The organism is Microbacterium deferens (assembly GCF_045517775.1).
In the GTDB taxonomy this organism is placed as follows: domain Bacteria; phylum Actinomycetota; class Actinomycetes; order Actinomycetales; family Microbacteriaceae; genus Microbacterium.
Map to the genome: position 1 here is coordinate 283,183 of NZ_JBEUWT010000002.1, position 56,749 is coordinate 339,931.

Annotated in this window: 53 protein-coding genes and 3 tRNA genes (2 of these 56 running past the window's edge); 34 read left to right on the plus strand and 22 right to left on the minus strand. The window is 68.5% G+C overall.

Translation table 11 applies throughout. The features are described from left to right. Together ABTU82_RS11560 and ABTU82_RS11565 are read left to right on the plus strand one after the other, a co-directional pair. Nucleotides 1–928: the 3' portion of a sortase gene (locus ABTU82_RS11560; protein ID WP_407173572.1), read on the plus strand. Its footprint begins 83 nt before the window's first position; the window shows 928 of its 1,011 coding nt (coding positions 84–1,011); the start codon falls outside the window, past its left edge; its stop codon occupies nt 926–928. 23 nt (nt 929–951) lie between these two features. Further along, nucleotides 952–1,893, plus strand: coding sequence for a phosphate ABC transporter ATP-binding protein (locus tag ABTU82_RS11565; RefSeq protein ID WP_116647887.1), 942 nt, complete (start codon nt 952–954; stop codon nt 1,891–1,893). 6 nt (nt 1,894–1,899) lie between these two features. Here the strand turns inward: ABTU82_RS11565 and ABTU82_RS11570 are convergent, their stop codons facing one another. Together ABTU82_RS11570 and ABTU82_RS11575 are read right to left on the minus strand one after the other, a co-directional pair. Continuing rightward, entirely contained in the window at nt 1,900–2,478 is a 579-nt protein-coding gene (locus ABTU82_RS11570; RefSeq protein WP_407173573.1) for a DM13 domain-containing protein, read from the minus strand. 85 nt (nt 2,479–2,563) lie between these two features. Continuing rightward, the gene (locus ABTU82_RS11575) at nt 2,564–3,961 is read right to left on the minus strand and encodes a threonine/serine exporter family protein (protein WP_407173574.1); all 1,398 of its coding nucleotides are present in this window, start codon (nt 3,959–3,961) and stop codon (nt 2,564–2,566) included. Between the two features lie 189 nt (nt 3,962–4,150). On the opposite strand from ABTU82_RS11575, the gene ABTU82_RS11580 reads away from it, so the two are divergent. Beyond that, nucleotides 4,151–5,437 (plus strand): aspartate kinase, encoded by a 1,287-nt coding sequence (locus ABTU82_RS11580; protein ID WP_116647889.1) that lies wholly within the window; start codon nt 4,151–4,153, stop codon nt 5,435–5,437. Nucleotides 5,438–5,539: 102 nt separating this feature from the next. On the opposite strand, the gene ABTU82_RS11585 is transcribed toward ABTU82_RS11580, so the two are convergent. The 5 genes from ABTU82_RS11585 to ABTU82_RS11605 are packed head-to-tail and all read right to left on the minus strand — an operon-like array spanning nt 5,540 to nt 11,825. Continuing rightward, a complete protein-coding gene (locus tag ABTU82_RS11585) occupies nt 5,540–7,150 on the minus strand; it encodes a dipeptide ABC transporter ATP-binding protein (RefSeq protein ID WP_407173575.1) in 1,611 nt (536 codons plus the stop codon). Next, nucleotides 7,147–7,944, minus strand: a complete 798-nt coding sequence (locus tag ABTU82_RS11590; RefSeq protein ID WP_116647891.1) for an ABC transporter permease — start codon at nt 7,942–7,944, stop codon at nt 7,147–7,149. The genes ABTU82_RS11585 and ABTU82_RS11590 overlap by 4 nt, the downstream gene beginning before the upstream one ends. Continuing rightward, nucleotides 7,941–8,963, minus strand: coding sequence for an ABC transporter permease (locus ABTU82_RS11595; RefSeq protein WP_116647892.1), 1,023 nt, complete (start codon nt 8,961–8,963; stop codon nt 7,941–7,943). The genes ABTU82_RS11590 and ABTU82_RS11595 overlap by 4 nt, the downstream gene beginning before the upstream one ends. After that, nucleotides 8,963–10,573, minus strand: a complete 1,611-nt coding sequence (locus ABTU82_RS11600) for an ABC transporter substrate-binding protein (RefSeq protein WP_407173576.1) — start codon at nt 10,571–10,573, stop codon at nt 8,963–8,965. The genes ABTU82_RS11595 and ABTU82_RS11600 overlap by 1 nt, the downstream gene beginning before the upstream one ends. 49 nt (nt 10,574–10,622) lie before the next feature. After that, the gene (locus ABTU82_RS11605; RefSeq protein ID WP_407173577.1) at nt 10,623–11,825 is read right to left on the minus strand and encodes a metal-dependent hydrolase family protein; all 1,203 of its coding nucleotides are present in this window, start codon (nt 11,823–11,825) and stop codon (nt 10,623–10,625) included. A 401-nt stretch (nt 11,826–12,226) separates the two neighbouring features. On the opposite strand from ABTU82_RS11605, the gene ABTU82_RS11610 reads away from it, so the two are divergent. From ABTU82_RS11610 to ABTU82_RS11630, 5 genes are all read left to right on the plus strand, one after another. Next, on the plus strand, nt 12,227–13,297 hold the full coding sequence (locus ABTU82_RS11610) for an aspartate-semialdehyde dehydrogenase (protein ID WP_407173578.1): 1,071 nt from the start codon (nt 12,227–12,229) through the stop codon (nt 13,295–13,297). Between the two features lie 101 nt (nt 13,298–13,398). Then, on the plus strand, nt 13,399–14,832 hold the full coding sequence (gene mqo / locus ABTU82_RS11615) for a malate dehydrogenase (quinone) (protein ID WP_240606911.1): 1,434 nt from the start codon (nt 13,399–13,401) through the stop codon (nt 14,830–14,832). A gap of 8 nt (nt 14,833–14,840) precedes the next feature. Beyond that, on the plus strand, nt 14,841–15,446 hold the full coding sequence (locus tag ABTU82_RS11620) for a thymidine kinase (protein ID WP_116647897.1): 606 nt from the start codon (nt 14,841–14,843) through the stop codon (nt 15,444–15,446). 40 nt (nt 15,447–15,486) lie between these two features. After that, nucleotides 15,487–16,518: a UDP-glucose 4-epimerase GalE gene (gene galE / locus ABTU82_RS11625; protein ID WP_407173579.1), complete on the plus strand. Its 1,032-nt coding sequence runs from the start codon at nt 15,487–15,489 to the stop codon at nt 16,516–16,518. A 113-nt stretch (nt 16,519–16,631) separates the two neighbouring features. Beyond that, on the plus strand, nt 16,632–17,333 hold the full coding sequence (locus tag ABTU82_RS11630) for a FadR/GntR family transcriptional regulator (RefSeq protein WP_116647899.1): 702 nt from the start codon (nt 16,632–16,634) through the stop codon (nt 17,331–17,333). Between the two features lie 9 nt (nt 17,334–17,342). On the opposite strand, the gene ABTU82_RS11635 is transcribed toward ABTU82_RS11630, so the two are convergent. The 3 genes from ABTU82_RS11635 to ABTU82_RS11645 all read right to left on the minus strand — a co-directional run bounded on the left by ABTU82_RS11635 (nt 17,343) and on the right by ABTU82_RS11645 (nt 19,890). Continuing rightward, nucleotides 17,343–18,113 (minus strand): HAD-IIB family hydrolase, encoded by a 771-nt coding sequence (locus tag ABTU82_RS11635; protein ID WP_407173580.1) that lies wholly within the window; start codon nt 18,111–18,113, stop codon nt 17,343–17,345. 78 nt (nt 18,114–18,191) lie between these two features. Then, nucleotides 18,192–18,265, minus strand: a tRNA-Pro gene (locus tag ABTU82_RS11640). Nucleotides 18,266–18,387: 122 nt separating this feature from the next. Further along, nucleotides 18,388–19,890 (minus strand): hypothetical protein, encoded by a 1,503-nt coding sequence (locus ABTU82_RS11645; protein ID WP_407173581.1) that lies wholly within the window; start codon nt 19,888–19,890, stop codon nt 18,388–18,390. A 124-nt stretch (nt 19,891–20,014) separates the two neighbouring features. Here ABTU82_RS11645 and ABTU82_RS11650 point away from each other — a divergent pair, with 124 nt between their 5' ends. Next, nucleotides 20,015–21,028 carry an endonuclease/exonuclease/phosphatase family protein gene (locus ABTU82_RS11650; protein ID WP_407173582.1) on the plus strand — a complete coding sequence of 338 codons (1,014 nt, stop codon included), beginning with the start codon at nt 20,015–20,017 and terminating at the stop codon, nt 21,026–21,028. Between the two features lie 12 nt (nt 21,029–21,040). Here ABTU82_RS11650 and ABTU82_RS11655 read toward each other — a convergent pair whose 3' ends face one another. From ABTU82_RS11655 to ABTU82_RS11665, 3 genes are all read right to left on the minus strand, one after another. Next, nucleotides 21,041–21,391 carry a VOC family protein gene (locus ABTU82_RS11655; RefSeq protein ID WP_116647904.1) on the minus strand — a complete coding sequence of 117 codons (351 nt, stop codon included), beginning with the start codon at nt 21,389–21,391 and terminating at the stop codon, nt 21,041–21,043. Nucleotides 21,392–21,463: 72 nt separating this feature from the next. Then, the gene (locus tag ABTU82_RS11660; RefSeq protein ID WP_407173583.1) at nt 21,464–22,387 is read right to left on the minus strand and encodes a metallophosphoesterase; all 924 of its coding nucleotides are present in this window, start codon (nt 22,385–22,387) and stop codon (nt 21,464–21,466) included. Continuing rightward, nucleotides 22,388–24,979: a transglycosylase domain-containing protein gene (locus ABTU82_RS11665; RefSeq protein ID WP_407173584.1), complete on the minus strand. Its 2,592-nt coding sequence runs from the start codon at nt 24,977–24,979 to the stop codon at nt 22,388–22,390. A gap of 100 nt (nt 24,980–25,079) precedes the next feature. Here ABTU82_RS11665 and sp36 point away from each other — a divergent pair, with 100 nt between their 5' ends. Together sp36 and ABTU82_RS11675 are read left to right on the plus strand one after the other, a co-directional pair. Continuing rightward, the gene (gene sp36, locus ABTU82_RS11670) at nt 25,080–25,298 is read left to right on the plus strand and encodes a Sp36 family protein (protein ID WP_116647906.1); all 219 of its coding nucleotides are present in this window, start codon (nt 25,080–25,082) and stop codon (nt 25,296–25,298) included. 11 nt (nt 25,299–25,309) lie between these two features. Continuing rightward, nucleotides 25,310–25,762, plus strand: a complete 453-nt coding sequence (locus tag ABTU82_RS11675) for a RidA family protein (RefSeq protein ID WP_407173664.1) — start codon at nt 25,310–25,312, stop codon at nt 25,760–25,762. A gap of 33 nt (nt 25,763–25,795) precedes the next feature. Here the strand turns inward: ABTU82_RS11675 and ABTU82_RS11680 are convergent, their stop codons facing one another. After that, on the minus strand, nt 25,796–25,963 hold the full coding sequence (locus tag ABTU82_RS11680) for a hypothetical protein (RefSeq protein WP_407173585.1): 168 nt from the start codon (nt 25,961–25,963) through the stop codon (nt 25,796–25,798). After that, entirely contained in the window at nt 25,960–27,936 is a 1,977-nt protein-coding gene (gene acs / locus ABTU82_RS11685) for an acetate--CoA ligase (protein ID WP_407173586.1), read from the minus strand. The genes ABTU82_RS11680 and acs overlap by 4 nt, the downstream gene beginning before the upstream one ends. 365 nt (nt 27,937–28,301) lie before the next feature. On the opposite strand from acs, the gene ABTU82_RS11690 reads away from it, so the two are divergent. The 12 genes from ABTU82_RS11690 (at nt 28,302) to ABTU82_RS11745 (ending at nt 38,830) form a co-directional block, all read left to right on the plus strand. After that, the gene (locus tag ABTU82_RS11690) at nt 28,302–29,366 is read left to right on the plus strand and encodes a TadA family conjugal transfer-associated ATPase (protein WP_407173587.1); all 1,065 of its coding nucleotides are present in this window, start codon (nt 28,302–28,304) and stop codon (nt 29,364–29,366) included. Further along, nucleotides 29,354–30,247, plus strand: a complete 894-nt coding sequence (locus ABTU82_RS11695) for a type II secretion system F family protein (protein WP_407173588.1) — start codon at nt 29,354–29,356, stop codon at nt 30,245–30,247. Before ABTU82_RS11690 ends, ABTU82_RS11695 begins: the two co-directional genes overlap by 13 nt. A 50-nt stretch (nt 30,248–30,297) precedes the next feature. Further along, complete coding sequence (locus ABTU82_RS11700; protein WP_407173589.1) at nt 30,298–30,546, plus strand: DUF4244 domain-containing protein; 249 nt, start codon at nt 30,298–30,300, stop codon at nt 30,544–30,546. Then, nucleotides 30,543–30,899 carry a TadE family type IV pilus minor pilin gene (locus tag ABTU82_RS11705; protein ID WP_407173590.1) on the plus strand — a complete coding sequence of 119 codons (357 nt, stop codon included), beginning with the start codon at nt 30,543–30,545 and terminating at the stop codon, nt 30,897–30,899. The genes ABTU82_RS11700 and ABTU82_RS11705 overlap by 4 nt, the downstream gene beginning before the upstream one ends. Beyond that, entirely contained in the window at nt 30,899–31,228 is a 330-nt protein-coding gene (locus tag ABTU82_RS11710; protein ID WP_407173591.1) for an Rv3654c family TadE-like protein, read from the plus strand. The genes ABTU82_RS11705 and ABTU82_RS11710 overlap by 1 nt, the downstream gene beginning before the upstream one ends. Nucleotides 31,229–31,290: 62 nt before the next feature. Continuing rightward, nucleotides 31,291–34,041 (plus strand): type I DNA topoisomerase, encoded by a 2,751-nt coding sequence (gene topA / locus ABTU82_RS11715; protein WP_407173592.1) that lies wholly within the window; start codon nt 31,291–31,293, stop codon nt 34,039–34,041. Beyond that, complete coding sequence (gene tmk / locus ABTU82_RS11720) at nt 34,038–34,685, plus strand: dTMP kinase (RefSeq protein ID WP_407173593.1); 648 nt, start codon at nt 34,038–34,040, stop codon at nt 34,683–34,685. The genes topA and tmk overlap by 4 nt, the downstream gene beginning before the upstream one ends. Nucleotides 34,686–34,745: 60 nt before the next feature. Next, nucleotides 34,746–35,912 carry a DNA polymerase III subunit delta' gene (locus ABTU82_RS11725; protein ID WP_116648936.1) on the plus strand — a complete coding sequence of 389 codons (1,167 nt, stop codon included), beginning with the start codon at nt 34,746–34,748 and terminating at the stop codon, nt 35,910–35,912. Between the two features lie 23 nt (nt 35,913–35,935). Continuing rightward, a complete protein-coding gene (locus ABTU82_RS11730) occupies nt 35,936–37,450 on the plus strand; it encodes an alpha/beta hydrolase (RefSeq protein ID WP_407173594.1) in 1,515 nt (504 codons plus the stop codon). 68 nt (nt 37,451–37,518) lie between these two features. Next, nucleotides 37,519–37,591 (plus strand) — tRNA-Thr (locus ABTU82_RS11735). Between the two features lie 52 nt (nt 37,592–37,643). Then, nucleotides 37,644–38,036 (plus strand): hypothetical protein, encoded by a 393-nt coding sequence (locus ABTU82_RS11740; RefSeq protein ID WP_407173595.1) that lies wholly within the window; start codon nt 37,644–37,646, stop codon nt 38,034–38,036. Nucleotides 38,037–38,248: 212 nt separating this feature from the next. Beyond that, nucleotides 38,249–38,830: an isochorismatase family protein gene (locus tag ABTU82_RS11745; protein WP_407173596.1), complete on the plus strand. Its 582-nt coding sequence runs from the start codon at nt 38,249–38,251 to the stop codon at nt 38,828–38,830. A 4-nt stretch (nt 38,831–38,834) separates the two neighbouring features. Here the strand turns inward: ABTU82_RS11745 and ABTU82_RS11750 are convergent, their stop codons facing one another. From ABTU82_RS11750 to ABTU82_RS11760, 3 genes are read right to left on the minus strand one after another with little or no spacing between them, the layout of a single operon-like run. Further along, nucleotides 38,835–39,035 carry a hypothetical protein gene (locus tag ABTU82_RS11750; RefSeq protein WP_407173597.1) on the minus strand — a complete coding sequence of 67 codons (201 nt, stop codon included), beginning with the start codon at nt 39,033–39,035 and terminating at the stop codon, nt 38,835–38,837. Between the two features lie 39 nt (nt 39,036–39,074). Further along, the gene (locus ABTU82_RS11755; protein WP_407173598.1) at nt 39,075–39,860 is read right to left on the minus strand and encodes an MOSC domain-containing protein; all 786 of its coding nucleotides are present in this window, start codon (nt 39,858–39,860) and stop codon (nt 39,075–39,077) included. Nucleotides 39,861–39,879: 19 nt separating this feature from the next. Beyond that, the gene (locus tag ABTU82_RS11760; RefSeq protein ID WP_407173599.1) at nt 39,880–41,583 is read right to left on the minus strand and encodes a phosphate ABC transporter substrate-binding protein PstS; all 1,704 of its coding nucleotides are present in this window, start codon (nt 41,581–41,583) and stop codon (nt 39,880–39,882) included. Between the two features lie 274 nt (nt 41,584–41,857). Between ABTU82_RS11760 and nhaA the strand changes: the two genes are divergently transcribed. Continuing rightward, complete coding sequence (nhaA, locus tag ABTU82_RS11765; protein WP_407173600.1) at nt 41,858–43,204, plus strand: Na+/H+ antiporter NhaA; 1,347 nt, start codon at nt 41,858–41,860, stop codon at nt 43,202–43,204. 33 nt (nt 43,205–43,237) lie between these two features. Continuing rightward, complete coding sequence (locus ABTU82_RS11770; RefSeq protein ID WP_407173601.1) at nt 43,238–44,506, plus strand: DUF2254 domain-containing protein; 1,269 nt, start codon at nt 43,238–43,240, stop codon at nt 44,504–44,506. Here the strand turns inward: ABTU82_RS11770 and ABTU82_RS11775 are convergent. Together ABTU82_RS11775 and ABTU82_RS11780 are read right to left on the minus strand one after the other, a co-directional pair. Further along, nucleotides 44,503–45,036: a DUF421 domain-containing protein gene (locus tag ABTU82_RS11775; RefSeq protein WP_407173602.1), complete on the minus strand. Its 534-nt coding sequence runs from the start codon at nt 45,034–45,036 to the stop codon at nt 44,503–44,505. The genes ABTU82_RS11770 and ABTU82_RS11775 overlap by 4 nt on opposite strands. A 98-nt stretch (nt 45,037–45,134) precedes the next feature. Continuing rightward, complete coding sequence (locus tag ABTU82_RS11780) at nt 45,135–46,553, minus strand: TrkH family potassium uptake protein (protein ID WP_407173603.1); 1,419 nt, start codon at nt 46,551–46,553, stop codon at nt 45,135–45,137. Between the two features lie 120 nt (nt 46,554–46,673). Here ABTU82_RS11780 and ABTU82_RS11785 point away from each other — a divergent pair, with 120 nt between their 5' ends. From ABTU82_RS11785 to ABTU82_RS11815, 7 genes are all read left to right on the plus strand, one after another. Further along, a complete protein-coding gene (locus tag ABTU82_RS11785; protein WP_407173604.1) occupies nt 46,674–47,747 on the plus strand; it encodes a YihY/virulence factor BrkB family protein in 1,074 nt (357 codons plus the stop codon). Between the two features lie 571 nt (nt 47,748–48,318). Further along, a complete protein-coding gene (locus tag ABTU82_RS11790; protein WP_407173605.1) occupies nt 48,319–48,723 on the plus strand; it encodes a hypothetical protein in 405 nt (134 codons plus the stop codon). 1,075 nt (nt 48,724–49,798) lie between these two features. Continuing rightward, entirely contained in the window at nt 49,799–50,413 is a 615-nt protein-coding gene (locus tag ABTU82_RS11795; RefSeq protein ID WP_407173606.1) for a HEAT repeat domain-containing protein, read from the plus strand. A 219-nt stretch (nt 50,414–50,632) separates the two neighbouring features. Further along, nucleotides 50,633–51,226 carry a YjaG family protein gene (locus tag ABTU82_RS11800; protein WP_407173607.1) on the plus strand — a complete coding sequence of 198 codons (594 nt, stop codon included), beginning with the start codon at nt 50,633–50,635 and terminating at the stop codon, nt 51,224–51,226. Nucleotides 51,227–51,242: 16 nt separating this feature from the next. Next, complete coding sequence (locus ABTU82_RS11805) at nt 51,243–51,761, plus strand: hypothetical protein (protein ID WP_407173608.1); 519 nt, start codon at nt 51,243–51,245, stop codon at nt 51,759–51,761. A gap of 603 nt (nt 51,762–52,364) precedes the next feature. Then, on the plus strand, nt 52,365–52,643 hold the full coding sequence (locus ABTU82_RS11810; RefSeq protein WP_133241734.1) for a hypothetical protein: 279 nt from the start codon (nt 52,365–52,367) through the stop codon (nt 52,641–52,643). Between the two features lie 693 nt (nt 52,644–53,336). Further along, nucleotides 53,337–54,380 carry a hypothetical protein gene (locus ABTU82_RS11815; protein WP_133241732.1) on the plus strand — a complete coding sequence of 348 codons (1,044 nt, stop codon included), beginning with the start codon at nt 53,337–53,339 and terminating at the stop codon, nt 54,378–54,380. Nucleotides 54,381–54,776: 396 nt separating this feature from the next. On the opposite strand, the gene ABTU82_RS11820 is transcribed toward ABTU82_RS11815, so the two are convergent. Next, a tRNA-Lys gene (locus ABTU82_RS11820) sits at nt 54,777–54,849 on the minus strand. Nucleotides 54,850–55,107: 258 nt separating this feature from the next. Further along, on the minus strand, nt 55,108–55,782 hold the full coding sequence (locus tag ABTU82_RS11825; RefSeq protein ID WP_407173609.1) for a fasciclin domain-containing protein: 675 nt from the start codon (nt 55,780–55,782) through the stop codon (nt 55,108–55,110). 235 nt (nt 55,783–56,017) lie between these two features. Between ABTU82_RS11825 and sigK the strand changes: the two genes are divergently transcribed. Further along, nucleotides 56,018–56,620, plus strand: a complete 603-nt coding sequence (gene sigK / locus ABTU82_RS11830; protein WP_205781247.1) for an ECF RNA polymerase sigma factor SigK — start codon at nt 56,018–56,020, stop codon at nt 56,618–56,620. Further along, a protein-coding gene (locus ABTU82_RS11835; RefSeq protein WP_407173610.1) for an anti-sigma factor crosses the window boundary here: on the plus strand, nt 56,617–56,749 show its start. Its footprint extends 641 nt past the window's final position; only the first 133 of its 774 coding nucleotides appear in the window; its start codon is at nt 56,617–56,619; its stop codon lies off the right edge, out of view. The genes sigK and ABTU82_RS11835 overlap by 4 nt, the downstream gene beginning before the upstream one ends.

A 56,749-nucleotide genomic window follows, 5' to 3' on the forward strand; every position in this document is an offset into this window, starting at 1 on the left:
GCCCCCCGCCCCGCCGAAGCCGCCCCGCACCCCACGGCCGCCTCGCCGACCGCCCGTCCCCCCGCGGGTGCGCCCGCCCCTCACTCGAGGCGAGGCCCTCGCCCGAAGCATCGCGGCCACTCTCGCGCTGATGCTCCTCATGTTCGTGCTGAACCTCACGGTGTTCAGCCACCTCCAGCACCACGTCTCGCAGCAGCGGTTGTCGGACGAGTTCCGTCTGCAGTTGCAAGCAGGCACCGCCCCGGTCAGCGAGGGCACGTTCGACGACGTGCTGCTCGCGGACGGCGCGCCGGTCGCGATCATGGAGATCCCGAGCATCGGGTTCTACGACGTCGTGGTGGAGGGCTCGTCCTCCGCCGAGACGGCCCTGGGCGTCGCGCATCGCCGCGACACGGTGCTGCCGGGTCAGGCGGGAGTGAGCTACCTCATGGCCCGCTCGGCCGCGTTCGGCGGTCCGTTCTCGGTGATCCCATCGCTCGATCCCGGCGAGACGATCCTCATCCGCACCGGGCAGGGGCTGCAGACGTTCGAGGTGATCGGAGTGAGATACGCCGGCGACCCGACACCGCCGAACCTCGCCCCGGGTGACAGCAGGCTGATCCTGCAGACCTCGCGCGGCGCCCCGTACGTCCCGTCCGGGATCGTCTACGTCGACGCCCGCCTCGTCTCGGACGCGCAGCCGGCCGGTGTGCGTATGACCACGCCGGGACTGCTCCCGCCCGAAGACAGGGCGATGGCCACAGACACGACGACGGTGTGGGCGCTCGTGTTCGCCCTGCAGTTCCTCATCGCCGTCGAGATCGCCGCGGTGTGGTCGTTCCGACGATTCGGTTCTCAGAAGACGTGGATCGTCTTCGTTCCCGTGCTCGCGCTGGCGGGATTCTTCATCGCGGACCAGGTCACGCGCCTGCTGCCCAATCTTCTCTGACCACCCCGAAGGAAGCCGTCACCATGTCCGACGACATCACTACCGTGATCGATCCGGTGCCCGAGTCGCGTCGGAGCGACTCCGCCCGACTGCGCCGCGATCAGGCGGGCTACGTCCCCGCCCCCTCGACGCCGAACTATCCCGCGGCACCCCTGCCGACGGCGGCGGCGCCCGTCTTGCCGGCCGAGCCCCTCGCCTCTCTCCAGGCGAACGCGATCACGGCGTGGTTCGGTGACCACCAGGTGCTCGACCGCGTCTCGCTGACGATGCCCGCCGGGCAGGTCACCGCTCTCATCGGGCCGTCCGGATGCGGCAAGTCGACCTTCTTGCGCATCCTGAACCGCATGCACGAGCTCGTGCCCTCGGCCTCGCTCGCCGGGGAGGTGCTGCTCGACGGCGTCGACATCTACGACTCGAGCCGCAAACTCACCGAGGCGCGGCGCGACATCGGCATGGTGTTCCAGAAGCCGAACCCCTTCCCGGCGATGTCGATCTACGACAACGTCATCGCGGGTCTCAAGCTCACGGGTGTGCGGGCCTCGCGTGATGAGAAGGACTACCTCGTCGAGCGCTCCCTCACCAGCGCAGGACTCTGGAAAGAGGTCAAAGACCGCCTGCGCGCGCCGGGCGGCGGCCTCTCGGGCGGTCAGCAGCAGCGTCTGTGCATCGCGCGGTCGCTCGCCATCAAACCGAAGGTGCTGTTGATGGACGAGCCGTGCTCGGCGCTCGACCCCACCTCGACGCGCGTCATCGAAGAGACGATGGGCGAGCTGCAGAAAGAGGTGACGATCGTGATCGTCACGCACAACATGCAGCAGGCGCAGCGCGTGTCGCAGCAGTGCGCGTTCTTCCTGGCGTCGCAGGGGCAGCCGGGCCACATCGTCGAGCACGGTGACACCGGGGCGATGTTCGGTGCCCCGATCGACCCGCGCACCTACGACTACGTCAACGGACGCTTCGGGTAGACGCGATCAGATCGGCGCCAGGGTCGCCGCGCCGAACGAGACGGCGAAGCGCGCGCACCAGATCGACACGCTCTGGAACCCCGCGAGATCGGCATCGGCGGGGATCTCATACACCTGGTCGCCCAGATTGCCTTTCAACGCTCCCAGCTCGAGATAGCGCCCGTCGTCGAACACGTGCCAGCCGTCGACGCCCTCGATCACCGGCTGATCCGAGAGCCAGACCCGCAGATCGGGGCCGTCGCTGGTGTCGAGACCCGCGATCGCCAAGACGCGGGATCCGTCGGGTTGCTGCACCAGGCGCACCGAACCGCTGGTCGCGTGCTCGTGGGTGATGAACGAGCCCCGAGCGAGGTCGGTGTACACGGGGTCTGCGGAAGCGGCCGGCGCCGGAGTCTCCGTCGGCGCAGATGCTGCCGGCTCGGCCGTCGCGGTGGACGTCGATGTCGTCTCTCCGGGCGGAAGCGCGTCGTCGACCGTCGTGTTCGTGAACAGCCGCCACGGCTGGAAGAGCGCAGCGGCCACGACCACGACGGCCACGAGCACCACTCCGGTCGAGGACCAGAGGATCGCTCGCTTACGGGTCATGACCGTCTCCTTCGCTCGCGCCCAGACTAGGCCGCGACGAGGCGGTCGTCTTGTGCGTGCAGAAAACGTCACCGAATCGAAAGAGTCACCGACGGATGCGCGCGCGCGTGCGGGTGACGCTGCGCAGCGTCGCGCGCACCGGCGCGCCGATGTAGAGGCCGAGCGAGGCGCCCACGGCGAGGCTCACACCGATGATGCCCGCACCCACGAGGGTGGTGAGGCCCGTGAAGAGCTCCGCCGTGTTCTCGCCCGACTCCACGACGCCCAGGAGTCCTCGGAAGACCGCGGCTCCGGGCACCATCGGCAGGATCGCGGCGGTCGTGATGGCGACCGAGGGCACGTGCAGACGATAGGCGACGACCACCCCCACGAAGCTCCCCACGAACGCGCCGACCCCGCTGGCGGCGGCGGTGTCGAATCCGATGGCGGATGCGGCGACGTAACCGAACCACGCCAGCAGGCTCAGCAGCGCGCTGACGATGATGATGCGGCTGCGCGCTCCGTTGAAGACGGCCACGGCGATGGCGATGAGGGCGGCTCCGGCGAACTGCAGGCCCACCGGCCCGAGGGGGAGCGCCATGCTCGGCGGTGCCATGCCGAAACCGATGACGCGCGCGGTCTCGAGGCCGGCGAGGATGCCGATGACGACGCCCAGGGTCTGCGTGATGAGTTCGAGGATGCGGCCGGTCGCCGTGAGGGCGAAGCCGTCGATGGCATCCTGGGCGGCCCCGACGACGGTGAGGCCCGCGAGCATCAGCACGATCCCCGAGGCGACGATGACCGAGGGGCGGATGGACTGCGCCATCTCCCACCCGGTCGCGGCGAGGAGCGGCGACAGCGCGGCGAACAGCGTCAACACGAACGCCCCGGCGATCTGGCTGAAGAAGAATGGCACCTTCGCCCGCGCGAGACCGAACTGCGTGAGGGCGGCAAGGCCGGCGGCGATGAAGGCGAGCAGGATGAGCAGCCCGTTCGCCCCGAACATCACGGCGACGCCGACGGCGAGCAGCGCCTGCGCGAGGATCACCACGGGTGGGCGGTAGCGGAACGGTGTGCGGCGGATCTCGCGGTACCGCGAGACCGCTCCGTCGAGGGCGAGACCCCCGTCGATCTCGGCCACGAGCGCCTGCAGACGCAGCAGCCGCTCGTGGTCGGGCGCCGATCCGCGGACGACCCTCATCAGGGTCAGCGGCTGCGCGGCGTCACTGCGGTGATAGGCGACGGTGATCGAGTTGTACGTGACGTCGACGTGCACGGGGTCGAGACCGTAGACGGCGCTGACGCGCACGATCGTGAGAGTGGTGTCGCTCGCCGTGGCTCCGGAGACCAGCATCGACTCGCCGATGCGGATCGCGAGATCGAGGATGCGCACTCCCAGCGCGTCGTCGATGATCGGGAGCACCGCGGTCATCTGCGCGTCGGACGGGTCGGAGCGGACCAGTCCGGTCAGAGAGGAGAGGAGTCCTCGGCGTCGCTGCTGCACGTGGATCTCCGTTCATCGGGTGGGCGCTGCGCATTCCTCGGCCTCACGAGCGCCGCCGCCCCTCGAGTCTACGAGCCGGATCCGGCATCGAATCGGTCGCCCCCGTCACATGGCGGGCACAGCATGCGGGGCTCCCTAGAATGGCGGGGTGGGCGCAGCATCCGCCCGTTCGTTCCCGGGAGTTCCCTCATGGCGCTGATCGTCCAGAAGTACGGCGGATCCTCCGTCGCCGACGCCGAGAGCATCAAGCGCGTCGCCAAGCGCATCGTCGACGCCCGCCGCGCCGGGCACGAAGTCGTCGTCGCGGTGAGCGCGATGGGCGACACCACCGACGAACTGCTCGACCTCGCGCAGCAGGTGGCGCCGATCCCCGCCCCGCGCGAGCTCGACATGCTGCTCTCCAGCGGCGAGCGCATCTCGATGGCGCTGCTGGCGATGGCCATCCACTCGATGGGGTTCGAAGCGCGCTCGTTCACGGGCAGCCAGGCCGGCATGATCACGGACGCCACTCACGGCGCCGCCCGCATCGTCGACGTCACCCCGATCCGCTTGCGAGAGGCGCTCGATGAGGGCGCGATCGTCATCGTCGCCGGCTTCCAGGGCTTCAACCGCGACACCCGCGACATCACCACGCTCGGCCGCGGCGGCTCCGACACGACCGCCGTCGCGCTCGCCGCGGCGCTCAGCGCCGACGTCTGCGAGATCTACAGCGACGTCGACGGCATCTTCACCGCCGACCCGCGCGTCGTACCGAAGGCGCGCAAGCTCTCGCGTGTCTCGAGCGAAGAGATGCTCGAACTCGCCGCCAACGGCGCCAAGGTCCTCTATATCCGCGCCGTGGAATACGCCCGCCGTCACGGTGTGCTGATCCACGCCCGATCCACGTTCAGCTCGAGCGAGGGCACCTGGGTGCTCGACCGTTCGCGCCACCACGAACTCGTCCCCGAGGGAGAAGAGATGGAAGAGCCCATCGTCGCCGGTGTCGCCACCGACCTGAGCCAGGCCAAGATCACCGTCATCGGTGTGCCCGACGTCCCCGGCAAGGCGGCCGACATCTTCAAGATCGTCGCGAAGTCGGGTGCGAACGTCGACATGATCGTGCAGAACGTGTCGGCAGCGGCGACCAGTCGCACCGACATCTCGTTCACCCTGCCGAAGACCGACGCGACCACCGCCCTCAAGGCGCTCGCCGCCGAGCAGTCCGAGGTCGGGTTCGAGAACCTCGTCCACGACGACCAGATCGGCAAGCTCTCGGTCGTCGGTGCGGGCATGCGCACGCACTCGGGCGTCTCGGCGACGCTCTTCGAGGCCCTGAGCCTCACCGGCGTGAACATCGAGATGATCTCGACCTCCGAGATCCGCATCTCGGTCGTGCTGCGCGGCGACGACCTCGCCGAGGCTGCGCGCGTCGTGCACACGGCCTACGGGCTCGACGGCGACACCGACGCCACGGTGCACGCCGGCACGGGTCGCTGACGCCGCATCCTGCGGTCTCCGGCGTAGGAGAAGCGTCCGGCGTAGGCCGATGCGCCGAAAACCCTCCTACGCTCGGCGCGTCTCCTACGCCCGCGACGGCGCTCAGGCGCGCGTGGCTCCGGGGATCGCTCCGAGCAGCTCGCGGGTGTAGTCGTGCCCGGGCGCGGCGAAGATCTGCCGGGCGTCGGCCTGCTCCACGATGCGGCCGTCCTTCATGACCGCGATGCGGTCTGAGACCTGCCGGATGACGCCGAGGTCGTGCGAGATGAACAGGTACGTGAGCCCGTGCTCGGCCTGCAGATCGACGAGCAGCTGCAGCACCTGCTCCTGCACCGACACATCGAGCGCCGACACCGGTTCGTCGAGCACGACGAGCTCGGGGCGGAGCGCGAGCGCACGCGCGATCGCCACGCGCTGGCGCTGACCACCCGACAGCTCCGTGGGGCGTCGGGAGAGCAGCTCCGGTGCGAGGCGCACGTCGGCGAGCAGGCCCCGGACTGCCGCGGAACGCTCGGAGCGCGAGACGCCGAACGCCTGGAGCGGCTCAGCGACGATCCGCTCGACGGTCATGCGCGGGTCGAGGGATCCGAACGGGTTCTGGTAGACGACCTGGATGCGGCGCCGCAGCTGCCGCAGCGCCGAACCGGCGAGGTCGGTGATGTCGGTGCCGTCGAACGTGACGGTCCCGGCGTCGGACGAGACGATGCGCGCGACCATGCGCGCGGTCGTGCTCTTGCCCGACCCCGACTCGCCGACGAGCGAGAACGTCGACCCGCGGGGGATGGCGAACTCGACCGCCTCGACGGCGCGCACGGCCTGTGTTCCGCTGCCGTAGGTCTTGGCGAGCCCGACGACCGACAGGAGCGGCCCGTCGCCGTCGGGGGCCTCCGCGGTGCGCGGGGCCACGGTCGGCGTCAGCCGACGCGCGTTGAGTCCGGGGGCGGCGGCCACCAGCCTCTGCGTGTACGGGTGCGAGGGAGACGACAGCACCGACGCGGCGGTTCCGCTCTCGACGATCTGCCCCTTCTCGACCACGACGATGCGGTCGGCCCGGTCGGCGGCGACGGCGAGGTCGTGGGTGACCAGCAGCACGGCGGTGCCGTGCGCCGACGCCAGTGACTGCATCCGATCGAGCACGTGGCGCTGCACGGTGGCGTCGAGGGCGCTCGTGGGCTCGTCGGCGATCACGAGGGCGGGCTCGCACGACCACGCGATACCGATGAGCACGCGCTGGCGCAGGCCGCCCGAGAGTTCGTGCGGGTACTGCCCCGCCCGTCGCTCCGGGTCGGGGATGCCGACCTCGCCGAGGATCTCGATCGCTCTGGCCGCAGCATCCTTCTTCGACAGGTCGCGGTGACGGCGCAGCGTCTCGGCGATCTGTTCGCCGACGCGCATGAGCGGGTTGAGGCTGTGCGAGGGGTCCTGCGGGACGAAGCCGATGCGTGCGCCACGGATGCGGCGGAGCGCGGCCGGCCGCGCACGACCGAGGTCGTCTCCCTCGAAGCGGATCTCGCCCTCGCGCACGCGGGCCTGCGTCGGGAGGAGCTGCACGATCGCGTGGGCGATCGTGCTCTTGCCCGACCCTGACTCGCCGACGACCGCCACGATCTCGCCCGGAGCGATCTCGAGGTCGACGCCGCGGAGGGCGGGTGTGACGCGGCGGCCCTGGCCGTAGTCGACGCGGAGCCCGGTCACGGAGAGCAGAGCGGTCATCGGGTTCCTCCGATCGAGCGCGACACCTGGTTGACCGCGAGCACGATCGCGAGGATCACGGCGCCCGGGAGCAGGCTGAGCCACGGTGCGGTGGCGACGAAATCGCGGCCCGCCGAGACGAGTGCGCCCCACTCGGGCGCGGGAGGCTGCGCCCCGAAACCGAGGAAGCTCAGCGCCGACACCGCGAGGATCGCCAGCGCCAGCTCGAGAGCGGCCATCGCGATGATCGGGCGGGCGGCGTTGGGGAGCACGTGGCGCACGAGGATCGTGGGGCCCCGGACGCCGAGTGTGCGTGCGGCCTCGATGTACTCCTCGCCGCGCACGCGCAGCACCTGCGAGCGCATCACGCGGGCGAACGAGCCGGCGGTGCCGAGCCCCACCCCGAGCGCGATGGACAGCGGACCGAAGCCGAGCGAGGCGACCACGATGAGGGCGAGCAGGATGCCGGGGATGGCGATGAGCACGTCGACGAACCGCATGGCGATGAAGTCCACGGCTCCGCCGACGTACCCGGTGACCAGGCCGATGATCGATCCGACGACCACGCCGCCGACGACGGCCAGTCCGGCGGCGAACAACGACAGCCGTGCGCCGTAGACCACGCGCGAGAACACGTCGCGAGCGAGGTGGTCGGTGCCGAAGAGGTGCTCCGGCGAAGGAGGCGCGAGGCGCGCCGTGCCGACGGAGTCGAACGGGTCGTAGGGGGCGAGCAGCTCCGGCGCGATCAGGGCCGCGGCCGTGAGCGCCAGCACGAGGATCGCGAGGATGAGGGCGGGTTTGCGCAGAACGGTCATCGGGTCGCTCCCTTCCGGCCGACGAGGCGCGTGCGGGTGCGGGGGTCGATGACTCCGTACAGGCCGTCGACGACGAGCGTGACGACGGCGTAGACGAGGGCGACGACGATGACGACGCCCATCACGACGTTGATGTCGCGGGCGAGCACCGCGTCGACGGTGAGGCGGCCGATGCCGTCTCGCGAGAAGACGGTCTCCACGACCGCGGTGCCGCCGGCGAGGTAGCCGATCTGCAGGCCGATGATCGTGATCGAGGGGAGGAGCGCGTTGCGGAGCACGTGACGCACCACGACCGTGCGCTGGGCGAGGCCCTTGGCGTTCGCGGTGAACACGAACGGGCTCGCTCCCGCGTCGAAGACGGCGGCGGAGAAGACCTGGAAGAAGATGGCGGCGGTCGGCAGCGCCAGGGTGATCCCGGGGAGCACGACGCTGGCGAACCCGTTGGTTCCGGATGCGGGGAACCAGCCGAGCCCGAAGGAGAAGACGGTGATGAGCACGAGCCCGCTGAGGAAGGCGGGGATCGCGATCCCGAGCGGCGGGATCTGCGCGACGACGTCGCGCATCCAGGCCGGACGGGCCACGTACGCCCACACGGTGAACGCGAGGGCGATGAGGAAGCCGAGCACGAGGGCGAACAGTGCCACGGCGATGGTGTGCGGGAAGGCGCGCCCGATCATGTCGCCGACCGGCTGGCCGGTCGCGATGGAGGTGCCGAAGTCCCCGCGCACGAGGGCGAAGAGGTTCGAGAAGTACTGCTGCCAGAGCGGACCGTCGAAGCCGTAGCGCGCGCGCAGGGCGTCGAGCTCGGCGGGATCGGTCGAGGTCGCGTCGCCGCCCCGCAGGGAGAGGGCGGCGAGTACCGGGTCGCCGGGCAGCGCGTGGATCAGCAGGAAGGCGACCGTGTAGGTCGCCCAGACCACGAAGAGGCACTGCAGGATCTTCGGGATCAGGAAGCGAGCGACGGACGCCGCCCTGCTTCCTCCGTCCGCTGACGCCACGCGCTGCACCGGCTGTGTCATCAGTCCGAGACCACCGCGGTGTCGTAGAGGTGCAGGCGGGCGGCCGAGTCGAACGTGATGCCTTCGACGCCGGCGCGCGAGCCGTGCAGCTGCACGGTCTCCAGCGTCGGGATCACGTAGGCGCGCTCGGCGACGATCTGCTGGATCTCGTCGACCAGCTCCTGGCGTGCGGCGGTGTCGGCGGTCTGCGACTGCTCCTGCAGCAGCGTCTCCAGCTCGGCGTCGTCGACGATGCCCCAGCGCGACTTCGACGCGGTGGACAGGAGCGTCCGCAGAGCGTCGGGGTCGGTGCGGGTGAGGGCGGCGCCGAGCATGTCGTAGTCGCCCGAGGCGATCGCGCCGAAGAAGTCGCCCGAGGAGACCATCTTCAGCTGCAGGTCGATGCCGACCTTCTTCAGGTCGATCTGCGCGGCTTCGAGCACGTCCTGCGCGTAGAAGGCCGTGACCGTGACGGTGAGCGGCTGGCCGTCCTTCTCGTAGATCCCGTTCGACCCGAGGGTCCAGCCGTCGTCTTCGAGAAGGGCCTTCGCGCCGTCGGCGTCGTACGCGAGCACGTCGCCGAGGTCGGTGTAGCCGGGGGTGGAGGAGGTCAGGACGCTCGTCGGTGCCTGGCCGCTGATCGAGCCCGCGATGATGTTGATCTGGTCGCGGTCGAGCCCCTTCGAGATCGCCTGGCGAACGGCCTCGTCACCCAGCGGACCCCGCGTGGTGTTGATCACGAGGGAGTTGGGAACGCCCGGGTTCGCCTTGGCGTAGAGGTTGTAGTCGCCGGTGCTGAAGCGCGACTCGTCGACGTACGGGACGTCCTGGATGACGTCGTACTCGCCCGACTCGAGGCCGCCGGTGCGCACGCTCGGCTCGGAGATGATCGGGAAGGTCACCGAAGACAGGTAGGCCTCGCCCTCGTGCTGCCGCAGCTGCGACGCCCAGTCGTAGCCGTCGCGGCGGACGACCTTCACCGAGTCGTTCGGCACGTACGAGTCGAGCACGAACGGTCCCGTTCCGGCCACCGAGGCGCACCGCGTCTCGGCGGGCGCGGCCACCGTCTCGGGCGAGAGGATGCCGAGCGAGATCGTCGTGGCGCCCTGCTGGAACTGCACGTTCGGGGTCGAGAAGTTCACGGTGAACTCGGTGTCGCTGGTGACGTCGGTGCCCGCGTATCCCGCGAGGTAGCCGTTCGCGAGCGAGGCGGACGCGCCGAGCGCGACGATGGCGTCGAAGTTCGCGGCCACCGCGTCGGAGGTCAGCGGGGTGCCGTCGCTGAAGGTGACGCCGTCGCGCAGCGTGAACGTGTACGAGGTGAGGTCGTCGCTCACGTCCCACTCGCTGGCCAGCCACGGCACGATCTCGCCGGTGTCGGGGTTCTGGTCGAGCAGCGAGTCGGTGAGCTGGCGTCCGACGATGAGCGAGGTCGTCACGGACGACTGCTGCGGGTCGATGCAGGTCGGGTCTTCCTTGAGCGCGAAGACGATGTCCTGGGCGACGTCGGCGCCGGGCGTGGCGGAGGTCTCGGCGGCGCCACCGGCGCAGCCGGCGAGGGTCAGGACGGCGAGGCCGGCGATCAGGGGAGCGGCGATGCGGCGCGCTCCGCGGGTTCGAGGGGTGGTCACGGGTTCTCCTTCATGGGCGGAACAGGTCAAGTGGTGCGAAATCGTGGGCTCACGCGGGCAGTGCGCCGGCGATCAGCTCACCGCGGGCGACGACGGCGACGATGTTCTCGGCGGTGAGATCGTCGATGTCCTCCCAGGGCTTTCCGCGCACGACGAGGAAGTCGGCGCCCTGGCCGGGGTGGAGGCGACCGACCTTGCCGGCGAGGCCGATGGCGTCCGCAGCATCCGAGGTTCCGGCCCGCATGGCGCGCTCGCTGGTCCAGGCGAACGACTGCTTCATGAGGCGGAGCTCCTCGAGCTGATCGCCGAAACGCACCATCACGCCGTTCGCGTCGGTGCCCAGCACGAAGCGGATGCCCGCGGCCGCGGCGCCGGTGAAGTTGGCGTCGCGTTCGGTGACGACGGCGCGGCCCTTCTCGGCGGCGTCGTCGCTGACCGGGATCTTGCGGTCGGCGATGGCGTCGTTGATCATCAGCGTCGGGGCGACGGGAATGTTGCGTTCGAGCAGTGTGTCCCAGTGGCGCTCGAGGATGCCGGTGCCGTGCTCGATCGAGTCGACCTCGAAGCGCAGCGCGATGTCGACGCCCTCGGCGGTGTGCGTGTGGGCGGCGACGAGCATTCCGAGCGCGTGCGCCTCGTCGACGGTCGCGGCGATCTCGGCCTCGGTCTGGTTGCGCCAGCCGACCTTGTCGCCCATGGAGAGCACGCCGCCGCTGGTGTAGATCTTGATGCCGTCCGCACCCGACCGCGCCCACTGGCGTACCAGGCGACGGCATTCGTCGGGGGAGTCCGCCACGGGCGGACGCTGCGCGTAGTGCGGCGGGGTGAACAGGTCGCCGTGCCCGGCGGTCATGCCGACCGGGCCGTGCACCAGCAGCCGCGGACCGGGGATGATGCCGGCCGCGAGCGCGCGCGCCGCGGAGAACTGCACGTCGCCGCCGCCGAGGTCGCGAAGGGTCGTGACGCCGGATGCGGCGGCACGGCGCGCGTGCGAGACGACATGCAGCGACCGCTCGGAGGCGGGGGTGATGAGCGGCCACGTGAGCCAGTCGTTCGCCGGTGCTCCCGCCGAGGAGTCGAGGTGCACGTGCGTGTCGACGAGGCCCGGGACGACGCTGTACTCCGACTCGCCGGGGGCGGTCTCTTCGACCGCGGTGATGCGGTCGCCCTGCCACGAGAGGGTGGCGGTGCCGCGGGGGCGGTCTCCATCCCACAGGGGCAGGCCGGGAAGGGAATGCAGGCTCGCGGGCATAAGGACTCCTCGCAGAGAAGGGCGTTCGGGGGGACGCCGGGAGGGGAAGTGGACGATGGGTTCGCCGGGGGTGGTGGCAACGCTGGTCCGGGCGCCAGGATATCGGCGCCGACGAGGCCTGCTTCGACAATGGCGGCCGCTACGCCGCATCCTTTACAGAACGGAAACATGGCGCAGGCCGCTCAGAAGGCCTCGGATCCCGCTCCCCGGGCGAGATCCCGCCCGGAATGTAACGATCGTCCATCAACCCGTGTCGCCGGGGTAGGAGAAGGGCCGGAGGTCGGGCGATCCGGCCGGAATCCTCCGACCTTCGGCGCTCCTCCTACGCTCGCGACCGGCGGCGTCACCCGCCGCGCCGATAGAATCGCGGAAACCGACCCGAGCAGCATCCGAGGAACGCCATGACCCGCATCTCCGATTCCGGAATCTCCCTCGCCATCGTCGGCGCCACCGGCCAGGTGGGCACCGTCATGCGCGAGATCCTCATCGAGCGCTCGTTCCCGATTCGCGACCTGCGTCTGTTCGCGACGGCCCGCTCGGCCGGCACGTCGATCGAGTTCGGCGGACACGACATCATCGTCGAAGACGTCGCCACGGCCGACCCGTCGGGCATCGACGTCGCGCTGTTCTCGGCAGGCGCCACCGGCAGCCGCGCGCACGCCCCGCGCTTCGCCGAGGCCGGTGCCCTCGTCATCGACAACTCCAGCGCCTGGCGCATGGACCCCGAGGTTCCGCTGGTCGTCAGCGAGGTCAACCCGCACGCGATCGACGAGGCGAAGAAGGGCATCGTCGCCAACCCGAACTGCACCACGATGGCCGCGATGCCGGTGCTGAAGGTGCTGGATGCTGAGGCCGGCCTCGAGCGACTGATCGTCAGCACCTACCAGGCCGTCAGCGGCTCGGGCCTCGCCGGTGCGCAGGAACTCCTCGGCCAGGTCGAGGCGGTGCTCGCGCAGGGCGACGTCGACCGGCTCGTCCGCGACGGCTCGGCCCTGGACTTCCCCCAGCCGGAGAAGTACATCGCCCCGATCGCCTTCGACGTCATCCCGTTCGCCGGAAACCTCGTCGACGACGGCGACAACGAGACCGACGAGGAGAAGAAGCTCCGCAACGAGAGCCGCAAGATCCTCGAACTCCCCGACCTCCGCGTCGCGGGCACCTGCGTGCGCGTGCCGGTGTTCACGGGCCACTCGCTCAGCATCAACGCCGAGTTCGCGCGTGACATCACGCCCGACCGCGCGCGTGAGCTGCTCGCGAGCGCCCCCGGCGTGCAGCTCGAGGAGGTGCCCACGCCGCTCCAGGCGGCCGGCACCGACCCGAGCTACGTCGGACGCATCCGCGCCGATCAGTCTGCCCCCGAGGGCAAGGGCCTCGTGCTGTTCATCAGCAACGACAACCTTCGCAAGGGCGCGGCGCTGAACGCCGTGCAGATCGCCGAGCTCGTCGCCGAGCGCTTGGGCGCCCACGCCTGATTGTTCGAGGCGGTGCGCACTCGCGATTCGACCCTCTGAATCGCGCCTAGGATTGCCTGGTGAGCCAAGACATCGACGTGCTGCTCATCGGTGGCGGCATCATGAGCGCCACCCTGGGCACGTTTCTGAAGGAACTCCAGCCCGACTGGAAGATCGCCGTCTACGAGCGGCTGAGCGACGTCGCGCTGGAGAGTTCGAACGCGTGGAACAACGCGGGTACCGGGCACGCCGCGCTGTGCGAGCTGAACTACATGCCGCAGGCTGCCGACGGCTCGGTCGATCCCGCGAAGGCGATCACGATCAACGAGCAGTTCCAGCAGAGTCGGCAGTTCTGGTCGTCGCTGGTGGAGAAGGGCGAGCTCGACGCCCCGTCGACGTTCATCAACGCCACCCCGCACATGACGTTCGTCCGCGGTGAGAAAGACGTCGAGTACCTGCGCAAGCGCTACGAGGCGCTCAAGACGCAGCCACTGTTCGAGGGCATCGAGTTCAGCGAGGACTCCCGCGTCATCAACCAGTGGGCGCCGCTGCTGATGAAGAAGCGGCTGAAGAGCGACGAGCCCTTCGCAGCCACCCGCGTGCCCGCGGGAACCGACGTCGACTTCGGGTCGCTCACCCACCAGCTCTTCGCGAACCTCAAGGAGAAGGGCGTCGAGGTCGTCACGAACCGCGAGGTGCGAAAGCTCAAGCGCGACGGTAACGGCGGCTGGCGGGTCACCACCCGCGAGACCTTGGGCCGCACGCCCGGTCATATCACCGCGAAGTTCGTCTTCGTCGGAGCGGGCGGCTGGGCGCTGAAGCTTCTGCAGCGCTCGGGGATTCCCGAGATCAAGGGCTACGGGGTCTTCCCCATCGGCGGGCAGTGGCTGAAGACCGACAACCCCGCGCTCGTCGCACAGCACAAGGCGAAGGTCTACTCGCAGGCGTCGGTCGGCGCCCCGCCCATGTCGGTGCCGCACCTCGACACCCGTGTGGTCGACGGGCAGACGTCGCTGCTGTTCGGTCCGTTCGCGACCTTCAGCCCGAAGTTCTTGAAGAACGGTTCGCCCTGGGACATCGTCTCGCAGGTGCGCCCGCACAACCTGCTGCCGATGCTGAAGGTGGCCATCGACAACCCGGGCCTCATCAAGTACCTCGTGGGTGAGCTGTTGAAGACCCACGCCCGCAAGGTCGACAGCCTCAAGACGTTCGTGCCCTCGGCGGAGGGCAAGGACTGGGAGCTGCTCGGGGCCGGTCAGCGCGCCCAGGTCATGAAGCGCGACCCGAAGAAGGGCGGCGTTCTGCAGTTCGGCACCGAGGTCGTCACGGCGAAGGACGGCTCGATCGCCGGTCTTCTCGGCGCCTCGCCGGGCGCGTCGACCGCCGTGTCGATCATGCTCGGTCTGCTCAAGACCTGCTTCCCCGACGACATCGCTCGCTGGGAGCCGCGCCTCAAGGAGCTCGTGCCGAGCTACGGCGAGACCCTCAACACGCGCCCGGAGGTCGCGCGCGAGGAGCTCGCGAAGACCGCCGGCGTACTCTCGATCTCGGTCTGACACGGGCTGTGGCCAAGCTCTACTTCCGCTACGGGGCGATGAACTCCGGCAAGTCGACCGCGCTCCTGCAGGCGGCCTACAACTACGAGGAGCGCGGGCAGCGAGTGCTCCTCGCCAAGCCCGAGATCGACACGAAGGGCGCCGACCAGATCGAGAGCCGCCTCGGCGTCTCGCGTACGGTCGACTTCCTGGTGTCGCCCGATGCCGACGCGCGCGAGGCCCTTCGGGCTGCCGCCGGCGAGGCCCCGGTGGCCTGCCTCCTCGTCGACGAGGCCCAGTTCTTGACGCCGGCGCAGGTCGACGACCTGCTGCGGATCGCGGTGCTCGACGACATCCCGGTGCTCGCGTACGGCATCCGCACCGATTTCCGCACCGAGGCCTTCCCGGGCTCCGCGCGCCTGCTCGAACTCGCCCACAGTCTCGAAGAGCTGAAGACGATCTGCCGCTGCGGACGCAAGGCGATCTTCAACGCCCGGCTGATCGACGGACGCTTCGTGTTCGACGGCGATCAGGTGGCGATCGATCAGGGGCTCACGACCGGCGAGGTCACCTACGAGTCGATGTGCGCCGTCTGCTACCTGACCGAGTCCGGCGGGCGGCTCGACGGGCGCTGAGCGACGCGAGACGGCCCCCGCAAGTCGGTAGCCTGGAGGCATGCGCGTACTCCTTGCCGGCGGTGCCGGTTACGTCGGAACCCACACGGCGGTAGCCCTCCTCGACGCCGGCCACGAGGTCGTGCTGCTCGACGATCTGTCGGGCACGCAGGCGGTCGCCGCCGCCCGCGTGGAGCAGATCACCGGCAGGTCGGCCCCGCTGGTGGTGGGGGATGCCGCCGACGACGCGGTCGTGGAGGCCGTCTTCGCCGAGCACGGCCCGATCGACGCGGTCATCCACCTCGCCGCGTTCAAGGCCGTGGGGGAGTCGACGCAGCAGCCGCTGAAGTACTACTCCAACAACCTCGACACCACGTTCGCGCTGCTGCGCGCCGGGGTGGCTCACGGCATCCGTTCGTTCGTCTTCTCGAGCACGGGCACCGTCTACTCCGACCCCGCCGACCTCCCCTTCACCGAGGAGTCGACCACGAGCGTCGACCTCTCGAACGCCTACAGCAAGTCCAAGCGCATGAACGAGGTCGTGCTCGCCGACGTCGCCCGGGTGAACCCCGAGCTGAACGTCACCGTGCTGCGCTACTTCAACCCGGTCGGCGCCCACCCGAGCGGTCTGATCGGCGAAGACCCGTCGGGCATCCCCAACAACCTCATGCCGTACGTCTCGCGCGTCGCGATCGGCACCCTCGACCGCATCGGCGTCTTCGGCAACGACTACGACACCCCCGACGGCACGGGCCTGCGCGACTACATCCACGTCGTCGACCTCGCCGAGGGCCACGTCGCGGCCCTCGAGAAGGCCGAGCCCGGCTTCGCGATCTTCAACCTCGGCACGGGGATCCCCGTGAGTGTGCTGCAGCTCATCGCCTCCTTCGAGGCGGCGGTCGGTCGCGAGCTGCCGACCGAGATGCTCCCGCGCCGCGCGGGCGACGTCGCCGCGACGTACTGCAACCCGTCGAAGGCCGCGCGCGACCTCGGTTGGCGCACGCGCCTGGGCATCGACGACGCGTGCCGCGACTACTGGAACTGGCAGAGCACGAACCCCCAGGGCTACAGCACCGCCGCCGCCACCGCCTGAGACACGCGAATCGGCCGAGACACACCGCCAGGCGCGTTGTCTCGGCCGATACGTGCGTCTCGCGCGCCCCGCCCCGGCAGCGGGCTATCGTGGGGACTCCTCCGGAGGTGAACATGCCGAACACGGCACCGCGTGCCTGGCAGGTCGTGCTCGAGAAGATCGAGGGCGATCTGCTCGCCGGTCGTCTCGGGCCGGGCGACAGGCTCCCTCCCGAGCGCGACCTCTCGGTGCAGCTCGGCGTCGGGCGCTCGAGCGTTCGCGAAGCCATCCGCGTGCTCGAGGTGCTGGGGCTCGTGCGTACGGGCACGGGTTCGGGGCCGACGTCGGGCGTCACGATCGTGGCGACGCCCCGCGGCGGTCTGTCGGCGCTGCTGCGACTGCAGGTGGCCGCGAACGGGTTCGACATCGCCGATGTCGTCAGCACGCGTGTCACCCTCGAGTCGGCCGTCGTGGAGGCGCTCGCCGCCGCCGACGCGCCCGACCTCACCCAGGTACACGCCGCCCTCCACGAGATGGAGGGGCCGGAGCTGCCGATCGCGGAGTTTCTCGCGCTCGACCGGGCGTTCCACGTCGCGCTGTCGGAAGCATCCGGAAACGCGGTCGTCACCGCCATCATGGTGGGTCTGCGCACCGCGATCGACGCCTACGTCGAGGCGGGGGCACTGCGCGTGACCGACTGGGACGCCACCGCAGCACGACTGGTTCGCGAGCACCGCGCGATCGTCGGCGCCGTCGAGCGCGGTGACGCCCCGGAGGCGCAGCGGCTGGTGCGAGCGCACATCGCGGGATATTACGCCGAGGCCGTCACGGCCTGAGCGGACGGCTCAGCGGACGGGGAGCGTGGGGATGAGGGCCTCGAGGTACTCGGCGGTGTCTTCCCAGCCCTCGACCGCGTGGCACTCGACGCCCATCGCGAGCACCGGGTAGTCGTTGCCGTCGGGGTCGAGGCGATCGCCGACGAACAGCATGTCGTCGAGCGAAATGCCGGTGGCGTCGGCGAGCTGGTTCATGCCGTAGGCCTTGTCGATGCCGCGGTGGGTGATGTCGATCGACGTCGACCCGCCCGAGCGCACCTCGAGGTCGGGGATGCGTGCGGCGACCGCCTCGCGCAGGGTGTTCTTCTTCTCTCCGGTCGGGTCCCACGCCTTCTTGGCGTCGAGGGGGGCCTTCTGTCCGAGCGCGGAGAACGTGATCTGCGATCCGCGATCTTCGAGGATGTCGCCCCAGGTCTCGCTGGCCCACAGTCCGAGGCGCCGGGCCTCCTCTTCGACCGCCGCGAGGGCGCGGGTCTTCTCGTCGTCGGTCAGCGAGTGCGCGTACACGGTCTCGATGCCGGCCGGTGTGAGCAGGTAGTACTGCGTGCCGCACGTCGGCAGCAGGTGCATGTGGCTGAGCAGATCGGCGGATGCTGCGGGCAGCCGCTCGACGACCTGCGAGCGGAACTGCGCGAGTTGCCCACCGGAGATGATGGCGACTTCGACGCGCTCGGCGAGGGCGATCAGGAGGTCGCCGATCCGCGGGTCGATCGCGGTCTTCGAGGGGGCGAGGGTGTCGTCGAGGTCGAAGGCGACGAGGCGGGGCGTGAGGTCGGGCACGGGGCTCCTGTACGAGACGTCCAATGAATGAAAGAAGGCTCCGTCAGGCGACGGAGCCTTCTCGCTCATGATATTCAGTCGGGGTGACAGGATTTGAACCTGCGGCCTCGTCGTCCCGAACGACGCGCGCTACCAAGCTGCGCCACACCCCGGAGCAACCACACGAGTCTACCCCGTTCTGAGGGATGGTTCGAACCGCGGACGCAATGAGATGGCCGACCGCCCGCCGACGGCGTGAGGGGCGCGCATCGGCGGACGGCGGCGTTCGGGGAGGTCAGGGGGATGCTGTTGCTCGCCGCCGCTGGCGAAGATGCGCCAGGAGGGCGGTTCCGAGCAGCAGCGCGGCCCCGCCGGCTCCGGCGATGCGCGGCGTGAGAGCGTCGCTGCCGGTCGCCGCCAGCGTGCGCGTGGGTTCCGCCGGGGGCTGCGCCGCCGGGGGCTGCTCGTGCTTCGGCTGCTCGGGCGGGGGAGGAGCCGCCACGGTCACCATCTGCGCGGCGACACCGAAGTTCTCCGTCCACGAGAACCCGGGGGGCAGGTGGGGGACGGTGGCGGGCTGCTGCTCGCTCGCATCGATCTGCCAGACGGCGGTGTAGACGCCCGGCCCGGGCAGTTCCCACTCGGAGGTGACGCGGTAGACCCCGGGCCCGGTCGCCGGGTCGCTCTGCAGCGCGAGGTCTCCCACGTGCTTCGCCTCCGCGGGTACGGCCTCGGTCTCGGGCACGACGGCCTCGGTGCGGTAGACCTTCGCGGTGGCGCGGAGCACCACGAACGTGCCGTCGGCCGCGCGCGGCCACGCCCCCTCGATCGCGGAGAGCGTCACGTCGTCGACGAAAGCGCCACCGTCGATCTCGGGCTCGGCGACCCGAGTCGTCAGACCGGGGGTGAAGACGACCGGGCGGGGCGCAGCATCCGTCGCCTCGGCGGTGAACTCGACGTCGCCCCCGGGGCCGGCCGTGTCCTGACCGCCGGGAGTGGTGACGTGGCGGACGGCCGGGGCGAAGGCCGCCGAACCGTGTGCTCTCGCGTGAACGCTGAAGGGTGCGCCATCGTCGGTCGGGGGAGCGGCAACGATCGCGTACTCGGTGCCGGGGGCCGCGTCGGCGCGCTCGGGCGAGCCCGTGTCGGCGAACACGGCGTTCGTGAGGGCGATGTTTCCCGCCGCCGAGGCATCGAGCTGCACGGTGCCCCGCCGCGGATCGGCGGTGTCGGTCGTCAACGTCAGGGTCGCCGAGCTCGACGGCACGGTCACGGCCATCCCTTCGGCGTAGTAACCCTCGGCGAGCGACCCCACGCGGTCGCTGTGCTCGGGGGCGAGCTTCGAGAACGTCCAGTGCACCGCCTCGGCGAGCGAGTCTCCGGGGTACCCCCACGCGTGCAGGGTCGCGTCTCGATTCGCGATCGACTTGACCGCCCATCCGACGGCTGCCGCCTGCGCCGGGTCTGTGGTCTGCCCGTACTTCGTGACGACGAGGTTGATCCCGGCGAGCTGATGCGGCGTGAGACCCGCCGCCGAACCGCTCACTCCGTGGTCGACCGAGGTGCCGGTCGGCAGGGGGAGCCCCGGGATGATGCAGTAGGTGTGAACCCCGCCGACGAGCATCGAGCCGTGCCAGCCGTGCGCCGACACCGGCGCCCACGTTCCGAAGCCCGCCCCCTGATCGGCCGCCCGAGCGGGAGGTGCGGTCCACAGCGCGCCGACGAGGGCGAGCACCAGGCACAGGACGAGCGCCGCGGGGGCGCGAAGACGGGGGAGGGAGACGGGCACGGTGGGCATCGCGGCATCCTTTCGACGGGGTATTCGTCGATCGTGCGACGCGAGCGGATGCTGCGGAGCCTGCGGGCAGGTGGATGTGGAGAAGTCGCGCGGAAGCCGGGTTGGGGAGGAGAGGCGTGATGTCATGGATTCCGTGAAACCACGACGCCACCGCCCTGCGCTGTTCGCCGTGACGCTCGCTGTCAGCGTGCCCCTGGTGGTGCTCACGGCCTGGCCGCAGGCGTTCGGGGCGCAGACGGCACCGGTCGTGGCGCAGGTCATCGCGTTCCGCGGGCCGCTCGCAATCGCCTTGCTCGCGATCGCCCTGGTCACCTCGATCATCGCGGTCATCAGACGTCGGTGGTCGGTCTCGGCGGCTCTCGCGATCGCCGTCGTAGCTGCCGCGGTGATCAACGGCGGCGTCGTGCTCGCGCGCGCAGGGGGCGCTGAGAGCACCGGCGGTGAGCTCACGGTCGTGGCGTGGAACACGCAGGGCGGCGCTGCCGCACCGTCGGCCATCGCCCGATTGGTGCAGGAGACCGGGGCTGAGATCGTGAGCCTCCCCGAGACCGACGCGGACGCCGCTGCCGAAGCCGTCCGGATGCTCGCCGAGCGGGGCGTGCACATGTCCACGGACACCACGTACGGCGGGACGGGGTACTCGCCGATCCCCACGTCGATCCTCATCGCCGGCGAGCTGGGCGAGTATCGGGTGGACGCGTCGGCGGGATCGACCCCTGGCCTCCCGAGCGCCGTCTGGCGGCCCGTTTCGGGTGAGGGGCCGACGATCGTCGCCGCGCACCCCATGCCGCCCCTCCCGGGAAGCCTGAACCAGTGGCGCGAGGGTCTGCGCTGGGTCGCTGACCGATGCGATGCGCCGAACGTGATCGTCGCGGGCGACCTCAACGCGACCGTCGACCATCTCTCCGGAACCGGGCGCGGCCCCGCACTCGTCGGAGCGTGCGCCGATGCCGCTTCGGAGGTGGGCGCGGCCGCTATCGGCACCTGGCCTACCCGTGCTCCCGCCTGGCTCGCGTCGCCGATCGATCACGTGCTCGTCGGACCGGCCTGGTCGGTGCGAGGGTTCGACGTGGTGACGTCGTTCGACGATGCCGGGAGCGATCACCGCCCCGTCGTCGCCGAACTCGAGAGGCGCTGAGCCGCGACCTGCCTACGCCAGTTCGGTGACGAAGCCGATCTTGTTTCCGTCGGGATCGATCAGCTCGAAGAACTCGACCACGCCTTCGAAACGTTGCATCTCGCCGACCGTCAGGCCCCGCGACTCCAGGTCGCGCCGCAGCGCCGTCGCGTCGGCGACGCTGATGTTCACCGAAATGCCCTCGCGGCCCGCAAGATCGGGGGCGGCCGCCAGCTGCAACCAGAAGGGGCCGAGGTCGAACTCGACGAGACCGTCCAGGGGAATCTGATCGGGCTCGCCGAGCGAGAGCGCCGTTCGGTACCAGTCGGTCGCACGGTCGATGTCGCGGACGGGTATGCCCACCGTCACGGCTTTCGCATCCATGCCGTCACGGTAGCGCCAACCAGGACCGATGCTCCAGAGCAGAAACCGCAGGCCGCGCGGCCGCCACGGCGATCAGCGCGGCAGGAGCGTGAGGAGCGTGACCTCGGGGCGGCAGGCGAACCGCACCGGGGCGTAGATCGAATGCCCGAGGCCGGCGCTGACGTTGAGCGGCGCGGTGCGTCCCTCGTGCGTCCACTCGCTCAGACCGCGGGCCTGGTCGAGCGGGATGTCGCAGTTCGCGACGAGTGCATCGCGGCTGCCCGGGATGCGAACCTGTCCGCCGTGGGTGTGGCCGGCGAAGATCACGTCGGCCCCGAGATCGACGTACTCGTCGAGCACGCGGCTATAGGGGGCGTGGGTGACGCCGAGCATGAGATCGGCCTCGCCGAGCCCGCCGATCGCCGCGGGGAGCACCTCGAGGTCGTCCCAGTCGCGGTGGGCATCGTTGACGCCGAAGGCGTTGATGCGCACTCCGCGAACCTCGAGCGACGTCGCCGCGTTGTCGATCAGCGTCCACCCGAGGTCGTCGGTCAGGTAGCCGTCGAGAGCGTCGACATCCATCTGCTCGATATCGGGGCGGCGCTGCGACGGCCCGGTGAAGTAGCGCAGCGGGTTGCGGAACGACGGTCCTTGGAAGTCGTTCGATCCGTGAACGAACAGTCCCGGCACGCCCGTGAACGGCTCGAACGCCTCGCGCAGCCCCGTCAGGCCGTCGCGGTGCCCGATGTTGTCACCGGTGTTGACGATGAGGTCGGGCTCGAGTCGGGCGAGACCCGCGATCCACTCCTGCTTGCGGTGCTGCCACGGCGCCATGTGGGCATCGGAGATGTGCAGGATGCGGAGGGCATCGGCGTCACGCGGCAGCACCCGCAGGGCGTGATAGCGGACGGTGAAGAGGTAGCGCTCGATTCCCATGCCCCAGGTCGCGGCGCCCGCACCGACCGCCCCCACCGCCGCGACGGCGGTGAGGGCGGCCTTGGCCGCAGGTGCTACCACTCAGCAGGCCTTCGCGGTGTACGCGACGGTGATGGCCGTGCCGCGCGAGGTGACGGTGCCGGCGCTCGGGTTCGTGCCCGAGACGAGACCGGCGTCGGGCGCGGCAGGATCGGCCGTGCAACTGCCCGACAGCTGGGTGAAGCCCGCCGCCTGCAGTGTCGCGACCGCCTGAGCGGGCGCCGAACCCGCGACCGAGGGCACCGACGTCGCCTGGCCATTGCTGGGGCTGATGGTGATGTTCGCCCCGGAGGGTGCGCGGTTCGCGCTCTGCGACACGACGATATCGGTCGGCTGATCGGAGTCGACGGGGCTGCCCACCTGCACCGAGAAGCCCGCAGCCTCCAGCGTCGAGGTCGCCTGGTCGACCGACTGACCGACGACGTTGGGAACGTCGCGCAGCACCTGGCGCACCAGGTTGTTGTCGGGCCGCGGGAACGCATCCCCGCCGTACGCCGCGTTGGCCGCACGCTGCACGTCCTGCGCGATGTAGTAGCGGATGTTCTGCAGGCCGTTGCCTCGGTAGCTGTTCTTGAACACGTCGAGCGTGCCGTTGGCGTTACCCGCCCAGACCGCGGTGGCGACCTTGGAGCTGGATTCGACCATCCAGGTCTGCCACTCTTGGTGCGTTCCCGTCTTTCCGATCAGCGCGGTGCCGTCTCCGGTGTTCGCCCGCGAGCCGGTTCCGTTGCCTGTCATGACGCCCTGCAGTGCGAACGCCGCGGTCGCCGCGACCTCGGGCGTGATGACCTGCTCGCAGGTGCGCTCCGGCTTGGGAAGCTCCTCGCCCTTGGAGTTCGTCACACGGTCGATGACCTGCGGCTGGCAGTAGACGCCGTTGTTCGCGACGGTGCCGTAGGCACCTGCCATCGCCATCGGCGAGACCGCGTCGGGGCCGATGACCTGCGTGGGGTAGTCGACCTGGATGGGCTCGCCGTTGCTGCCGACGACGCCCATCTTCGCGGCCACCTTGCCGATGTCGCACAGGTCGAGCTGTGCGGCCATCGCGACGTAGCCGGAGTTCAGCGACTGTGCGGTGAAGCTCATGGGCGTGCCGTAGCCGCCCCCGCCCCCACCGAAGTTGCCCGGCTTCCAGGTGTTGCCGACGATGTTGCCGATGCAACTGTTCGTGAATCGACTGATCGGCACGTCTCGCCCGTTGACCGACTCGTTCACAGAGTGGCCCTGCTCGAGCCAGTCGATGAGGGTGAAGAGCTTGAAGGTCGACCCGGCCGAGAAACCGGCCGATCCTCCGAAAGTCTTGTTGCCGGCGTAGACGATCGACGTATAGGCCGGGTCGCTCGCCGCCAGGTTGCCGTCTTCGGTGAACTTCGTGTTCTGAGCGATCGCGAGCACGCGCCCTGTGGAGGCCTCGATGCTGACCGAGGTGGCGCCGTACCGCGTACCGGGCACGGACTCCGGCGCATACTCGGCCATGGCCTCCTGCGCGGCGCTCTGCACGCGCCAGTCGAGCGTGGTGTAGATGTTCAGGCCGCCCTGCTTCAGGGCGCGCTCACGGTCGACGGGCTCGGCGCCGAAAGCCGGGTCGTTGCGGACGACGGAGACGACGTACTGGCAGAAATACGCGGTCGCGCCGGTTGCGGAGCATCCGGTCTGCGCGGGAGTGATCGCAGGCGTGATGGGCTCGGCGGCGGCAGCATCGTGCTGCTCCTGGGTGATCTTGCCGTCTTCGAGCATGCGGCCCAGCACGTAGGTCTGGCGCGTCTTCGTCAGCGCGTACCCGTTGGCTGCGCCGTTGGACTCGCTATTCGGTTGATCGATGCGGTACGTATTCGGGTTCTGCACGATGCCCGCGAGAACGGCGGCCTGGCCGACGCTCAGGTCTGCTGCCGACACGTTGAAGTAGTAGCGGGCCGCGGCGTCGATGCCGTAGGTCGTACCGCCGAAGTTCGCGATGTTCAGGTAGCCGAGCAGGATCTCGTCTTTCGAGTACTCCTTCTCGAGCTGGATGGCGTAGCGCATCTCCTGCAGCTTGCGCTCGTAGCCGTCGACGCCCGACGCCTGGGTCGCTTCGAGCCAGCAGCTCTGCAGAGCTTCGTCACGCGACCTCGTCGTGGTGACTGTGCCGTCTTCTGCTGTCTCGGTCTCGGCCTGGGCGTCGCGCTCGCACCGCTGGATGAGCACGTTCTTCACGTACTGCTGGCTGATCGACGAACCGCCCTGCGTCGCACCGCCCTGAGCGTTGCTCAGGAGGGCGCGGGTGGTGCCGATGAGGTCGACGCCGCCGTGCTGGTAGTAGCGGGGGTCTTCGCTGGAGAGGATCGCGTCGTACGCGACCGGGGTGATCTGGTCGAACTCGACCGGGGAGCGGTTCTGGTCGTAGAACGACGTCAGCTCCACCCAGCCGTCTTCGCCCGCGTTCGTGTAGATCGTCGTCGGCAGCATGAGCTCGTCGATCTCGAGGTAGCTCGGCATGTTGTCGAAGATCTTGATGGCGCTGGAGGCGGCGGCGCCCGAGACGGCGATGGCCGGGGTCACGGTGGCGGTGATGAGCACACCCGCGACGACGCTGAGGCCCACGAGTCCGAGAAGACCCCCGAGCGCGCCAGTAGGCGTCCGTTTCTTGTCAGGCATAGGCTTGATGGTAAGGGAGAACCCTGGGCGATGGCTCGACAGCCCCGCCGTTTCCGTAGGCCGCGATTCCCGCGCCGACCTCGACGATTCCGGAGCCGCGATGACCACGTGGGAGTACCTCACCACACCTCTTCTCATCCACAACACCGCCGCCATCCTCAACAACTGGGGCAAGCAGGGCTGGGAGCTCGTGCAGGTGGTGACCGGCCCGGAGGGCGGGCTCGTCGCCTACTTCAAGCGCCCGACGGGCGCCGGCTCCGCGAACGCGGGGCTGGATGCTGCGGCCACCGCCGCTCAGCAGTTCGGGGAGTCGTCGTGACCGCGTCCGCCATGCTGGCCGAGCTCGGCATCGATCTGCCGAGCGTCCCGCAGCCCGCCGGCGCCTACATCCCGGCGAAGGTCTTCGGCGATCTCGTCTTCACCGCGGGGCAGCTTCCGCTCGTCTCCGGCGTGCTCCCGGCGACGGGCAAGGTCGGCGAAGGCCGCGACCTCGTCGACCCCGCCGACGCCCACCAGTACGCCCGGCTCTGCGCACTGAACGCGATCGCAGCGGCGGCCGCCGCCGTCGGCGACGTCGACCGCATCACGGGCGTTCTGAAGGTGACCGGGTTCGTCGCCTCCGTCCCGGCCTTCACCGGCCAGCCCGGGGTCATCAACGGTGCGAGCGAACTGCTCGGCCACGTCTTCGGCGATGCCGGGCGTCACGCCCGATCCGCCGTCGGCGTGCCGGTGCTCCCGCTCGACAGCCCCGTCGAGGTCGAGGTCGTCTTCACGCTCGCCTGAGCCGCAGCATCCGCCCCGGGCGCTTCGACAGGCTCAGCGACCGGGGCGGCGGTTGGAAGACTCTCCCATCGGTGCGAGCAGCGCCGCCCCGGCGATCGCACTCAGACGATGGTGACCGATCACGATGATCGCGGATGAGGCCATCGCCATCCAGACGCCGAGCACGGGTACGAACCACCGAGTGCGAAACGCTGTCGTCATCTCGTGCCGGTGACCTGACCGGTGATCGTGCTCATGACCATCGTGTCGGCGAGCGTCGTGGTGTCGCCGACCTCGCGGCCCTCGGCCACGTCGCGCAGCAACCGCCGCATGATCTTGCCGGATCGCGTTTTCGGAAGCTCTCCGACGATGTAGATGTCGCGAGGCCGGGCGATCGGGCCGATCTGCTCGCCGACCCAGCCGCGCAGCGTCGAGGCGAGGCCCTCGGCGGAGTGCGCCTTGAGGAAGCTCTGCTTGATGATGACGAACGCCACCACCGCCTGCCCGGTCGTCTCATCCGACGCTCCGACGACGGCCGCCTCGGCGACCGCCTCGTTGCCGACCAGGGCCGACTCGATCTCGGCGGTCGACAACCGGTGCCCCGAGACGTTCATGACGTCATCGACGCGGCCGAGGAGCCACACGTCTCCGTCGTCATCGAGCCGCGCGCCGTCGCCGGCGAAGTAGTAGCCCTTGTCGGCGAACTTGTCCCAGTACGTCTCCTTGAAGCGCTCGGGGTCGCCCCAGATCCCGCGCAGCATGCTCGGCCACGGTTCGGTGATCACGAGCAGTCCGCCGTTGCCGTGACCGACGGGCTCGCCAGCGTCGTCGACCACGTCGACCGTGATGCCCGGAAGGGGCACCTGCGCCGAGCCGGGCTTGGTCTCGGTGACGCCCGGAAGCGCGGAGATCATGATCGCGCCGGTCTCGGTCTGCCACCAGGTGTCGACGATCGGCGCAGTCTCGTCGCCGATGATCGTGCGGTACCACATCCACGCCTCGGGGTTGATGGGCTCTCCCACCGATCCGAGCAGCCGGAGGGACGACAGGTCGAACTTCTGGGGCACCTCGCGGCCGATCTTCATGAACGACCGGATCGCCGTCGGCGCGGTGTAGAACACGGTCACGCCGTACTTCTCGATGACCTCCCACCAGCGTCCGGGGTGCGGGGTGTCGGGGGTGCCCTCGTAGAGCACCTGCGTCGCGCCGTTGGCCAGGGGGCCGTAGGTGACGTAGGTGTGCCCGGTGATCCAGCCGATGTCGGCGGTGCACCAGTAGACGTCCGTCTCGGGGTGGATGTCGTGCACGACGCGGTTGGTGAACGCCGCCTGCGTCAGGTATCCGCCCGAGGTGTGGAGGATGCCCTTCGGCTTGCCCGTGGTGCCGGAGGTGTAGAGGATGAACAGCGGATTCTCGGCCGGGAAGCCCTCGGCCGCGTGGTCGGGCGACGCATCCGGCACCGTCTCGTGCCACCACAGGTCGCGCCCCTCCTGCCAGTCGACCTCGTTGCCCCCGCGGCGCACCACCAGCACGTGCTCGACGGTCTCCTGCACGCCCGACCCGTTGCGGTCGGCGAGGGCCATGTCGACGGCGGGCTTGAGGGCCGACACCTTGCCCTTGCGGTAGCCGCCGTCGGCGGTGATGACGAGCTTCGCGCCAGCGTCGTCGATGCGCGCGCGCAGGCTGTCGGCCGAGAAGCCGCCGAAGACGACGGAGTGGATCGCTCCGAGGCGAGCGACGGCCAGCATCGCCGCCACCGCCTCGGGGATCATCGGCAGGTAGATCGCCACGCGGTCGCCCGCACCGATTCCGAGGCCCCGCAGCACGTTCGCAACGCGCTTGACCTCGTCAGTGAGCTCGGCGTACGACACGCGGCGCTCGTCGCCGTTCTCGCCTTCCCACAGCAGCGCGAGCCGGTCGCCGTGACCGGCCTCGACGTGACGGTCGAGGCAGTTGTAGGCCACGTTCAGCTCGCCGTCGGCGAACCAGGTCGCGAACGGAGGATTCGACCAGTCGAGGCCCTGCGTGAACGGCGTGTGCCAGTGCAGTTCGCGCGCCTGATCGGCCCAGAACTCCTCGCGGTCGGCCGCGGCCCGCTCATAGAGGTCGGCGGCGCCGACGGCCGTGGCGGCGAAGTCGGCCGACGGCGCGAAGCGTCGCGTCTCCGAGAGGAGGTGATCGATCTGGCTGCTCATCGGGGCGCGCTCCCTTGCGTGGCGGATGGGAGGGCGGATGCTGCGCATCGCCCGCCGGACAGGCTCAATCTAGCCACGGGTCGGAGGTGCGACTACCTCCGATAGTTGGTCGGTCGTTCGTGCGCGTCGATCGCGTTCCCCTCGGATTGGGCATAGTATCGATGCCAGCCGAACTTCGATTCTGGCATTCGCGGCGCGCGCACCCCCCCAATCGTGCGTGCTGCGTGGCGGCACCTCATACCCCCCTATGAGGTGCCGCCTCCTCTTTTCCCGGGCGCTCCTCCCCAGCGCCTCGGCGCTGCGTCTTCTCCACCGCCGACCGCGATCGACGGCGACGAGCAGACGCTTCTTCCTACGGTCGACGAATGGTCGTCCCCTTCGTCGTCGCCCCGCGTCCGCACCATCCGCGCGCCGAGCCGGCCGAGCCCGCCTCGCTCGTCCCCGTCGTCCCCGCGGCTCGCGACGAGATCGCACCCATCGACGAGGGCTTCGTGTCGCGGCATCCGGTGCTCCAGTCGTTCGGACGCTACCTCGACGATCCCGACGTGACCGACCTCTTCGTCAACGGCGACGCCGGACTCTTCGTCGATCGCGGCGACGGGCCCCGACGCGTGCGGGAGTGGCACGCGGGCGAAAGCGACGTGCGCGACCTCGCGGTCGCGTTGATCGGGCTCGGCGGCCGGCACATCGACGACGCGACGCCGTGCGTCGACGTGCGTCTCGGCCGAGGGCTGAGGGTGCACGCGGTGCTCGCTCCGATCGCGCAGCGTGGCACGTCGATCTCGATCCGCGTGCCGAGGATGTCGTTGCCCGATCTCGACGACCTCGCCCGCGGCGGCATGGTCGACGCGGCGGGCGCCGCAGCGCTCGGCCGGCTCGTCGCCGACCGCACGAACGTTCTCATCACCGGCGCCGGCGGGGCGGGCAAGACCACGCTCCTGTCGGCGCTGCTCTCGCGCGCGCCCGAGACCGACCGCATCGTCACGATCGAAGACGTCGCCGAGCTGCGACTGCGGCATCCCCACCACGTCGCCCTCGAGGCGCGTCAGCCCAATCTCGAAGGAGCCGGCGGCGTCGATCTGGCGCGACTCGTGCGCGAAGCTCTGCGCATGCGCCCCGACCGGCTGGTGGTCGGGGAGTGCCGCGGCGCCGAGGTGCGCGACCTCCTCGGAGCCCTCAACACCGGGCACGAGGGCGGCGCCGGAACCCTGCACGCCAACGGGCTGAACGACGTGCCCGCCCGGCTCGAGGCCCTCGGCGCGCTCGCCGGTCTCGACGACCGCTCGCTCGCTCGACAGGTCGTGAGCGCGATCGGCTGCATCGTGCATCTCGCCCGCGACCCCGACGGGGCACGTCGGGTCGTGGGCGCCGCGCGTCCGGTGCTGCGCGACGATCGGCTCGCCGTGGAAGGGCTGCCGTGGGCCTCCTGACGCGGCGGGCGAAAGACGGCGGGCCGGATGCGGCGGCCACCGCCGACGCGGTGCTGCGGCTCTCGGTGCTCCTGGCTGCCGGGGTGGCTCCCGCCCGGGCGTGGACGTTCCTCGCCGACGCGGGAGACACGATGGCCGTGAGCGTCTGCGCTGCCGTCGCCGCGGGCGGCGACGCCCCCAGCGCCCTGGCGTCGGCCGGTGGCCCATGGCGCGATGTGGGGGCGGCCTGGGGCGTCGCGACCACCGTCGGAGCGCCCTTGGCGCAGAGCCTCCGCGACGTCGCCGCCGCGCTTCGCGACGGCCAGCAGGCGGCCGACGAGGTGCGCATCGCCCTCGCCGAACCTGCCGCGACCGCTCGCCTCATGAGTTGGCTGCCGCTCGTCGCCATCGCCCTCGGTCTCGTACTCGGATTCGACACCGTCACCGTGCTGGCCGCGAACCCGTTGGGCGTCGCGTGCCTCCTCGCCGGCATCGCGCTCATCGTCGCCGCGCGCCGGTGGAGCGCCTCACTCGTGCGCCGCGCCCACCCCGCGGGCGGTGTTCCAGGGATCGACGCCGAGCTCACGGCGATCGCCCTGAGCGGCGGCGCGTCGGTCGAGCGGGCGCGGGCCCTCGTCCGCGGCACGACCGAGTGCCCCGACGACGAGGTCGACGAGATCCTCGCGCTCTCGACGACGGCGGGCGTGCCGGCCGTCGAGCTGCTCCGCTCGTCGGCCTGGCTCGCGCGTCATCGGGCTCGCACCGACGGACGGCTGCGGGCGGCCGAACTGTCGTCGAAGCTGCTGCTCCCGCTCGGGGTCTGCACGCTCCCCGCATTCCTGCTGCTCGGCGTCGCCCCGATGCTGCTCAGCATCCTGTCCTCCGGTGTGCTCGTCGTCTGACACGCCGTCGTCCGTGCCCACCCCGTCCCACCACACATGAAGGAGTACGCATGACCGACACCCCGACCACCGGCAAGGACGCCACCGCCCCCGCCTCGACGGGCGACGACATCCCCACCCTCACGAGGCGCCGGGCCGCTCAGCTCTTCCACGACGACGCGGGGGCCGCCACCGCCGAGTATGCGATCGCCACGATGGCGGCTGTCGCCTTCGCCGGCCTCCTCGTCGTGATCATGCGCTCCGACGAGGTGCGCGGCATCTTGACCGACCTCGTGCGACGGGCGCTGACCTTCGAATGAGCGCGGGCCCCGCGGCGCACCGGCATCGGTGCCTCGGCGACCGCGGCTCGGTCACCGCGGAGTTCGCCGTCGTCTTGCCCGCGATCGTGCTCGTCGTGACTCTCGGGGTGGGTGCGTTGGCCGCCGGTGCGCGGCAGGTTCGCCTTCAAGACGCAGCGGCCGACGCCGCGAGGCTCGTCGCCCGCGGCGACGACCCGGGGCGTGCGCACGCGATCGTCGGTTCGGCGGGAGGCGCAGCCGACATCCAGCACCGCGGCGATCTGATGTGCGTCGTGGCGACGGCCTCCGCGCCACTCGCCCTCCCGCTCCCCGACCTCACCGCGACGTCCTGCGCGCTGGCGGGCGGCATCTGATGGCGGGCACGGTCGCCGGCGTCGGCGTCATGGCCGGCGTGATCGTCGTGACGGCGGCGCTCGCCGTCGTAGGAGCCGCCTCGGTGCACGCGCAGCGGCTGTCGGGGGCGGCGGATGCTGCGGCCCTCGCCGCGGCCGACGCCGCGAGCGGTGCGGTCGCGGGTGTTCCCTGCGACCGTGCCGCCGAGGTCGCCGCCACCGCCGGGGCCGCCGTGACGACGTGCGATCTCGACGGCGTGGTCGCCACGGTGACGGTCTCGGCGCCGTTCGGAGGGGTCGCCGCATCCGTCTCGGCCCGCGCCGGGCCACCGCCCGACGCCGCGCCCTGACAGCGACGAACGGCCTCTGCTCACAACTCGTGTGTATGGTGTGCAACGACGAAAGGACCCCAGTGGCACACGGCAAGAAGCTCGTCATCGTCGAGTCCCCCACGAAGATGAAGTCGATCCAGGGGTACCTCGGTGACGACTACGAGGTGTTGAGCTCGGTCGGTCACATCCGCGACCTCGCGAGCAAGAAAGACATCCCCGTCGAGAAGAAGGCGGCGTACGGCAAGTACTCGATCGACGTCGACAACGACTTCGACCCCTTCTACGTGGTCAACGACCGCAAGACGAAGACCGTCGCCGAACTCAAGCGCGCCCTCAAGACCGCCGACGAAGTCCTGCTCGCCACTGATGAGGATCGCGAGGGCGAAGCCATCGCGTGGCACCTGCTCGAGGTGCTCAAGCCCAAGGTGCCCGTCAAGCGCATGGTCTTCCACGAGATCACGAAGGACGCCATCCGCGCCGCCGCCGAGAACACCCGCGAGCTCGACCTCGCGCTGGTCGACGCTCAGGAGACCCGCCGCGTGCTCGACCGTCTGTACGGCTGGGACGTCTCGCCGGTGCTCTGGCGCAAGGTCGGCTCCGGCCGCGAGGGCGCCGCGCTGAGCGCCGGTCGCGTGCAGTCCGCCGCCACCCGCATGGTCGTCGAGCGCGAGCGCGAGCGCATGGCGTTCGTCTCGGCCTCCTACTGGGACGTCGAGGCGCTCGCCGCCAAGGGCGCATCCTCGTTCACGACCCGTCTGGCCCGCCTCGACGGCGCGCCCCTCGCCCGCGGCGGCGACTTCGACGACCGCGGAACGCTCAAGAAGGCCGTCGTCGTCCTCGACGAGGCCGGAGCCCGCGAGCTCGCCGCGGCGATCGAAGCGGCGGGCGTGGCCTCCGTCTCCAGCGTCGAAGCCAAGCCCGGCACGCGCAGCCCGAAGCCCCCCTTCACGACCTCCACCCTTCAGCAGGAGGCCGGACGCAAGCTCTCGATGAGCGCGAAGCACGCGATGAGCGTCGCCCAGCGTCTCTACGAGAAGGGGTACATCACCTATATGCGCACCGACTCGACGGCGCTGTCTGCGCAGGCGATCAGCGCTGCCCGCGAGCAGGCCGTCACGCTGTACGGCGACAAGGCCGTGCCGGCGAACCCCCGCACCTACCGCAACAACGCCAAGAACGCACAGGAGGCCCACGAGGCCATTCGTCCGTCGGGCGAGCACTTCCGTACGCCGTCCTCGGTGTCGGGCGGTCTCGACCGCGACGAGCAGAAGATGTACGACCTCATCTGGAAGCGCACCGTCGCCAGCCAGATGTCCGACGCCAAGTACGAGACGACCACCGTCACCCTCGTCGTGCAGGCGGGGGAGAAGGCCGCGGAGTTCACCGCATCCGGAACCGTCTACACCTTCAAGGGCTTCCTCGAGGCCTACGAAGAGGGCAGCGACGAGAAGCGTCACGCCTCCGATTCGAGCGACGACCAGTCGCTGCCGGCTGTCGCCGTCGGCGACACGGTCGACGTTCGCGACGTCGAGCCCAAGGGCCACGCGACCTCGCCGAAGCCGCGCTACACCGAGGCGAGCCTCGTCAAGGCGCTCGAAGAGAAGGGCATCGGACGCCCGTCGACCTTCGCGAGCATCATCGACGTGATCCTCGACCGCGGCTACGTCAGCAAGCGCGGGCAGGCCCTCGTGCCGAGCTGGCTCGCGTTCAGCGTCGTGCGTCTGCTCGAAGAGCACTTCGCCGACCTCGTCGACTACGACTTCACGGCGGCGCTCGAAGACGACCTCGACCGCATCGCCCGTGGCGAGCAGGGCCGGGGTGCGTGGCTCAAGTCGTTCTACTTCGGCTCCGAAGACCAGGTGGGTCTGCGCAACATCGTCGACAACCTCGGCGAGATCGATGCGCGCGAGCTCAACTCCACGCGCATCACGGATGCTGCGGTGCTGCGCTTCGGCAAGTACGGGCCCTACCTCGAGATCGCCGAGTCGGCCGACCCCGAGGCCAAACCCCGCATCGTCAACGTGCCCGAAGACCTGGCGCCCGACGAGCTCACCGCCGAGAAGGCGCAGGAGCTCATCGACGCTCCGGTCGCCGGCGATCGCGTGCTCGGCGAGAACCCCGAGAACGGCAAGCTCATCGTCGTGAAGGACGGTCGCTACGGGCCGTACGTGCAGGAGCTCGAGCCCGAAGAGCCCGAGAACGTCGACGCGGCGACGGGCGAGGTCGTCGAGGCCCCGAAGAAGCGGGGCGCCAAGAAGGTCGAAGCACCCAAGCCCCGCACGGCGTCTCTGTTCAAGTCGATGTCGGTCGACACGCTCGATCTCGAGACCGCCCTCCGGTTGCTCACGCTTCCGCGCGTGGTCGGCGCCGACCCCGAGTCGGGCGAGGAGATCACGGCGCAGAACGGACGCTTCGGGCCCTACCTCAAGAAGGGCACCGACTCGCGCTCCCTCGACAGCGAACAGCAGATCTTCGACGTGACGCTCGAGGAGGCGCTCGCGAAGTACGCCGAGCCGAAGTACGGCGCGCGCCGTGCCTCGAGCGCGCTGAAGGAGTTCGACAACGATCCGGTCAGCGGCAAGCCGATCCGCCTGAAGGACGGCCGGTTCGGGGCGTACGTCACCGACGGTGAGACGAACGCGACGATCCCGCGCGGCGAGGTCGCCCTCGACATCACCTTCGAGCGCGCCGTCGAGCTGATCGCCGACAAGCGCGCCAAGGGGCCGGCCCCGAAGCGCACGACCACGCGCAAGGCGCCCGCGAAGAAGGCGGCAGCCGCCCCGAAGAAGGCGGCCGCGCCCAAGAAGGCGGCGCCGAAGAAGACCTCGTGACCGAGGTCACGTCGGCCGGAGAGTCTCCGTCCGGTCTGTTCGTCACGCTCGAGGGCGGTGACGGCGTCGGCAAGACGACGCAGGCACGCCTGCTCGAGGAGTGGTTGGCGGGCGAGGGGCGCACGGTCGTCCGCACCCGCGAGCCGGGCGGCACCGAGGTCGGGGTGCTCATCCGCGACATCGTGCTGCACCACCGCGGCGACGTGGCGCCGCGCGCCGAAGCGCTGCTGTACGCCGCCGACCGCGCGCACCACGTCGAGACGGTGGTGCGGCCGGCGATCGCGCGCGGCGAGGTCGTGATCCAAGACCGCTACCTCGACTCGTCGGTCGCCTACCAGGGCGCCGGGCGCGTGCTCGACGCGGGCGAGGTGCGCGACCTGTCGCTGTGGGCAGCGAACGGTCTGCTGCCGCAGGTGACGGTGCTGCTCGATCTCGATCCGACCGCCGCCCGCGCGCGCCTCGACGCCGACGACAAGCCGTTCGACCGCCTCGAGTCCGAGAAGCACGAGTTCCACGCCCGGGTGCGGTCGGCCTTCCTCGCGCTCGCCGCGTCGGAACCGGAGCGCTTCCTCGTCCTCGACGCGTCCCGTCCCGTCGACGAGATCGCCGCCGCGATCCGCGAACGCGTCGCCGCCGTCCTGTGACGAGGGTGGATGCTGCGGGGCCGCGCGGCGCTGTCGTGACCCGCGTCTAGGGTGGTAGCCATGTCTGGTGCCGTGATCGACTCCGTCGGAGTCGGCGCGCCGTGGGACGCCGTGTGGGGCCAGGACGAGGCCGTGAACGCGCTGCGCACCGCAGCATCCGATCCTTCCGCCCTCGCGCACGCGTGGCTCATCACGGGCCCACCGGGGTCCGGACGCTCGACACTGGCCCGCGCCTTCGGGGCGGCTCTGATCGCCGAGCCCGGCGATACGGCGGCGATGAATCAGGTGCTCGCCGGAACGCACCCCGACATGACCGCGCTTCGCACCGAGGGCGTCATCATCTCGATCAAAGAGGCGCGCGCCCTCGTCGAGCGCTCGTACTTCTCGCCGTCGCTCGGCCGTTACCGCGTCATCGTGATGGAAGACGCCGACCGCATGGCCGAGCGCACCTCCAACGTGCTGCTCAAGGCCCTCGAGGAGCCCCCGGAGCGCACCGTGTGGGTGCTGTGCGCCCCCAGCGACGCCGACCTGCTGCCCACGATCCGATCGCGCGTGCGGGTGCTGCGGTTGCGCGAACCCGAGGTCGACGACGTCGCCGATCTGCTCGTACAGCGCACCGGTGTTGACCGCGCGGTCGCGGTGGAGTCGGCCCGGCACGCCCAGCGGCACATCGGCATGGCACAGCGGCTCGCGACCGACGCCGACGCGCGTGCGCGGAGGGCCGAGACGCTCGCCGCCGTCCTGCGGGTGCGCGGGGTCGGCGACGCCGTCGAGGTCGCGGGCCAGATCGTGCGCGTCGCCACCGACGACGCCAAGGCCCTCACGGCGGTCCGCGACGAGCAGGAGCGCGCCGCCCTGCTGCGCACGATGGGCGTCGCCGAGGGCGCCGCGGTTCCGCCCGCGGTGCGGGGGCAGGTCAACCAGCTCGAAGACGATCAGAAGCGGCGGGCGACCCGCAGTCTGCGCGACGGCATCGACCGCGTTCTGACCGACCTGCAGGCGCTCTACCGCGATGTTGTGCTGCTGCAGTTCGGGCGCGACCACGATCTGATCAACCCGGAGCTCGCCGCCGAGCTGCGCGCGGTCGCAGCCGATTGGTCGGCGACGCGCACCCTCGCGGTGCTCGACCGGATCGCGGTGACCCGCCGCAACCTCGAGCAGAACGTCGCGCCGCTCCTGGCTCTGGAGAGCATGCTGATCACCGTCGCGAACGGAAGCGAACCGTGACGCGGGTGCGGAGCCGGATCGCTGTGGCCGTCGCAGTTCTGACCACGGTCGTCCTCGTCGCGAGCGGGTGCTCGGTGTTCACGTCGGATTCCTGGGCTCCGCCGCCGTCGGTGACCCCCGACGTCTCGGGTGTCTCGGCCGATCTGCTTCCCTTCTACGATCAGGACGTCGCGTGGGAGTCCTGCGCGGCCGAGCAGCAGTTCGACTGCGCGAACGTGCGCGTGCCGCGCGACTGGAGTGCTCCCGCATCCGGTGAGATCGAGATCGCCGTCATCCGACACCGGGCCGACAGCGGTGCGCCGATCGGCTCGCTGTTCACGAATCCGGGCGGGCCGGGGGTCAGCGGGGTCGACACCCTGAAGCAGGCCCTCGACGTCGTAGCCGGCTCTCCGCTCCGCGAGAACTACGACGTGATCGGCTTCGACCCGCGGGGCGTGGGGGCCTCGACGGCGATCGATTGCTACGACACGGCCGATCTCGACCAGTACCTGTACGACATCCCCGACGCCCCGCGCGGCAGCGATGAATGGACGGCCGAGATCGAGGCGCGCGACGCCGCGTTCGCAGCGGCGTGCGATGCGAACAGCGACGGACTCCTGCCGTTCGTCTCGACCGAGAACGCCGCGCGCGATCTCGACGTGCTTCGCGCCGTCATGGGCGAGACGACGCTCGACTACCTCGGTTACTCCTGGGGCACGGCCCTGGGTGCCGCGTACGCCGAGCTGCACCCCGACCGGGTCGGGCGCATGGTGCTCGACGGCGCGCTCGACCCCTCCATCCCGGGCACCGAGGTCGGCGTCGGTCAGATGGAGGGGTTCCAGAGGTCGCTCGATGCTTTTCTCACGGCATGCCTCTCGTTCGACGATTGCCCGTTCCGCGGCACTCTCGCCGAAGCGTCGGCCGATCTCGACGCCCTCTTCGCGTCTGTCGACGCTCGCCCGATCGTCGCCGCCGACGGGCGCGAGCTCGGCGCCGACACGCTGATGCTCGCCCTGCTGAACGCGCTCTACTCACCCGCGAGCTGGCCGTACCTGCGCGTCACGCTCTCCGGAGTGCAGAACGCAGATCCGGCGCCGGCGTTCACGCTGGCCGACGCCTACAACGCGCGCCAGGGCGGCGACTACGTCGGCAACTCCGAAGAGGCGTTCCCGGCCTACAACTGCATGGACTACCCCGCGGTAGGCGAGGCGCAGACGCAGGCGGCTCAGGCCGAGCTCGAGCGGGTGGCACCGCTCGCCGCCGAGTACTTCAGCGGCCCCGACGTCTGCGAGCAATGGCCCTACCCGCCCACTGGCACGCGAGGCCCCGTCTCGGCCGACGGGGCGGCGCCCATTCTCGTGATCGGCACCACCAGCGACCCCGCCACCCCCTACCAGTGGGCGGTCTCGCTGGCCGAGCAGCTGACGTCGGGCGTGCTGGTGACCCGCGTCGGCGAGGGGCACACCGGCTACAACAAGGGCAACACCTGTGTCGATGACGCGGTGGTCGCGTATCTCGTCGACGGAGTGGTTCCCGACGCCGACATCCGCTGCGAGTGAGGGTCGTGGTTCGCGCATCGCCCGTGAGCAGGTAATATCAGTGATCGTGCATCGCGCGAGCGACGCGCGCCACCTTAGCTCAGACGGCAGAGCGATTCACTCGTAATGAATAGGTCAAGGGTTCGATTCCCTTAGGTGGCTCTGGAAGAACGGGCCGCTCCGGCGGCCCGTTTCCCGTATCCCGGGGAGGATCATGTCGGCCGTCGATGCGATCGTCGAGATCTTCACGTGGATCGGTTTCGGTGCCGGCGCTCTGTTCGCCGGTGTCGCGTTCGTGCTGTACATCGCCGACGGCACCTGGGTTCCCGTCCGCGCGATGATCGACGATCTGGGCGACCGCCGGGTCGCACGGTGGTTCGACGAAGACGGTGGGGTGGGCGAGGCCACGCTGACACCAGCCGACGACGAGGCGATCGGCAGCGCCGATGCCGCCGACGTCTTCGTGCGCGTCGGATCGCTCGACCGGATGCGGCTGCACCGACGGTCCCCGTCGGTACGCGCGTTCGTGCTCCTGGCTCTCGGGCTCATCGGTCTGGGTGTTGCGGGGCTCGTGATCTCGATCGTCTCCCTCTTCGCGGCGGGCTGACGGTCGAGGCAGGCCGGATGCGGCGCCCCCGCCTCCGATCCGCCCCGCACACCCCGCCCCCGCACCAATCCCCGCGCCCCCGCTCGCCCCTCATCCGACCGAATTCAGGATCGATGGTGGTCGACCCCGCGACACGCCGGGCGCGGAGGGGGCAGCCCCGCGATCAGCCTGAGTACGTGCCAGGCGACGCCGGGGCGTCGTACGCTCGGAGGATGACTCGGGCCCTCTTCATCGTCGACGTCCAGAACGACTTCACCGAGCACGGAGCGCTCGGCGTCGCGGGCGGTGACGCCGTCGCGCAGCGCATCTCGGCGTTTCTCGACGAGCATGCCGGAGAGTATGCGCTCGTGGTCGCCTCGCGCGACTGGCACGACGGCGATAACGACAACGGCGGACACTTCGCCCAGGGGCAGCCCGACTTCGTCGACACCTGGCCGGTGCACTGCGTCGGCGGCACCTTCGGGGCCGAGTACGACGAGGGCTTCGACACCTCGGCCGTGACGCACCATCTGAAGAAGGGGCAGGGGAAGCCTGCCTACTCGCTCTTCGAGGGCGTCGGAGATGACGGCACGACGGCCGCGCAGCTGCTCGACGACCACAGCATCCGCGACATCGACGTGGTCGGACTCGCCACCGACTACTGCGTTCGCGCGTCGGCGCTCGACGCGCTCTCAGCCGGTCGCGGTGTGCGCGTGTTCACCGACCTCGTCGCCGGGGTTCACCCCGACTCGAGCGCGGCGGCTCTGACCGAGATCGCCGCGGCCGGCGCGCGGGTCGTCGACTCGCGCAGCTGACGGGTCAGAAGCCGCTCGGCCGCATCCACGCGGCTTTGCCCTCGGCGCGGCGCGATGCCGCCTCGGGGGACTGATCGGGCTCGGCTCCTGCGCGCAGCAGATCGTCGCGTGGCGCCTCGGCGGCGTCACGGTCTCGTCGTCGACGCCACATGACACCCGCGGTCACGAGGCCGCCGAGGAAGAGGAACGGGATGAGCGGGAACATACCGCGAGCCTAGGCACGCTCCGGCGCACCGGGAAGGGGCTAGACCGGAGCGATCTCGTCGCCGACGCGTACGGTGCCGCCGCCGTCGACGGGGAGGAGCAGGATGCCGAGCGTGGCCTCGTTCTGATCGAACTCGGTCGTGAGCACACGCAGCAGGCGAGCGTCGCGAACGCCCGTGTCGGGGTTCGCCATGATCGCGGCGCATCGTCCGATCGGTCGCTGCACCTCGAACTCGATCGCGCCGATACGTACGCGGCCGGTCCACGCCAGTTCGTCCCAGGGGGCGGCGCCGGTGACCACGACGTTCGAACGGAAGCGTCGATCGTCGACGGGGGCGTCGACGGCGACGTCGACCGCGGCGACCGATGCCGAGCCGTGCAGCGACACATAACCGCGGGGGCGGTCCTGGAATCGCGAGGTGCGCCCATCGCCGACCAGGCGCACGCCGTCGGCGGGAAGGCGACGTGCGTCACTGGAGGCGGCGACGAATGCCAATACGGCCCGCTCGAGCTCGGCGCGGCCGGCGTCATCGAGCCCGGCTTCGACGAGCTCGGTGTCTCCGTCATGGATGCTGATCCGCAACGTCTCATCGTCGAGTCGCAGTCGCAGTCGTGCGAGCGACGGGAAGTCCATGAGCGCGAGGCCCTGGCTCTTCGGCCAGTAGTCGAGGCCGTCCTGCTCGCGCGGCTCGACGTCACCGGTGAAGCGGAACGCGAGCACGCGGTCGCCCATGATGCGTCCGTCGGCCTGAACAGTGAGCTCGCGGCGAGGCTCGGGAGTGAAGCCCTTGACGGGGTAGCGGTAGAGGGCGGTGACGTGAGGCACGCCCCATCTTTTCACTGGGTCAGCGCGAGACGATCGTGAGGGTCATCCTGGCGCGATAGGTGCCGGGCTCCGCGTCGAGCGGAGCGGTCAGTCGGAAGCCGCCCGTGAGGACGGCCGTGCCGATTCCGCCCCCGGGTGCCGCGTCGGCGAAGAGGGCGCCCGTTGACGAGCCTGTGAAGGCGGGCGCTGCCGCGACCCCCGATGCGGTGCTGCCCGCGTCGACTGCGGGGGTCACCGTGAGAGCCGAGGCCGGGATGTTCTGCGATCCCGAGATGAAGTCGGTGACCGAGCTGTGGACGGTGTAACCCGGACGCGACACGTGACGCTCGTCAACGACCGAGAAGCGGGGGAGCGACCCGGTCGTGACGGAGCGCCCGTCGACGATGGCGGGCTCGTCGAAGACCACCGTTGCGCCAGTGGGAACGCTGAGCGACAGTTTGCCGTCTGTCGCCGGGAGCACGGATGCTTCGAGCCAGAGCGAACCGTCGGTCGTGACGCAGTCCGCGCCGAGGCGGTCGCACGCGGGCGGATACGGTGCAGTCTGTGTCAGCGTGTTGTCGGACGTGCTGGTCTCGCCGGAGCGGAACGTGGGATTGCGGCATCCGTCGATGTCGAGGTTCGCAGCATCCGCCCCTGGCACCCGCGCCGCCTGCGTGAGACCCGCTCGGACGAGGTTGACCGGGAGGGGGGCGTTGCCGAGCGAGTCGGCTAGTTGCTGGTTCTCGCACAGGAGGTGGCGAGCGAATTCGGCGAGCGAGCGGCCCTTGTCTGACGTGAAGATCCCGCCAGTCTCGGTGGGAGCGATGAGGTAGGCGTACGACGAGAGCGGGTATGTCCGCGGATCGGGGTTGTCGTAGACGGCGTCGAGGATCTGCGTCTGGTCGGCACCGATCTCGGCTCCGAGAAGCGCGACCGAGACGTTCGCCGCCGTCGGCGCGACGTAGTATCCCGCGGCGTTGAGGATCTTCGCGGTCGGAAGTCCGGCGCGCATGGCGTAGGACTTCTCGACGTAGGTGATCGCACCCTCGCCGTAGTTCTGGGCCACGTAGCCGGATGCGCCGAGCGAGCCCAACTGCGCCACGCCGTTGCTCGGCACGGGGAAGATCGAGCTGGTGCCGGCGGTCCAGACGTCGCCGACTTCGCTGGAAAGCCAGTGCGTGAACGACGCGCTGGAGCCGGAGCTGTCGGCGCGGACGATGGGGGTGATCGCGCTGTCGGGCAGGTTGACGCGGGGGTTATCGGCCAGGATTGCGGGGTCGTTCCATCGGGCGATAGTGCCCGAGAAGATCCCGGCGATCGTGCGTCCGGAGAGGCGGAGGTCGGTGAACCTCCGGCCGTCGACGCGCAGGTTGTAGGCGAGGGCCGTACCGCCGGCCGCGGCGGGGATGTAGGTGTACCCACCTCTCGGACGCTCCGGAGGGCCGCCGTACTCGGGAGACGTCTGGAAGGGCAGCTCGCTGACGGCGAAGTCGACGGTGCCGTTGACGAAGTCTGCGCGGCCCGCGGTGGAGCCGAGTCCGCGGTAGTCGACGGACATTCCGGCGGCGCCCATGATGTCGCGTCGTGCCCGATCGAGGGTGTTCTGCGCCCAGGTCGATCCAGACCCCGAGATGTGCGCCCAGTCCGCCGCCTGTGCGGCCGGTGCGAGACCGGCGATCACCCCGGTGACGGCGATGAGTGCCGCCGCCGAGAACAGACGGGCGCGCCGCATTCCACCGAACATCGTGAACTCTCTTCCCCCGTGAGGAAGAGGCGACTTCCCCGAGCGCGAAGGTATCGGTCGGTCAGCGGCCGATCTCGCGGAATCGCAGTCCGTACGCTCCCCGTTCACCATCCGTATGCGCGGCGCGCCGATCTCGACGTAGCCCAGCGCCGCCGCCCGGGGTCGCCGAGGCGGACGCGGCTCGGTAGGTGGCCCGCGGACGGTAGAATGGGGGAGGCGCGTCGGGAAGTCTGGTCGACATTCTTCTCATCGACCCCAGCGAGGTTTCTCTCCTATGCCCGATACGTCTGCGTCCACTTCTCGATTTCCCCGCTGGCCGGGGCGCTCTGAAGCCACCCGCATCACCGGCCTTCTCCGCAAGGAGGCCGTCGGTGGAATCCTGCTCGTCGTGGCGGCTGCCATCGCGATCGTGTGGGCCAACTCACCCGCGTCCGAGGCGTACTTCGGGCTGCGCGATTTCCGCATCGGCTACGAGCCGTGGCATCTCGACCTCACGCTCGGAACGTGGGCGGCCGACGGGCTGCTGGCGGTGTTCTTCTTCCTCGTCGGTCTGGAACTCAAACGCGAGGTCGTCGCGGGAGACCTGCGCAAATTCAGTACGGCCATCGTGCCGATCACGGCAGCCGTCGGCGGCGTGGCCGTTCCGGCCCTGATCTACACCGCCATCGTCTGGAGCGAGCCGTCGCTGCGCACCGGCTGGGCCATCCCCACGGCCACCGACATCGCCTTCGCGGTCGCCGTCCTCGCGCTCGTCGGATCCCACCTGCCCACCCCCTTGCGGGTGTTCCTCCTGACGCTCGCCGTCGTCGACGATCTGATCGCGATCCTCATCATCGCCGTGTTCTACACGGCCGAGATCGCCATCCTGCCCCTCGTCATCTCCGTCGCGGTGATCGCCGTCTACGGCTTCCTGGCGCAGCGGTACCGCACCCTGTTCCGCGAGAAGGCGTTCGCCGCGTGGCTCATCCTCCTGCCGCTCGGCTTCGTCGCGTGGGCGTTCCTGCACGCATCCGGCATCCACGCCACCATCGCCGGCGTCGCGCTGGCCTTCACCATCCCGGTGCGGCCCGGCAGATCCGAGCCGTCCGCGACCGCGGGCCTCGCCGAGGAGTTCGAGCACCGCTTCCGGCCGCTGTCGGCGGGCTTCGCCGTTCCCGTCTTCGCGTTCTTCGCCGCGGGAGTCGCCGTCGGAGGGATGGACGGGATCATCCGCGCGGCGACCGACCCGGTCACCATCGGCATCGTCGTCGGTCTCGTGCTGGGTAAGCCGATCGGCATCGTGCTCTCGGTGCGCCTGCTGACGTGGGTGACACGCGTGCGGCTGGACCCGGCACTGAAGTGGATCGACCTCATCGGGGTGGGTCTTCTCGCCGGTATCGGGTTCACGGTGTCGTTGCTCATCGCGGAGCTCAGCTTCGGTGCCGAGAGCCTCCACGGCGACGACGCGAAGATCGCGATCATGATCGCATCGTTGCTCGCCTCGATCCTCGCCTCGTGCGTGTTGGTTGCCCGCAATCGCCAGTACCGGCGCATCGCTCTCGCCGAGACCGTGGACGAGGATGGCGACGGAACCCCCGACGTGTACCAGAGTCCGTCGCGGTCTTCCCAGCTCGACGCGTGATCGCTGGCCGCCGCTCACCCGTACAGTGATTCGATGGCTTCCGGTACGCACGGCTCGGTGAGATCCTTCCTGCTTCGGCTGGGTAAGAAGGTATGGGTGCGTGCCGCGCTGTTCGCGCTCATCGCCGTGGCCTTCGCCCTGGCGGCGGGGTTCATCGGTGCCGCCGTGCCGTTCCGTGTCGTCATCGAGCTCGGACAGAACTCGGTCGATTCGCTTCTGCAGATCATCGCGACGGCGATGCTGACGGCCACGACGTTCTCGGTCACGGCGATGGTCACCGCGTATTCGTCCGCGACGACGACCGCGACGCCCCGAGCAACGCAGCTGCTCGTGGCAGATCCCACCTCGCAGAACTCGTTGTCGACCTTCGTGGGTGCGTTCGTCTTCTCGATGGTGGGCATCATCGCCCTATCGACGGGGTACTACACCGACCAAGGCCGCACCATCCTCTTCCTCGGGACGCTCATCGTCATCGCGATCGTCGTCGTCACCCTGCTGCGATGGATCGCTCACCTCGCCGACTTCGGGCGCATGGCCGATGTGATCGATCGCGTCGAGAAGGCAGCATCCGACTCGATGTCTGCCTACGCCGCGTCGCCGACGCTCGGGGCTCAGCGTCTCGAGCGGGTCCCCGCATCCGCCCGGCCGGTGTGGGCTGAGGACGTCGGCTACGTCGTACACATCGACGTGGCCGCGCTCAACCGCACGGCCGCCAAACACGACGCGCAGGTGTACGTCGCGTCGAGCCCCGGCCGTTCGGCCGACGCCCTCCATCCGCTCCTCTACGTTTCAGGACGGCTGGATGACGACGCGGTGTCGGCGCTCCGCGGCGCGTTCCGGATCGCACCGCACCGCGACTACGAGCAGGACCCCCGGCTGGGCATCATCGCCCTTTCCGAGATCGGGAGCCGGGCGCTGTCGCCGGCGACGAACGACCCGGGCACGGCGATCGAGATCATCGCCGCGTTCCACCGTGTCTTCGCGCTCGCGCTGCGCGCCGACCCCAGCGGTGACGTCTCGTACGAGCGGGTCTGGCTGACCCCTCCCGAACTCGAAACCCTGGTCATCGACGCGTTCCGTCCCCTCGCCCGTGACGGGGCATCGATCCTCGAGGTGCACCTGAGGATTCAGAAGTGCCTCGCCGCGCTCGCAGCCATCGATCGCTCGCAATCGGCGGTGTTCTCCCGCGCCGCCGACGACGCGCGCGGTCGCGCGAAGGCAGCGATGTCCCGGGCGGACTTCCGGGAGCTTCGCAGCGCTGCCCGCGGGGCCTGGGAGTCGGTCGGACTTCGGCGGGATTAGTTTCCCCGCGGGCGTTCACCGTGCGCCGAGGTGACGTCGGACAGCGCGGAGCCGTCGCCCACCTTGTCTGCGCCGATCACGCTGAAGGTTCCGTTCGGCTCCAGCACCACGGCTGCCACACGATCGGTTCCCCCGAACCCCGAGCTGCGGATGGCCTGGCGGACCTCGGAAGCGGTGAGTCTGCTACGGCGCAGTTCTTCATCGAGCATGACACCGTTCACCATCAGCAACGCGGGTGAGGCAGTGACAGCGCGACGCGTGGCGGGCCAATGCGCAGACGTCCACGCGATGGCGAACTGCAGCGCCGAGATCAGCGCGAAGGCCACCGCTCCCTCCGCCCACGACACGTCGCTGCTGAGCAGCGCGGTGGCCAGGGTCGACCCGAGCGCGACGGTGACGACGAAATCGAACATGTTCAGCTGTGAGAGCGTGCGCTTGCCGGAGAGGCGCAGCAGAACGATGAGAGTGACGTAGGCCGCAGTGCCGACGAGCAGGATGCGGAGAAGATCTGACCAGGAGTCGAACCACACGGCGGTGCCGCCTTTCGCAGGAGGGAGTGCGTCGAGTGTCGTCCACGCCTCCGGTTCTGGCGAATCCGGCGGGTAGTAAAGAGGGTGATGGGCGAGCGTCAGCCCACGATCGGACGCTCGGTCGGAAACGTGAAGAGGGTCTTGCGTTGCGTGACCGCGAGGGCTGCGGCGAGTCCGATGGGGCCGATACGACCGGCCAGCATGAGGGCCGAGAGAACGTATTTTCCGAACGGATCGAGCTCGGCCGACAGGCCGACCGAGAGCCCGCAGGTCGCGAAGGCCGAGATCACTTCGAACAGGATGCGGTCCAGGGGCGCATCCGTCGTGGCGCGGAGGAGGATCGTGGCCGCCAGAACGAGCGATGCACCGAGGAACGTCACGCTGATCGCGACCCGGAGGAGCCCGTTGGGGATGGTTCGTCTCGCCGCGGTGACATCGGGGAGGCCGCGGGACTCCGCCACGATGGCGAGGATGAGAACGGCCAGGGTCGTGACCTTGATGCCACCCGCGGTCGACGCAGACCCGCCGCCGACGAACATGAACGCGTCGGTGATGAGGAGCGTCGTGGGCGTGGAGTCGTTCGGGTTGGTGAGCGAGAACCCTCCGGATCGCATCATCGTGGAGGCGAACAGCCCGCGGAACATCTTCTCGGCGGGGGAGAGGTCGCCCGTCGAGGCGTGGTTGTCCCACTCCAGAACCGACCAGGCGACCGCACCGAGAACGAGGAGAGCCGATGTGGTGATCAGCGTGATCTTGGTGTGGAGGTTCCAGTGCTTCGGCCGCCACTTCTCCTTGAGGAGATTGAGGAACACGGGGAATCCGAAGCTGCCGACGAAGACGCCGACAGCGAGCGGCACGAGCACCCACAGGTTCGAGCTGAACTCCGAGAGTCCTCCTTCATGGACGGAGAAGCCGGCGTTGTTGAACGCGGACACGGCATAGAACAACGCGTGCCAGAGTCCTGCGCCCACACCGTCGGCGACAATGAACGGCGGCGCGAGCGCCACGAAGAGCACCGCCTGGATCGACAAGGTGGTGAGGATCACGATGCGCAGCAGCGCCCCCACGTCGCCGAGCTCGGGCGACCCGATGTTCTGCTGCGCGAACAGCTTGCCGCCGAGGCCGAGTTGGCGGGTCACCGCCCGCGCCAGCAGAAGAGCGAGCGTGACGATGCCGAGACCGCCGATCTCGATGGCGACGAGGATGACGATCAAGCCGAACGGCGACCAGTGCGTCGCCGTGTCGACAGTGGTGAGACCGGTGACGGTGATCGCGGAGACCGCGGTGAAGACAGCATCCGGCAGGAAGGTGGGGCGTCCGTCGGCCGACGCGAGCGGCAGAGCCAGCAGCGCGGAGAACAACGCGGCTGCGCTCAAGAACGCGACGACGGATGCTTGGGCAGGGGAGCGGCGGATGAAGCCGCTCCCGAGCCTCACGACAGGAACGCCCCGGAGCCGCTCGGTTGTTCGAGCGCCATCTCGCACCGCGCGGGCGCGGTGACCGGAACCGCGCGACATGCCCCCATTGTCACCCCGGCGCTGCGGTTCGCGGCATCCGGCGCCCGCGCGGCGAGTTTCCCGCCGTGGCGGGTTAGCGTGGCGTGCATGTCTCGAGCATCGATCGCGAAGGGTACGTCGATGCCGAAGCATCCTTTCCAGCTGCGAGGCGAGACCTGGCGGTACGTGGTTCGACGCACCGTCAGAGAGTTCGCGGCGGACGGGTGCGCGGATACGGCGGCGGGGCTGACGTTCTTCTCCGTTCTGTCGATCTTTCCCGCCGGCCTCGCCGTGGTTGCGTCGCTCGGCCTCATCGGGGGCGGTGAATCGGTCGTGCGCCGGCTCTTCGGGATTCTGGAGCAGGTCGCTCCGGGAAGCGCGGTCGACACTTTGCGCGACCCGATCACCGGGTTTGCGGAATCGGATCTCGCCGGCCTGACATTCTTCGTTGCGCTGGCGACCGCGATCTGGTCGGCGTCGATCTATGTCGGTGCATTCGGTCGGGCGCTCAACCGCATCTACGGCGTCGCCGAGGGGAGACCCTATTGGAAGCGGAAACCGGCGCAGGTCGCTCTGACGGTGCTTCTGCTGCTGCTCGTCGGGGTCGTTGCTGCGATCGTCGTCTTGTCGGGTCCCGTCGCGCGGGCAGTGGGAGAGGCACTCTCCATCGGAGAGGTCGCCCTCGACGCGTGGAACGTGGTGCGGTGGCCCGTGCTGTTCCTGGCGGTCGTCGCGATGGTCTCGGTTCTTTTCAAGGGCACGTCGAACGTTCGACAACCCCCCTTTGCGTGGGTCGTCCTCGGGGCGTTGTCGGCGATCGTCGTGTTCGCGCTCGCCTCGGCGGGCTTTGCGTTCTACGTCTCGAACTTCGCGTCGTACGACCGAACATTCGGAACCCTCGCGGGAACGGTGATCTTTCTTCTCTGGTTGTTCCTCATCAACCTCGCCCTTCTCCTCGGCGCGGAGTTCAACGCGGAGACGTTACGTGGCCAGCAGCTCCAGGGCGGGATGCCCTCGGAGGAACGGACAAAGCTCGTCCTTCGCGACACCGCCGTCATCGAGCGAACCGAGCGGGCGGAACAGGTCACGAAGCAGCGAGGCGCCCTCCTGCGGCGGGGAGTGCCCCTTCCTCCTCGGGACGACACCCCGTTCCGGCGAGCGGTGCGACGTGTGCAGAGGGCCTGGCTGCGCGTCCGCGGACGTTCGTTTCGCTGAGCGATGATGGATCTAACCAGTGCTCCCCACGCGATACGAGAACTTGCCGACTGTCTTGCGGGCCGGGTGAGCAATTGGCAGAGATATCATTCAGCTCTCCGGCGAAGCACCCGGCGGCGAAGTGGAAATGCTTCTCGGTGCGATTGGGTTTGATGCCCCGGGACTGTCTGCCGCATGGTGAAAAGGCCTCCTCTTCTTGGATAGCGAAGGATATCTCGACGTCGACTACGTTGCGTTCGAAAATCTGGCCGCCAAGTTGAACCCTTCGGTGTAATGGTGGTTCGAATGACTTTATGATTCGCGCAGCCAGACGGTTGTGCTTCGGCTATCCTGAGGTGCTTGACGCATTGGGGTTGAAATGACGGACCACGTCTGGTTGTCCCTACGGCGGAACAGGGGTTGGCCGTGGCCCGAGGAATCGTGGGGCCTCAGTCCCATGTTTGGCGAACATGGCTGGTGTCGTTCCTGCGGACTGCCGTTGGTGACGCAGAACGGCCCGATAGTGCTCCGGCCGCGTGGGATGGCGCCGGAGGGCGCATGGGTTCCGAACTGGCGGTTTGACGCCATATGTATGGAGGGTTCGCTGGCGGAAATCGCGGGATCTCAATTCGATCTGGAGACGCGACAAGTCGAGTGGCGCGGAGCCCAGCTGAGAAACGCGTCGCAGATTGTTGCCCCGTCGGTGGGGCAGATGTGGTTTGATCCCGACGACCTACGGCGGGCCGCGGTGCGCTGCCATGGTGTCGATGGCGCCCTGTGCGCCGATTGCGGAACCTGGAGATGGATGCCGCTCGCATTCGAGCAGCTGCCGGCGTTGCAGGACATCCCCGGGCTGGAGGACGTGGATATTGCGGCCAGTCCCGAATGGTTCGGGGATGGAATGAACTCTTTTCGTCAGATCCTTGTTCGCCGAAGACTGGCGATGCTTCTGGTCTCGGAGAGTCCTCGGGACTTCAGCATGGTTGAGCCTAGGTGAACCGCAGCGGCCTATGTCTTTCGTCAAGTGGAGGCTGCTCCATCACCGCGAGCCGGTCCTTGACGGCGAGCGGACGCCCACACAGCGCGGTACTGCCGTCGTGAGCACCGTGGGATGCCAGATGGGACGCATGACGTGGTCTCCCCCGCAATGATCGGCCGACGCGTCATCGCTGCAATAGCGAGCGCTGCGCTCGCGACCACGCTATCGGCGTGTGCCAACTCCGACTTCAGCCTCACCGCGGAGGACGCCTACGGAACTTGGCGTGCTGGAAGCGAACTGCCTACGACGCTTGAGCTCTTGCAGGACGGCACATTTGTGGCGACAGCCTGGCCGATGGGCGCTGGGTGTACAGAAGATCCGCCCGCAACGGCGGGCGACTTGCGGAACTCCGAGATGATCAACTTCTCTGGCACCTGGGACGAGGGCGACTTGGGGCGCAGAACAACATCACCCTTTATCCCGAGGACTCCGACTGCTTCTACCCTGAGATCAACAGCGGCTTTCGCAGCGAGGACGGCGTGCTGTATACATGCAAGTTGCTCGGCGTGCATGTGGACCTAGCGACGGCTGAGAACTGGTTCATTCTCTATCTCGGGGAACCAGAGGCCACTCCTGATTCGAACCGTTGCTTCAACTACAACTAGTCGTACTGGCGCAGTTTATCCCGGGCGAACCCTGCGCTGTCGAGCCGGCGAGGGGCGTCAGCATCACGATGTGATTCGGGTCCTGAGAACTGCAGCTGAAGAGGATTCATAAACGGTGATGCGGGCGACCGAATCTCGGACTAAATGAATTCATGGAAGCGGCAGGGATTGTGAAAAGTACGATGCACAATCCATCACCTTCTGGAACTGCGACCTATCGCATTCCTGGGAAACCCACAGCTCATGTCTTGGTGAGGGAAGAAGTATCAAATACCTCAGAAATACCAATCAACTCAGTATTTTGCAAGTGCCAGCGAAACACAGAGATCTCTTGTCGTACACCCAAGGAGCATGACCGGGCTCTCGGAGTCGCTCCGCGAATTGGGTAACAGCGGAAAAATCATACACGATACTGCTAGGCTGGGGCAGTGGCAGACGAGCTTGATGAGAGTCGCATTCTGAGTGCGCTGCGAGACTCCGGATATGAAGCCGAATCTATTTCTGCCTTAAGGAGCTCGGGGGTTCGGTATCGTGCCGCTATCCCGTTACTCGTTGAAGAGTTGAGTCGTTCCCGCGATCCTCGCGTTCTTGAAGATATAGTTCGAGCACTAAGCGTCCCTTGGGCGAGCCCGCTTGCAATCGGCCCGCTGATTCATTTTTTTCAAAGCGACATCAGCGCCACGCCCCCATCTCTTCGCTGGGTGGTTGGTAACGCTTTAGCGGTGTTGTGGTCGGACCAATTTTTCGACGAGCTTTCCTCTCTCGCCCTTGATGAGCGCTACGGTAAGGCGCGGGAAATGATTGTTCTCGGGATGGCCAAATCTAGGCGTGTTGAAACTACGTCACTTCTGGTTCGTCTTTCCAATGACGACGTGACTAGCGGTCATGCCGTCAGAGCATTGCGCAAGCTCGGCGAACCCAAGGCTAAAGAAACCTTCGAAAGAATGCTCAGCGATAAGCGGGCGTGGGTTCGTGGCGACGCGCGCGCAGCTTTAGCTGCGCTCCAGAAGAAGATTTCGACCTCTGACAAGGCTGCCGACTGAAATGAAATCGTGGCGTGATCAATTGAGTGGTTCCGCAAGGATGCGATTAGGGTGACACTTGAGCACCGAGAGGGAGTGGCAATCTTCTGCCTGTTTGCGTACTCGCTTGGCAATCGCGCCAACTCCTTAGAGGTTGCGGAGCCGATCGCCGGTGAAGCGGATCGCTTTACATGGAGCTAACCCAATATCGTTCGGTAGCGACCTCAGGTTGACGACATCATGACGGTTTCGATCATCAGCTATGACGAGGAAGCGATCCGCCGACGCCTCGAGCGGCTAGACGCGAGTCAAAAGACGGCGTTCGCTGCGTGTTGTGCCGAGCGGTTGCTGCAGCTTCTCGTCAAGATCGCCAACGGTCCTGCGGGAGCGGTTGCCGAGCTCCTACCCATCTTGGATCGGGTATGGGAGTGGACTCGCGGAAGCGGCCGTGACCTGCGCGGGGATGAGCAGATCGCGGGAGGACTGGTTCCCGACGAGGACGACGACGGTTGGACGTTGTTGGTCGGGTATACCCAGAACGCAGCGGCGGCTACGGCGTATGCGGTCCGCACGTCTCTCTCCGACAGTGCGCAGGAGGCGGTGTGGGCGGCACGCCAGGCTTACGAGGTTGCCGACCTCGCTGCTCAACACTCCGGTTACTCGCGCGCGTCCGATGGCAAACCTCTGGAGCGCCAACGTCTCTCAGCCGACGTTGTGCAGCACGCTTTGCGAGGAATCGAGCAGGACCTCGTAGGAGTTGAAGGGGGGCTGCCGGTGGATGTTCTTCGGCGCAACGCCAAGACTGCAGCGGAAGCGTGGGCGCACATGTTCTAAGGTGCGTTAGCGATCCGTGTCCCAGCCATCCGATGCGCCTGCCGCGCGAAGTGAGTTATTTCTTAGAAGAGGCTTTCGCGCCCAACTCGACGGGAAATATGTTGTTCAGGAGCTCAGGAATGATGGATTTAACGAAAGCACCTCTCCGATTCAAGAGCTTGCCGATTGGCTCGCTCGTCGAGGGCAGAACTTGACGGCGCAATCATTCGACTCCCCGAAAAATCAGCTGCTGATCTCGCACCCGGCTAAGGGTTCCATCCAGGTACTTGCAGATCGGGGCCAGTGGTTCGTCGAGCTTTCGCCGCCTGGTAGTGGTGAGTTCTTCGACACCTCCGTGTGGAGATCTTGTTTCCAGTCGGCCGATGTAGATGTCGACCCGGGTCCTCTTGCGGATCAGGTTGCGTGGATTGTCGGATACATCTTGGGAGATATTGATGGCCACTACACCCTGGATTGCCTGCTGTCAACTCGCAAGCGGCGCGCCTACGCCCGGATTGGATTCAAGGAGAGGCACCCCTGCTGCAGGTGTCAGTGAGAACGATCTGATCGGGTCATGGTCAGTGGGTGATGGGTTCGACACGGAGCTCCACCTGGGCAACGACGTCCTTCGACAAGACGCAACTACTCTCCCCACCTGGGGATCGGTCACTGATGCCAAGCGCTCGTAGGCAATCATTGGTTCGTACAGGCTCGATCCGGAGGTGAAGCGCGTGGCAAACAGTGACAATGCGACTGTCGTCTACACAGCCAAGAACTCGACGACTCTCGGCTCCGGACTCCCGATACCGGGGATGGAAGCGGCCATCGTGGAGATGCTCAACTCCAATCGGGCCGAAACCGGTCCATTCTCGGAGGTCGGTCAGACTTTCGTGTGTACCGAAACCTACTCGCGGTGATGGGTCGGCGGTTTGCCATCGCAGCAGTCCTCGTCACGACAACCTTGGCGGCTGGCTGTGCCGTCGGTGACGACGTTAGCCGCTCCGGACAGTACGCATATGGCACCGAATCATCTGATCTTGCCGGGGTTTGGAACTCCGTCAACGGTCCGAACGTCGGGCTAGAGCTGAAATCGGACGGGAGTTGGACGGGCTCGTCGTGGCCGGTGAACCTGAACTGCCGCGAGGGTAGCGCGCGATATGTGGATGATCTTGATGCGGGAGCCAAAGTGATGGGTGAGTGGTCAGTGAATCCGGGTGATGAGTCCGCGTCCTTACCGGCCGTCTCCCTCAGCGTCGCGGGCGCCGTGTGCTCTCAAAAGGAGGCGGTGGGATTCCTCTGGCGAGATCATGAGGGGCAGGTGAGTGTGTGCATCCCCGTCGATCCGATGCTCGACCCCGATAACTTCACACCGGGCCGGACGCTGATGTTCACACGCGACGGTGAAGACAGCTCCGGCGACGGAGCCTGTTTTGGGTAAGCACTCGGAACTTCGATTTTTCGTCCCTTACCGGATGAGAAACCTTCAGCCGCGAAGCCTGTCTCTCGCACACTGTCACCAAGTTCTGGAACTTGTCTGGGGAGTGAACGCCGCCCCGGGCGCCGGAGACGAGGAAGTGCCTGCTTCAGTCCAGTCCAGCGACGCTTCCGCGGCCGCCGCGGGAGATGCCGCGGCGCTCGGTCAGGCCCAGGCGTGGCTCGACGCGGCCAACCTTCCATCCGGAGCCGTTCGCAGCAACACCCCGTCCGGCGGCCTCAACTCGTACACCGGGTGGCCGTGCGGCCCCTACGAGGAGCTGAAAGGGTATTGGGGCATTCCCCGATACGACTGTGATCGAAGCGGCTAATTGGCTGATCGAGAATCCCACGGCCGACCTGATGACGGCGAACTACGGTCCTGTGACCGAGGAATGGGGACCGGTCGATTCAGCGATCGTCGGATACATCCCTGCCCCCGATGCGCAGGAAGGAATCGTCTACACACTCGCGAAGAATCAGGGGGACGTTGCGATCCGGGCCGAAGTCGCGGCACAAACCGACACCGCACCTGCCCACCCCTCCCTGACGGGGGAATGTACGGAGCATCCGGACCGGGGTAGCGCACGCGGTCGGCCCGATCGCGAGCGCCCCTGCATGCTGCGCAGGCAATGGGCAGTAGGGCACACTGACCTCCATGGAACGCGTTGGCGCGACGGAGACTACTGTCGGTGGCGATCGTACGTCCGCACGCTCGACCCGCTGGCGGCCGCTCGCGGTCATCGCGGGCACCAATCTGGTAATGCTGCTGGTGGACTACGGTGTCTCCTACGCCACGGTCGCCGGGCTTTTTTCGGGTTCGATCGCCCTGATTATCGGCGCCGTAGTCGCCGGGTTCGTACTGCTGGTGGGCGTGGTTGTAGCGCTCAGCAAGGTCCTCACGGGAGAGTCGACCATCTTCGGCGCTATCGCCGCGGCTGCCCTCCTCACCTGGGCCGGCGCTTTCGGCTTCCTCAACGGTATTCTCCGCCCCCTGGCACTTCAGGAAGACGTGCTGCTGCACCTCGCAGTGTGCGGGATGGCTTCGCTTTTTGTGGGATTGTTCCTCGGCCCGTGGCCTCTTCGTATCGCTGGCGCCCTGTCCGCTGTCGGATTGGTCACGCTCCTCGCCCTTACTCCTACCCCTGCAGAAACCGTCGCGGTCGAGCAAGAGAAAGCGGCAGCCGAGGATCTCGACGCGGCCCGAGCACAGTGGCTCGACTCGGGACGGTTCCCGCTTGTGTCCGACTTACCTGGCTGGTCGAATGTCGAAGTCAGAGCCACCGGCTCGGATGCTGGAACCTGGGTGCGGAGCGAAGCCGGCGCCGTCGCTCAGATAATTACGCAGTGGGACTCGCCTGAACCAGACCCACTCGCACCCTGCAACTTCATCGTCGGCCCCGGGCTCGAATGGGACCAGGGGTACGGGCAACTCCCGACCTGGTGTGTCAACTCAGGCAACAGGTGGGAGCGATCCGACGGGAGTGCGATCTTCGTTTTCGACTCGGGCACCACAACGTGGATCAAGGCATACGGAGGATACGACGCTGAACGTGTCGGAGGATCAGAACCGGCCAGCCCCCAAGACATAGCTGCCTTGTTGGGATCCCTACGCACGATGAGTCGCGAGGATGCCGAGCAGTATCTTCTCCCCACCTTCGACGGCATGAACAGCCCCGAAGTGAGAACTCCCGGGCTCTAACAGTCTCGACGCGAAATACGGGGCGAGACGACCTACTGCCCCAGAATGACACCTCGAAACCATTTCTCCCGAAACGATGTTCCGATACGGACCGCGTTATCGGCACAACTCCCGAGCGACCTCCGCCCGCGTCCCGCAAACCATGGTTTTCGGGGACGGTCCGCTCCGAGGTCCAGCAGGGCGTCGGTCGCGGGGCGTAGGCGACCGACGGATCAACGGCGCCGATACGCCGGCAGCTTGAGAGACAGAACGGCGTCGCAGACATCGAAGTGCACGCTGAAGCTGGCGGAGAAACTTGGACGGGCGTTGTCAAATTGTTGTCGCGCCGCCATTTCGGCGAGGCGTGAACCGCTGCGATCCCAGCCGGGAGTAGGGATCGAGGGTGTCAAAATGCGGTGGGCCCCGTGGGGCTCGAACCCACGACCCGCGGATTAAAAGTCCGATGCTCTACCGACTGAGCTAGAGGCCCCTGACCTCCCAGCCTACCGGCACTCGTCGCAGCATCCGATCGCGCCGCCCTGCGGTGCCGAAGCGGTCCCCCGGTCGACCGCACGTCCACGGCAGCGCGAACCCCGCACGGGCAGCGCGGCTCGCATACGACGAAGCGCCCGGCGCAGAGCGGCAGGGCCGCACGCGCCGGGCGCACACAGAAGCGGCCGCCGGTTCCCCTCGCCTGGGTTCCGACGGCCGCCGTTCATGTCCGACCCGAAGGCCGGTTCCGGTCTGCTTACGCAGCCGGGGGCATCAGCACCGTGTCGATGAGGTACACGGTCGCGTTGGCGGTCTGAACGCCACCGCAGATGACGGCAGCCTGGTCGCCGACCATGATGTTGTCGCCGCTGCCGGTGATGGTCAGGTCAGCGCCGTTGACGGTCGCGAAGGTGCCCTCGATCTCGTCGGGCGTCATCTGGCCGGGGATCACGTGGTATGTGAGGATCGACGTCAGCGTGGCGCTGTCGGTCTTCAGAGCCTCGATGGTCGCGGGGTCGATCTTCGCGAAGGCGTCGTCGACCGGCGCGAAGACGGTGAACTCGTCGCCGTTGAGCGTGTCGACCAGGTCGACGTCGGGGTTGAGCTGGCCGCTGACCGCTGCGGTGAGCGTGGTCAGGATGGGGTTGTTGGATGCGGCGACCGCAACCGGGTCCTGCGACATTCCCTCGACCGAACCAGCACCGCTGGGAACGGCGGCGGCGTAGTCGGCGCAGCCGGAGCCGACGAGGTTGGCGGCCGGGTCCATCATGGACTCGCTAGCCGACGGCGACGAGCTCATCGAGGGAGCCGACGATGCCGACTCTTCGCTGGTGTTGGCTCCACCCGTGGAGCCGCCGGAACAGGCGCTGAGGGCGAAAACGGATGCCACGACAAGGGCGAGGCCACCGGTGATCTTCTTGGTGCTGAGCATGATTCCTCCGAATTTTGGAGCCCGGGGATCGGGCTGCTGCAGGACAAACCCCGGTGCGGGGGTCTGGCACACCGTGGAGGCGGTGTACAGGCTGTTCGGGACGGGTGCCGAAACGGATTGACCTTCTGCGGAATTTCTTTCCCGAAGCGACCAATGAGCGTCTTCGCATAAGAGATGCATGATTTTGTCGAAACGCCCAGGGTCTCGCGCGTCGTCTCCCGCCGGGGAGTGGGGCATGCTTGTACGTATGGTCATCGACGGTGTGGAAGTTCCCGAAGAGGGGGGCGATCACGTCGATCACGTGGGCGAACTCCTCCAGCGGGTGGCCGCGGGCGATGACACGGCCTTCGCCCGCCTCTACGACATGATGTCGTCGCGGGTGTTCGGTCTCGTCCTCCGCGTGCTCGTCGACCGCTCTCAGAGCGAAGAAGTGCTGCAGGAGGTGTTCCTCGAGATCTGGCAATCCGCTTCGAAGTTCGCTCCGAACAGAGGTCAGGGAAGATCGTGGGTGCTCACAATGGCACACCGTCGAGCGGTTGATCGCGTGCGATCGTCGCAGGCGAGTGCCGATCGTGATGTGCGTGTGGGCTTCCGAGATCTCGAGGCGCCCCGCGACGATGTCGCGGAGAGCGTCGAGATGAGAATTGAAGGACGACGGGTCGCTGAAGCCGTTGCTGCGCTTCCAGAAGCGCAGCGTGAAGCGATCACCCTCGCCTATTACGGGGGGTACAGCCAGAGCGAGATCGCCGCGCTCCTGGGGTCGCCGTTGGGCACGATTAAGACACGAATGCGGGACGGCTTGTCCCGCCTGAGGACCCTGATGGGGGTGACGACATGAACGAGAGCACGTTCGCGGAACTCGCGACAGGCTTTGCGCTGAGCGCCCTGTCGGCCGCCGACCGACGGGACTTCGAAGCCGCACTCGCCGAGCACCCCGAATGGGAGAAGCACGTGCGTACCGAGGCAG

Coding starts and splice junctions, on each gene's coding strand:
- ABTU82_RS11565 (WP_116647887.1), top strand. CDS start 952: ATGTCCGACGACATCACTACCGTGATCGATCCGGTGCCCGAGTCGCGT.
- ABTU82_RS11570 (WP_407173573.1), bottom strand. CDS start 2,478: ATGACCCGTAAGCGAGCGATCCTCTGGTCCTCGACCGGAGTGGTGCTC.
- ABTU82_RS11580 (WP_116647889.1), top strand. CDS start 4,151: ATGGCGCTGATCGTCCAGAAGTACGGCGGATCCTCCGTCGCCGACGCC.
- ABTU82_RS11585 (WP_407173575.1), bottom strand. CDS start 7,150: ATGACCGCTCTGCTCTCCGTGACCGGGCTCCGCGTCGACTACGGCCAG.
- ABTU82_RS11590 (WP_116647891.1), bottom strand. CDS start 7,944: ATGACCGTTCTGCGCAAACCCGCCCTCATCCTCGCGATCCTCGTGCTG.
- ABTU82_RS11595 (WP_116647892.1), bottom strand. CDS start 8,963: ATGACACAGCCGGTGCAGCGCGTGGCGTCAGCGGACGGAGGAAGCAGG.
- ABTU82_RS11605 (WP_407173577.1), bottom strand. CDS start 11,825: ATGCCCGCGAGCCTGCATTCCCTTCCCGGCCTGCCCCTGTGGGATGGA.
- ABTU82_RS11610 (WP_407173578.1), top strand. CDS start 12,227: ATGACCCGCATCTCCGATTCCGGAATCTCCCTCGCCATCGTCGGCGCC.
- mqo (WP_240606911.1), top strand. CDS start 13,399: ATGAGCGCCACCCTGGGCACGTTTCTGAAGGAACTCCAGCCCGACTGG.
- galE (WP_407173579.1), top strand. CDS start 15,487: ATGCGCGTACTCCTTGCCGGCGGTGCCGGTTACGTCGGAACCCACACG.
- ABTU82_RS11630 (WP_116647899.1), top strand. CDS start 16,632: ATGCCGAACACGGCACCGCGTGCCTGGCAGGTCGTGCTCGAGAAGATC.
- ABTU82_RS11645 (WP_407173581.1), bottom strand. CDS start 19,890: ATGCCCACCGTGCCCGTCTCCCTCCCCCGTCTTCGCGCCCCCGCGGCG.
- ABTU82_RS11650 (WP_407173582.1), top strand. CDS start 20,015: ATGGATTCCGTGAAACCACGACGCCACCGCCCTGCGCTGTTCGCCGTG.
- ABTU82_RS11655 (WP_116647904.1), bottom strand. CDS start 21,391: ATGGATGCGAAAGCCGTGACGGTGGGCATACCCGTCCGCGACATCGAC.
- ABTU82_RS11665 (WP_407173584.1), bottom strand. CDS start 24,979: ATGCCTGACAAGAAACGGACGCCTACTGGCGCGCTCGGGGGTCTTCTC.
- sp36 (WP_116647906.1), top strand. CDS start 25,080: ATGACCACGTGGGAGTACCTCACCACACCTCTTCTCATCCACAACACC.
- ABTU82_RS11675 (WP_407173664.1), top strand. CDS start 25,310: ATGCTGGCCGAGCTCGGCATCGATCTGCCGAGCGTCCCGCAGCCCGCC.
- ABTU82_RS11680 (WP_407173585.1), bottom strand. CDS start 25,963: ATGACGACAGCGTTTCGCACTCGGTGGTTCGTACCCGTGCTCGGCGTC.
- acs (WP_407173586.1), bottom strand. CDS start 27,936: ATGAGCAGCCAGATCGATCACCTCCTCTCGGAGACGCGACGCTTCGCG.
- ABTU82_RS11690 (WP_407173587.1), top strand. CDS start 28,302: ATGGTCGTCCCCTTCGTCGTCGCCCCGCGTCCGCACCATCCGCGCGCC.
- ABTU82_RS11700 (WP_407173589.1), top strand. CDS start 30,298: ATGACCGACACCCCGACCACCGGCAAGGACGCCACCGCCCCCGCCTCG.
- ABTU82_RS11705 (WP_407173590.1), top strand. CDS start 30,543: ATGAGCGCGGGCCCCGCGGCGCACCGGCATCGGTGCCTCGGCGACCGC.
- ABTU82_RS11710 (WP_407173591.1), top strand. CDS start 30,899: ATGGCGGGCACGGTCGCCGGCGTCGGCGTCATGGCCGGCGTGATCGTC.
- ABTU82_RS11725 (WP_116648936.1), top strand. CDS start 34,746: ATGTCTGGTGCCGTGATCGACTCCGTCGGAGTCGGCGCGCCGTGGGAC.
- ABTU82_RS11740 (WP_407173595.1), top strand. CDS start 37,644: ATGTCGGCCGTCGATGCGATCGTCGAGATCTTCACGTGGATCGGTTTC.
- ABTU82_RS11745 (WP_407173596.1), top strand. CDS start 38,249: ATGACTCGGGCCCTCTTCATCGTCGACGTCCAGAACGACTTCACCGAG.
- ABTU82_RS11750 (WP_407173597.1), bottom strand. CDS start 39,035: ATGTTCCCGCTCATCCCGTTCCTCTTCCTCGGCGGCCTCGTGACCGCG.
- ABTU82_RS11760 (WP_407173599.1), bottom strand. CDS start 41,583: ATGTTCGGTGGAATGCGGCGCGCCCGTCTGTTCTCGGCGGCGGCACTC.
- nhaA (WP_407173600.1), top strand. CDS start 41,858: ATGCCCGATACGTCTGCGTCCACTTCTCGATTTCCCCGCTGGCCGGGG.
- ABTU82_RS11770 (WP_407173601.1), top strand. CDS start 43,238: ATGGCTTCCGGTACGCACGGCTCGGTGAGATCCTTCCTGCTTCGGCTG.
- ABTU82_RS11780 (WP_407173603.1), bottom strand. CDS start 46,553: ATGTCGCGCGGTTCCGGTCACCGCGCCCGCGCGGTGCGAGATGGCGCT.
- ABTU82_RS11785 (WP_407173604.1), top strand. CDS start 46,674: ATGCCGAAGCATCCTTTCCAGCTGCGAGGCGAGACCTGGCGGTACGTG.
- ABTU82_RS11790 (WP_407173605.1), top strand. CDS start 48,319: ATGGAGGGTTCGCTGGCGGAAATCGCGGGATCTCAATTCGATCTGGAG.
- ABTU82_RS11800 (WP_407173607.1), top strand. CDS start 50,633: ATGACGGTTTCGATCATCAGCTATGACGAGGAAGCGATCCGCCGACGC.
- ABTU82_RS11815 (WP_133241732.1), top strand. CDS start 53,337: ATGGAACGCGTTGGCGCGACGGAGACTACTGTCGGTGGCGATCGTACG.
- ABTU82_RS11825 (WP_407173609.1), bottom strand. CDS start 55,782: ATGCTCAGCACCAAGAAGATCACCGGTGGCCTCGCCCTTGTCGTGGCA.
- sigK (WP_205781247.1), top strand. CDS start 56,018: ATGCTTGTACGTATGGTCATCGACGGTGTGGAAGTTCCCGAAGAGGGG.